Here is a 52770-nt window from a genome sequence, read left to right as displayed (position 1 = left end):
CCAGCCATCGCCACCGCGCCGCGCCCGGTGTTCCGCCGGCGCGGCGCGGCGCTTTTTGCGCGCCCTCATCGCGCTCCAACGCGAGGGGCTTGCGCCCTCTATTCACTCATCCCATACCAGCAAGGAGATACGACAAGGATGACCAGGACTTTGCATTCGAAGAACAAGCACGCCAGCACGGCCGGAGACAACCGCCGCCGCACCCTCCACAAGATACTCTGCGTGAGCGCCGTGGCTTTCGGGCTGGGCAACCTGCCCGCATGGGCCGCCGACGGCAGCCTGCCCGGCGCGGGCATCACCGTCACTCCGGTGAAAAGCAATCTGTCCGAAGAAACATTCCAGACGCTGCTGGTGATGAAGGCCTTGCAACGGTTGGGCTACACCGTCAAGCCGTATGAGGAACTGGAATATCCCCTCGCGCACATCGCCGTCGCCAATGGCGACGCCACCTTCATGGCCAACCACTGGAGCCCGCACCACTCCGAGTTCTACAAGGAAGCCGGCGGCGACGCCAAGCTCCTGCGCAAGGGCGTATACGCGGCAGGAGCGGCGCAAGGCTACATGATCGACAAGAAAACCGCCGACAAATACCGCATCACCAGCATCGCGCAGCTCGCCGATCCCGAGCTCGCCAAACTGTTCGATTCCGACGGCGACGGCAAGGCCAACCTGATCGGGCCGAACGCCGGCTGGGGCGGCGAGGCCGTGGTCTGGCACCAGATCGAGACATTCAAGCTCAAGGACACCGTGAGCTACACCCAGGGCAACTATTCCGCGCTCATCGCCGACACGCTCGCCCGCTACAAGGCGGGCAAGCCCGTGCTGTACTACGCCTGGACGCCATTCTGGCTCAGCAACGTGCTGCGCCCGGGCAAGGAAGTCGTGTGGCTGGAAGTGCCGTTCTCGTCCATGCCCGGCGTGCAAAAGGGCGCCGACACCCGGCTGCCCAGCGGCAAGAACTACGGTTTCCCGCTCAACAACGAATACATCGTCGCCAACAAGGACTGGGCCGCGAAGAATCCCGCCGCGGCGCATCTCTTCGAGATCATGAGCATCCCCATCAACGACATCAGCACCCAGAACCGGCTGATGCACGACGGCCAGAAAAAGGCGTCGGACGTCGAGCGCCATGCGGACGCCTGGATCAAGGCACACAGCAAGACCTTCGACAGATGGATTTCCGAGGCCATCGCCGCGGGGGCCGCCGCGCGGGTCGCCACAAAGTAATCCAAATTGCTACGCGGTGCTAACAAACCGGCGATTGAGGAGATAAATGGGCGGCCAGCGCCCCCGCCAGCCGCTTTCGCCGCTTCGCGCCCGCGCCGAGGCTTTAGCATGTGAGGGCTGCACAGGCTCTCCAACGCAAATCCGCTCTCGCCTCCCCCACATGCGCCGACTATCGCTTCAGACCAAGGCCTTCATCGCCCTCACCATCCTGCTGGTGGTGATGATGGCGATCTTCATCGGCTTCTCGCGCATCGGGCTGCAGCGCGGACTGGGGCCCTACGTGGCCGAAATCGAGCTGGCGCGCATGGACTGGCTGGTCTACCGGCTGCAAAACGTCTATCAGCAAAACAACAGCTGGAAGCCCATGAAGGACCATCCCGCGCTGTGGAGGGCCATCCGCCGCCCGTTGATGAACATGCAGTCGGAAACCGTGCCGGAGGCGCGCCCCGGCGGCAGCTCATTGTTTCCCGGCGCGAAAACGCCGTTCCTGCCGGACGATCCCGCCTCCATGCCCTCGCCGCTGCTGCCCCGCCCGTCCGACGGACTCGCGCGGCGGCTGGCGCTGCTGAACACCAAGAACGAGCTCATCGCCGGATCGCTGCCCACGCTGGGCCACGCCAGGACCCCGCTCAAGGACAACGATGGCCGCATCATCGGCTATCTGGTGATGAACCCGCCCGAAGGGCTGGAGCGTGATGCCGACCGCGCCTTCCTCGGCAAACAGCTCGGCTTCGTGCTGTGGTCCGGGGCGGCCGGACTGCTGCTGGCCCTGCTGCTCTCCGGCTGGATAGCGCACCGCTGGCTGCGCCCCATCGGCGCGCTGGTGGACGGCGCCAGAAAGCTGGCCGCGGGACAACTGCAGACCCGCATTTCCGAACAGGTGGACAGCGAAGAGTTCTCGCGCCTGATCCACACCTTCAACGACATGGCCCAGCAGCTCGACAGCATGGAGACCTCGCGCCGCCAATGGATCGGCGACATGGCCCATGAGCTGCGCACGCCGCTTGCCGCCATGCGCGCCGAAATCGAAGCCGTGCAGGACGGCGTGCGCCAATTCGACGACCAGACCGCCATGCGCCTGCATCGCCAGCTCATGCGCCTGATCCAGCTGGTGGGCGACCTGCGCGAGAGCGCCGACGACCCCGCCAGCGCCGCCCCCGCGCCCATGGCGCCCATGCTGCCGATATCGCAGCTCAACGAAGCCGTGACGGCGCTGCAGACCCGCTTCGATCAGGCAAACGTGCGCATCCAGCTCAGGCTGCCCAACGAATGGAACACACCCGGCCAGGCTCCGCGCATCCGTGGCAACGCCCAGCAACTGCAGCGCGTGTTCCTGAACCTTCTCGAGAACAGCCTGCGCTATACCGACGGCGGCGGCCATCTGCAGATCACCGCATCGGTCGCGCGCGAACGCACCGGCGCCCATGAACTGCAGATCGTGTTCGACGACACCAAGCCGGGCGTCTCGCCCCAGGAGCTGCCGCATATCTTCGAGCGCCTGTACCGCACCGAATCATCACGCCGGCGCGCGCTCGGCGATATGGGAGGATCGGGCCTGGGCCTTGCCATCTGCCGCTCCATCGTGCAGGCGCACGGCGGCAAGATCGAGGCCGACCACTCACCCCTGGGAGGGCTGCGCATCATCGTCGCGCTGCCATTGCTGGAGAAATGACACCATGAACAACAAGCAGAGAATCCTCATCGTCGAAGACGAAATCGACATCGGAAACGTCCTGCTCGACTACCTGCGCCATGCGGGCTACAGCGCCGAGCACGTCACCGACGGCCAGGCCGCGCTCGACCGGCTGCTCGGATCCACGCCGCCGGACCTCGCCGTGCTCGACGTGATGCTCCCCGGCATCGACGGCCTGGAAGTGCTGCGCCAGACCCGGCGCGTGGGCGACACACCGGTCATCCTGGTCACCGCGCGCGTCGAGGAAGTCGATCGCCTCATCGGCCTGGAACTCGGTGCGGACGACTATGTCTGCAAGCCCTTCTCGCCCCGCGAAGTGGTCGCCCGCGTCAAGACCGTGCTGCGCAGGCGCAAGCCCTCCGCGCCCCACGCACCTCTGGACACCGGCGAACTGCAGCTCGACGACAATCTCTCGCAAGTCACGCTCTACGGAAAACCCGTGCCGCTGACCCAGCGCGAATACCGCCTGCTGCAGACCCTCATCGAGCACCGCGACCGCATCCTCTCGCGCTCACAGATCCTGGAGATGGCCTACGACGAGGACACGCAGGACCTCAATGAACGCTCGGTGGACAGCCACATCAAGAACCTGCGCAAGAAGCTGCGCACCGCCGACCGCAGCGGACACGACTGGATCCGCTCCGTGTACGGAGTGGGCTTCGCGTTCGAGCCGCCCGGCTCCTATACCTTCATGTAAAGAACACATCCGCGACCCGGTTGCCATGGCCGGGCAACCGCAGTTCAGCGGACAAAACCGTCCGAAGCCATTCGCGCAGCAGGCGAACGATTCCCGCAGGGCCGCGCCCGGGCATCGGCCATTCGCCGCAGCGCCTCCTATAATCCGGCTTTCGACCCTTTTTTGACTGCATCACCTTGGCCGCCAACAACAATAGCACCGCCGCCACTCTCGCCCTGATCGCCGACGACATGCGTGAAGTGGACAAAGTCATCGTCGCACGCCTCAGCTCCTCGGTGCCGTTGGTGAGCCAGGTTGCCCAGTACATCATCTCCGCGGGCGGCAAGCGGCTTCGCCCGGCCCTGCTGCTGCTGATGAGCGGCGCGCTCGGCTACAAGAGCGATCAGCGCTTCAACCTCGCCGCCGTCGTCGAGTTCATCCACACCGCCACGCTGCTGCACGACGACGTCGTCGACGAATCCACCATGCGCCGCGGCCGCCCCACGGCCAACGAGAGCTTCGGCAATCCAGCCAGCGTCCTCGTGGGCGACTTCCTCTACTCGCGCGCATTCCAGATGATGGTGGACACCGGCAACATGCGCGTCATGCAGATCCTGGCGGAAGCCACCAACATCATCGCCGAGGGCGAAGTGCAGCAGCTCATGAATACGCATGATGCATCGCTCACCGAAGCCGCCTACCTCGACGTCATCCGCTCCAAGACGGCGAAGCTCTTCGAGGCCAGCGCCCGCCTGGCGGCCGTGCTCGCAGGCAGCCCGCCGGAACTGGAAAGCGCCTGCGCCGACTACGGCCAGGCCCTGGGCACGGCATTCCAGGTGATCGACGATGTGCTCGACTACGACGGCAACTCCACCGAAATGGGCAAGAACCTGGGCGATGATCTGCGCGAAGGCAAGGTGACGCTGCCATTGATCATCGCCATGCAGCGCGGCAACGCCGACCAATGCGCGCTCATCCGCAAGGCCATCGAGGAAGGCGAAACGGACAACCTGGCAGCCGTCATCGAAATCGTCAAGTCCACCGGCGCCCTCGACGCCACCCGCCAGGCCGCGGCAGCACAAGCCCAAGTCGCCATTGATGCTATTTCTTCACTTTCAGCCAATACATACACCGAAGGTTTGCTACAATTAGCGGCTTCACTGCTTGATCGCCGCATCTGAGCAGCGAGACAGACAAAAATCGGGGTGTAGCTTAGCCTGGTAGAGCGCTACGTTCGGGACGTAGAGGCCGGAGGTTCGAATCCTCTCACCCCGACCAGACAAAAAACGAAAAAGCCCAAGTGGATTAGCCACTTGGGCTTTTTTGTTTTGGATCGCCGTTCATGTCGATCCATGACAAATGCTCCCCTGCGTCGCCCCGACGGCTGGCGCAACGGCCCACCTCGCGAAGCGCCCCACAAGCACGTCGCGCAGTCCCAGCGCAGATGCGGAGCAAGCAAGGGCTCGCAGAAAGCAAGGTCGATGGCCGCGCATTGAAAACTCTGGCCGCAGCAAGCCTCCCCAGCACGGCGCCACACGCAAAACGCATATCGATTCTCGAAAACATCGCTTGTTGCAGATCAACGGTCAGGCCGAAGATTCGCTTCTCTTCTGACTCTTCGATCCGTTTTTCGAATCTCTTATGCGCCCTACGCTCTTTGCCCTTCGACGTTCCATTGCAGCCGGAGCCTTGCTGGCGTTTGCCTGCGGATACGCACATGCCGACGCGACGCTGGACAAAATCAAGCAGCGCGGCAAGGTCGCCATTGGCGTGCTGGTCAATGGCGGACCTTTCGGCTCCATAGATCCATCCACCCAAAAGCTCACCGGCTGGAATCCCGAGCTTGCTCGCGCGCTCGCCAAAGGTCTTGGCGTGGAGGCCGATCTCGTGCAGGTGCAGACGGCCACCCGCGTACAGTTCCTGCAGGCGGGCAAAGTCGATCTGTTGATCGCATCCATGGAACTCAACCCGGAGCGGGCGGAAATTCTGGGCTATGCACCCACCCCGTTCTACCGTGTGGGAGGAACGGCCGCCGTTCGCAAGGACAGTGGCATCTCCAAATGGGAAGACCTGCGCGGCAAGCCCGTATGCGTGTCCCAGGGCAGCAGTTTCGCCAAGCCGCTGGCCAACGACTACGGCGCCCAGGTGCAGGGCTACAAGAGTTCATCCGATTCGCTGCTGGCACTCAAGGGCGGCAACTGCGTCGCCGCGGTGCATGACAGCACGCTGATTCAACCGCTGCTGCGCGGCAACCCGGAATGGGCGCAGTACGCAGCCCCCTTCGCGACCGAGATACTGCCCGCGCCGTCGGTGGTCTGGACCCGCAAGGGCGAGACCGACACCATCGCCGCCGTCGACAAGGTGGTGCAGGAATGGCACCGCAGCGGCTGGCTCATAGGTACCGAGAAAAACGTCGGCATCGAGCCCCCCAATCCCCTGCTGCCTGAATTGCAAGCCAGGTTCAAGACCGCGGTGCGCTGATCCGGATTCAGCACACGCCCTGTTTCTCCATGCTTCGCCCCGCATCGGCCGCGCTCGCGCATGGCCGGGCCGGTCTTCATCCTCCCGAGGAAACACTCGCATGTCCCGCCTTCTCTCCACCCTCGCTGCCGCGCTTGCCCTGACCCTGGGCGCCACGCAAGCCCACGCCGACGCCACGCTCGACAAGGTACGCCAGCGCGGCAGGCTCTCCGTTGGTATCGATGGCGCGAGCCCGCCCTTCGGACTGCTCGACCCCGCAACAGGCAAGACCGGCGGATACCAGACCGAGCTGGCCGCCGACATCGCGCGGCGCCTGGGCGTGCAACTGGAAACCGTGCCGGTCACCGCATCCACACGCGTGCAGTTCCTGCAAAGCGGCAAGGTGGATCTTCTGATCGCCAACATCCAGTGGACGCAGGAGCGCAGCGAGATCCTCTCGTTCGCTCCCACACCGTACGACCTCATCGGCGGCGGCGCGCTCGTGGCCAAGGCCAGCGGCATCAAGCGCTGGGAAGACCTGCGCGGCAAAGTCGCCTGCGTATCGCAGGGCAGCAACTTCGCCAAACCTCTGGCCGAGACCTACGGGGCCGTGGTCAAGGGCCTGCGCGGCATCCCCGAGTCGCTGCTCGCGCTCAAGGGCGGCACCTGCGCCGCCTCCGTGCACATCCAGCCAGCACTGTACGAAAAGCTCACCGGCCCCAACGCCGCCGAGTGGAAAGACTTCGAGCTGGGCACGCGGGATCAGCTCATCCCCTCGCCGACCGTCGTGTGGACTCGCCGGGGTGAGTCCGATACCCAGGCCTTCGTGGACAAGGCCATCCAGGACTGGCACCGCTCGGGCTTTCTGCTGAAGGTGGCGCGCCAGCATGGTGTTCCCGACACATGGATCGCCCAGCAGCACCAGCGGGCACTGCAAGGCCAGTTCGACCGGGCGCCCTACGACTTCGCCGTATACACCGACGCCCAGTCGGCAGCGGAAGGCAAGAAACCGTGACGCCGCGCTTGCATCTCAATCTCAGGAAGGCACGGACATGAGCGGCGGCACACCGATCGTGCCCCGGGGCGGCAACGCCGCCAATGTGTTCGCCATCGAGGAGGCCAGGCACGGCCCGCCGGGCCTGCTCAACCCCGGCAAGATGCCGGCGCCCGCCAACGCCCTGCCGCACGAAGAAAGCACCACGCCATGACTTCCGCCATTACCCTTTCGCAGCGCGTGCATCGCGTGAAACTGTCCCCGAATGCCGCGGCCAGCGCCCACGCCGCCGAACTGGCCGCGCAGGGCCGCGACATCATCTCGCTGACCACGGGCGAGCCCGACTTCGACACGCCCGGGGCGATCAAGCAGGCCGCCATCACGGCGCTGGCTCGCGGCGAGACCAGGTACACGCCCACCCAGGGAACAGCGGCGTTGCGCCGGGCCATCGGCACCAAGTACACGCGAGAGAACGGCCTGGACTACGGCGCCAGCCAGATCATCGTGAGCAACGGTGGCAAGCAGGTGATCTACAACGCCATGGCCGCCACGCTGGACGAGGGCGACGAAGTCATCATCCCCGCGCCGTACTGGCCCTCGTTCCCCGACATCGTGCGGGTCAATGGCGGCAGTCCCGTCATCGTGCCCTGCGGCATCGGGACGGGCTACCGGCTCAGTGCCCAAGCACTGGAAGAAGCCATCACTGCACGCACGCGCTGGCTGGTGCTCAACACACCGGGCAATCCGTCAGGGGCCGTCTATGGCCGGGATGATCTCGCCGCGCTGGCGGCCGTATTGCGCCGCCATCGGCACGTGCTCGTGCTGCTGGACGAGCTGTACGAGCACATCTGGTTCACGCCCGAGGCGCCGCCGCACTGGCTGCACGTGGCACCCGACCTCAAGGACCGCACGCTGCTCGTCAACGGGGCCTCCAAGACCTACGCGATGACCGGCTGGCGCATCGGCTGGGGGGCAGGACCCGCCGCACTGGTGCAGGCCATAACCGTGATCCAGTCGCAGGCCTCGTCCGGCCCCAACTCGCTGGGGCAGGCCGCCGTGGCCGCCGCGCTGGAGTCCGCCGACCAGTCCTTCGTGGCCGATGCGCGGGCGGCCTATGCGCGGCGCGCCCGGCTGGTGACCGACGCGATCAACGCAGTTCCCGGCCTGGAACTGCTGCCGCCTGGCGGCTCGTTCTTCGCCTTCGTGCACTGCGGCGGGCTCATCGGCCGCGTGCGCCCCGATGGCCGGCCCGTGCGCTGCGACGCCGACGTGACGCAATGGCTCCTCGAAGCAGAGGGCGTCGCGGCCGTCGATGGCTCGGCCTACGGGCTATCCCCCTATTTCCGCATCTCCACCGCTGCGAGCGACACGGTGCTGACCCAGGCCACCGCCCGCATCGCGCGCGCGGTGGCGGCCCTGCGCGCCGCGCATCCGTCGGCAGCCGACGAGGTCGTGCAGGAGGCTGCGGGATGAGCGGCGACCTGCTCGTCCAGGGAGTGCAGGCGCTCAAGGACATCGGACTGAACTACGCCTTCCTGCTCGATGTGAACGAGCGGCAGGCTTTCGTGCGGGGGCTGGGCGTGACGGTGCAACTCGCGCTGTTGACCATTGCGGGCAGCCTGGCCGCAGGCGTTGTGCTCGCGGCGCTCCTCACCTCGGGCCGCCCGTGGCTGGCGGCCCCGGCGCGCGCTTTCGTGGAAGTCACGCGCAACACGCCCACGCTGGTGCAGCTCTATTGCGCCTTCCTGGTGCTCAACATGCTCATCACCCGGCAGTTGCGCGACTGGGGCGCGGGCAACAACCCGCTCACGCCCTTCGTGTGGGTAGTGATCGTGGTCTCGCTGCACAAGGGCGTGTTCCATGCCGAGGCGCTGCGCGCGGGCATCGAGGCCGTGCCCGCCACCACGCTGGAGGCCGCGCGCTCGCTGGGTTTCTCGCAGCGGCAACTGCTCTTGCGCGTGCAGCTTCCGCTGGCAGTACGCTTCGCGCTGCCATCGCTGGTGAACAACCTCGTGGATCTCGTGAAGATGACTGCCGTGGCCTCGGCCATCGCCGTGGGCGACGTGACCTACGAGTCCATCATGATCTGGTCGCAGCGCGACAACGTGCTCGAGCTGCTGCTGCTCATCCTGGCATGGTTCGGCCTGCTGACCTGGCTCGTGAGCCTGGCCGGCCGCTGGCTGGAGAGACAACTGAGGATGCCCGGCTATGGCCAATGAAGCGACTTTTTTTCCGGCGGCATCGTCTCCTTCCATGCTCGCCGCGGCGTCACGCGGCTGGCGCAACCCTTGGCTGATCGCGGGCGCCGTGGCGCTGGCCATCGCATGGTTCTGGAATGCCACCGGCACCGCTCCCGCCGCGTTCGCATATCTCTGGAAGTGGCTGCCCGCCCTGCTGCGCGGCCTGTGGGTCAACATCGAGATCAGCGTGCTCGCCGTGGCGCTGGGCACGGTGGCGGGGCTGGTGCTGGGCGCGCTGTCGCTCTCGCCCGCCCACGCGGTGCGCGCGGTGGTGCGCGGCCATGTACAGGTGTTCCGCAACGCGCCGGTACTGGTGCTGATCTATTTCACCACCTACGTCTTCCCGTTCGAGCTGAAACTGGTTTCGTGGACGTTCCCGTTCCCGGACTGGATCAAGGTCGTGCTGGGCCTGGCACTGCCCACGAGCGCCATCGTGGCCGAGATCTTCCGCGGCGCAATCCAGTCCATCCCCAGCGCGCAATGGGAGGCGGCGCAGTCGCTCGCATTGCGCCGGCGAGAGATCTACCGCCTCATCGTGCTGCCGCAGTGCGTTCGCCGCATGCTGCCCCCATGGATGAACCTGTACGCCAGCATCACCATGAGCACCTCGCTGGCCTCGCTGGTCGGCGTGCACGACGTGGTGGACACCGCGCAGATCGCGAGCAACACGGTCGCGCGCACGGACTTCACCATCCTCGTTTATTTCACGCTGTTGGCGCTTTTCTTCGCCTACTGCTACCCGATTGCCCGCGCCACGCGCGCACTGGAAAGACGCCATGAACGCCACTGACTCCTTTCTCCGCGCCATCACGGCGACCACCCCGGATTCAGACAAACCGCTGGTCGAACTGAAGGACGTGCACCTGTCCTTTGGCAGCAACGAGGTGCTCAAGGGCATCGACGTGGAAGTACACCGAGGCAAGGCGGTCTGCATCATCGGCCCCTCGGGCTCGGGCAAGTCCACCATCCTGCGCTGCATCACGGGCTTGCTGCATCCGCAGCGCGGCGGCATCCGGGTAGGCGAAACGCGCGTGGATACGCTGCGCACCGAGGCGGAACTGATCGCGCTGCGCAAGCGCGTGGGCTTCGTGTTCCAGCAGTACAACCTGTTCCCCCACCTCACGGTGCTGCAGAACCTCGTGATCGCACCCACCCGCGTGGTGGGCCGCGACCGGGCCACGGCCGAACGCGAGGCCCGCGAGCTGCTGGAAAAAGTGCGCCTGGCCCACAAGGAGAACGCCTATCCGGGCGAACTCTCGGGAGGCCAGCAGCAACGCGTGGCCATCGCACGGGCGCTGGCCATGCGGCCCGATCTGATCCTGTTCGACGAGGTGACTTCCGCGCTCGACCCCGAGACCGTGGGCGAGGTGCTCACCGTCATCCGCGACCTGGTCAAGGGCGGCATGACCTGCGTGCTCGTCACGCACGAGATGCGCTTCGCAGAGGAGGTCAGCGACCACGTGTACTTCACCGAGGCCGGGCGCATCGTCGAGCACGGCCCGGCGCGCCAGATCTTCGGCAACCCGCGCAGCGAGCGCACACGCGAGTTCCTGCAGCGCGCCCTGGGCAGCACCGCGCACATGCCGCCCGCCCCACCGGATCATCAGCCATTCGACTACCTGCGTTTCGCGCTCTGACCCATCACCACGAGGAACCACCATGACCTTATCAGCCCCCTCTCCCATCGCCCATGAACGCCGCCAGGCGGTCGATGCCGCACTGGCCGACGTGCGCCGCATCCTGCACGGCGCACCGCCCGACCGATCCACGCTGGACGCCATCACGGCCCGGCTGGAGCAGTTGGCCTCGCAGAAGGTACTGTTCAGCCGCGCCGACTTCCCCCCGCCCGCCGAGGCCGCCGGCGTGGGCGCATCCACGCGCTACCGGCTCAATCCCGCCGACGGCGAGGCAGGGCTGGCCCTGTACCTGAACTCCATCAACCCCGGCAAGACCACCGCGCCGCACAACCACACGACCTGGGCCGTGATCGTGGCCGTGGAAGGGCAGGAAGTGAACCGCGTCTACGAGCGCACCGACGACCACCGCGACCCCGCCCGCGCCCAGATCCACGTGGCGAGGGAATTCACGGTGCGGCCCGGCGCGTCCATCGCGTTCCTGCCCGATGACATCCACAGCATCCACGTCGTGGGCACCGGGCCCACGCTGCACTTTCACCTCTATGGCCAGCCGCTGGAGACGCTCACCGGCCGCATCGCCATCGACCCCGAGACCGGCGCGGTGAAGAACTACAACGCCGCCTACCTCCGACCCAGCGAGGCCGTGGCATGAGCACACTTCAGACTCCGGGAGCCCTCTCCCCCGCCACCCGCCTGCTGCATGCGGGATCACCCGCCCTCCAGGGCGGCAGCGGCCCGGTGAACGTGCCCGTGGTGCGCACCAGCACCGTGCGCTTCGAGGACAGCGCCTCCCATGCCGACCTGCACCACCGCCGCGCGGCGGGCGAGCGCGTGGCCACGTATGGCCGCCATGGGCTGGACACGCACCGCGCGCTCGAGGATGCCATCGTGGCGCTCGAAGGCGGCCACCGCGCCTTTCTCGCGCCCTCGGGGCTCGCGGCCATCACGCTGGTGCTCGTCGCCCTTCTGTCTCCAGGCGATCACGCGCTGGTGGCCGACAGCGTGTACTCGCCCGTGCGGCGCGTGGACGCCACGCTGCTGCAGCGCCTGGGCATCACGCTGGAGTATTTTTCACCCTCGCGAGACGACCTGGCGGCCAGGATCCGCCCCAACACCCGGCTCGTCTACCTGGAATCGCCCAGTTCACTGCTCTATGAAGTGCTTGACCTGCCGGCGCTTGCCGCCACGGCGCGGGCGCGCGGCGTTCCCGTGGCCACGGACAACACCTGGAGCGGCGGCTGGTTCCATCAGCCACTGCGGCACGGCGCCGACATCTCCATCCAGGCGGCCACCAAGTACATCGCGGGTCACTCGGACGTGATGCAGGGCGTCGTCGTGGCCGGCACGCCCTCGCTCTCGGAAAAAATCGCCCTCGCCCATGAGGCCCTGGGCCTCACCGTGGGCGCGGACGATGCCTACCTTGCGCTGCGCGGCCTGCGCACGCTGCCCGTGCGCCTGGCACAGCACCAGCGCAACGCCACGCAGGTGGCGCAGTGGCTGCTGCGGCAGCCTCAGGTGAGCCGCGTTTTCTATCCCGCGCTCCCCTCCGACCCCGGCCACCGGCTCTGGCAGCGGGACTTCAGCGGCGCCAGCGGGCTGGTCTCGTTCGCCTTCGCGCAGGGGGTTTCCCAGGACCAGGCCACACGCTTCGTCGATGCGCTGCAACTGTTCTCGCTCGGCGCATCCTGGGGCGGCTACGAAAGTCTGGCGCTGATCGCGGCCCCGGATCGGCTGCGCGAGCACAGCGCATGGCAGGGCACACAGCCGGTGGTGCGCCTGCATGTGGGGCTGGAGGAGCCGGCGGATCTGGTGGAAGACCTGGCGCGCGCCTTCGGCCAGGCCATCCCCGCCGAGCCCAAGACACCCGCTGCCGAAGTTGCCTGAATCGCGAAGATGCACTCGACATGGCCGCGCGGGACGCATCCCCGCATCCGACTGCTCCCGCTAATTGCGGCCCCGAGCACGCACCTGAGGCGCACCTGAGATGCGCCTGAGAGCTCACCTCGCCCCGGTCCTGTACTTCTGATGGAGCTCCACCAGCAAGGACGATCGGGGCAGGAGATCGAGCTTCTGCTCCAGTGCCAGCAGCCAGCCATTGCCATGCAGGCGCTGAATGGCGCGATCCACCGCAACCGCCGTGTCGCGGTCGCCCTTGCGCACCCAGGCCACCTGGGGCGCCGGATCGATCTCATCCGGCAGCACGGCATAGTCCTGCCATTCGGAATCACGGGCCACCAGATGGTTCAGCGTCAGGCTTTCATGCACGGCAGCGATGCAGGAGCCGCCGCCACGCAGCGCCAGCAACGACTCGGCCATGCTCTTGAACCCCTTGAGCCGGGCGTCGTATTCCGCCGTCAATGGCCTGGAATAGCTGCTGCCCTGCGAGAGGCATACGTTCTTGCCGCGCAGATCCTCCCAGCGGCGGATGCCGGAACGCTTGGGAAAGATCGCGGTGCCGCCGTTGCGGAAGTACGGCGTCGATGCGTGATCCAGCAATTGGTCACGCTCGGGCGTGAGCAGCATGCTGGCAACCAGCAGATCCACCTTGCCCTGCTGCAGGAACTGCACGCGGTTGGCGGGCTGCACCTGCACCAGTTCAGGAACCACGCCAAGTTCGCTGGCTATCTGGCGCGCCAGCTCGGGGTTGAACCCGACCAGCTTGCCCGTACCAGGATCGATGGAGCCGAAGGCGCTGTTGCCGTTGGCGATGACACCGATGTTGATGCGCCCACGCTCGCGGATGCGCTCGAGCGTGGTGTCGGCCATCGCGAGAGGAAATTGGGCGCACAGCGCCGCTGATGCAAGCGCCAGGTGGCCGATGCGGCGATACCAGGGCGTGCGACGAAAAAAGGAAAAAGGCTGCATTTTTGAAGGCCGGCATACAACCAGCGGCAAGTCAGAGATCGGCGGCGAGCTGGAACAGGCAGTCCCCGCATTCGGTAAGCGCCGGCACGCGGCGGCACACCACCACGCCATCGGCAGGAAAGTCCACCCGCGCGGGTTCACGCTCGGGATGAGAGGGGCTGTGCAGGCGCGCAGCCGGCTGGCCGGCTTTCACGCGGTCGCCCAATTGCGCCAGGGGCTCGAAGATCCCGTCGTCGCGCGCATGGACGTAGTGGCTGGCGCGGTTCACGTGCAGCAGCCGGGTGCGATGCGGCGGAGCAGCCGGCACCTGGGGCCCGTGCAGCACGCCCAGATGTCCCAGCACATGCAGGAGACCCTGCCAGGCCGTATCCAGCACGGACGATGTGACCTCGCCACCGCCGCCCAACTCGGCGAACAGCGCCATGGCCCCTCGGCGCCGGGCAGCGGCCAGCAGGCCAACCGGGTTGGGGCTGTCATTGATGAATGACAGCGGCAGGCCAAAGGCGTGCAGAGCCGCCAGCAGCCGCTCCTGCCCAACAGGGTCTGGATCGCGCTGTGCGAACAGAGTGGCCCCGTCATAGCGCAGCGAGCTGCCGCCTGAATGCAGGTCGATCACCACCCGCACCCGCGTCAGCAGACTGCGCTCGATGTAGTCCGCGATCACCTGCGTGGGCGTGCCGCGCGGATTGCCCGGAAAGCTGCGGTTGAGGTTGCCCTCATCCAGCGGCGACGTGCGCGAACCCGCGCGCGCCGCGGGATAGTTCGCCATGGGCAACAGGATCAGTTGGCCCCGTACCCATTGGGGGTCGATTTCCCGGATCAGGCGCGACACGAGAATCTGTCCCTCGTATTCGTCGCCGTGGTTGCCCGCCATCACCAGGATGGCCGGTCCCTGTCCGGACGCGATCGATGCGACCGGGATGGGAAGCCATCCATAGGCGGAGCGATGCACGGAGTGCGGCAGACGCAGGTAACCGACCTGCTTGCCCGAAGCATCCAGATCGACCTCGCTCGTGATCGGCGAAGGCGGAAGACCGGTATCGGCTTGCATCATCGCTCAGGCTCCGATCAACCGGATGCCCACGTTGCCTTCGCGCTCGAGTTGGGCAACCAGGCCCAGCTCCCAGTCGAGATATTCCCGGAATCCCGCGTCGCGCCGCTCCAGATCCCGAAACCCATAGGGGCTGTAGCCATGGTCATCGTCACCCGTCAGCACGCCCTGCGCTCCTTGCGCCACGGGCAGGCCCGCCGCGGCCCAGGCCAGCGTTCCTCCGGTAATGGCGCGCACGTCACGCCCCGTGCGAGCCGACAGTTCCGCAGCCACGCTGCGGGCAAGAACCCCATCGGGCGAAGTGATCAGGATGGCCTGGTGCTCAGGAACGGAAGCGGCAAATGACGGCAGGCGATCCGGTGCCGAGAACCGGGCGCCAGCGATCTGCCGCTTCTCGAACGCGCTTCGGCTGTCCACGTCGAACACCGCGGCGCGTCCTTCGTCCAGCAGCCCTCGCGCCTGTTGTACCGACACCTGGGGAGCGGGCGGATACGAGGCCAGCACGCGAACCGGCTCAGGTCCCGTGACCACCGCGATCGATGCGGGCGGGCTATAGGCCAGCACTTCCCAGCCTCCAAGCTGGGCCAGCCACGCGCCCGTAGTGAGCGCGCGCACGCCATCCCAGTCGGCCAGCACGATGCGCGCGCCCCGCGTGCCAGCGTATTCGTCGGTGGCCTGCACCAATTGCCCTCCCGCAGCCCAGCGCCAGCCTTCGAGATGGCCCGCCTCGTATTCCTCGCGCGTGCGCACGTCGAAGCGGTACAGCGTGCGTTCGCCGCCCTCCGCCTCCAGGCGAGCAAGCTCCTGTGCGTCGATGCGCCGCACTCCGGCGCGCCGCGCCACTGCCGCCGCGCGTTCGCGCGCAACGGCCAGCGTGGCAGGCGCTGGCTCGGGCGGCGGCGTGCGGCGGCCATGCGCCAGTGTGCGCCCCGTGAGCAGCCAATCCATGGTGCCGTTGCGCAGCGACGCGACCCTGTTGGGAATGCCCGCGTCGATCAGCGTCTGAGCCCCGACGATGCTGCGCGTGCGCCCTGCGCAGTTCACCACCACGAAGGTCTCCGGATCAGGAGCGATTTCACCGATGCGGTACACGAGTTCCGCGCCCGGCAGGCTATGGGCGAACGGCAGGCTGAAGGCCTCGAACTCCTCCGGCGTGCGGCTGTCGACGACAACCACATTGTCGCCCTGCTCAATGCGCTCATGCAGTTCCTGCGAAGTGATCCACGGCGTGTGCTTCTCCTCTTCAATGACCTCGCCGAATGCCTTGCTGGGCACATTCGTGCCGCTGAAGATTTCCAGACCCGCGCCCGCCCAGCCCTCGGTGCCGCCTGTCAGCACCGAGACGTTGGTCCAGCCCAGCCGAATCAGCTTGTGCGCGGCGGCGTGGGCCAGCGTCTCGTCGGCATCCGTCAGCACGATGCGCGTGCCGCGGCGCGGCACCAGCCGGTCGATCAGCAGCTCCAGACGCCACAGCGGCGCCGATGCGGCAAACAGGATGTGGCCGCGCGCGAACACGCCCGCTTCGCGCACATCGAGCACGGCGATCTCCTCGCCATCGGCCAGCGCCGCCTTCAGCGCCTGCGGCGCGATGCGCGCGTGGCGAATGCCGTCCGGCGGCGCGAAGGTGCGGTAGGTGCCGCCTTCGCGGCTCTCGAAGACCACGCGGCCGGGCAGCCGGTCCAGCCCACGGCCGTAGAAATGCAGATGCAGTCCCGGAACGTCGCCCACCAGCTCGATGGTGTGGACATCCGTGGGGCCCAGCACCGCCGAGTTGCCGGACACCACGTCCAACGTACGCTCTGGCGCGAGCGCATCGCGCGCCGCATCGGCAGTCCTCTCGCGGCGGTAGAACACATTGCGCTCCACACCCCGCACGCCCGCGATGACGGCCCAGGTCGTGTGGTCGTGGGGCTGCACCGCCTTGCCAGGCAACCCAGCCGATACGTACAGCGCGTAGCGCCCTTGGACGTCCTCGTGGAGCCGATAGACCCGCGCCGGGTCGTCGGTGCTCACGGGGAAGTTATCCGAAGGGAATAGATCAGCCTGAAGTCCAAGCGACTGCAACGCCTGGGCCACGGCCTGCAACTGCCCGGACGTGGCATTTTCGGGATCGGGCACCAGCCGCTGCGCGGTGGCGATGAAATGCGCCACGGCGGCTGCGCGGCGGCTGCCGGCGTCGCTGCCGCTGAAATCAATGGAGAGGTGGGTCTGGGTCATGGGAGCCTTCCGGGAATTTCTTCTGCAATGAAAGGCACGAAGGTAGGCGCCGCAATGCACGCGACCAACGAAGAAATCCGTGCATCCATATGCGCAAACCGTCGTTGGCCTTTTGGAGTCGGCTGCCTACAGTCGGCGGTCTGTTTGTTATGGTGGATGGTTGGCGTCCGCTTTGCTCCATGTTGAATCGAACGCTGCGCATCGTGACCCGCTCCGTGCTTCACGCACTCCCCACCGTGCTGGGTGTCGTCATCCTCAATTTCCTGCTGTTGCAGCTGGTTCCCGGCGACGCGGCCGACGTCATCGCCGCAGAATCCGGCTCGGCCACGGCCGAGAGCATGGCGCAACTGCGCAGCCACTTCGGGCTGGATACGCCGGTGCTGCAGCAGTTGGCGAACTATCTGAACCAACTGGCGCACTTCAGCCTGGGCCAATCGCCGCGCTACAACCTGCCGGTGGCTACGCTGATCGGCGAGCGGCTAGGGCAAACGGTGCTCCTGATGCTCTCGTCGCTGGGCATGGCGTTGGTCCTGGGCATAGCGCTTGGCACCGTCATGGCAAGCTGCATCGGGCGCTGGCCGGACAGGCTGTTGTCGGTGCTGGCCCTGTTGCTGTACTCCACTCCCAATTTCTGGCTGGGATTGATGGCCATCGTGCTGTTTTCGGTGCATCTGGGCTGGCTGCCGCCCGGTGGCGCAAGCACGATAGGAGCCTCCGCGGACTGGGCTGATACCGTGCGTCATCTGGTGCTTCCCGCCATGGCGCTCTCGGGCTTCTACATCGCCATCTTCGCGCGGCTGACCCGCGCCGCGATGCTGGAGGTCAGCCGTCAGGATTTCATACGCACCGCCACGGCAAAGGGGCTTGCGCCGCTCACCGTGACGCTGCGCCACGTACTGCGCAACGCGCTGATCCCCGTGAGCACCGTCGCGGGCATGCACCTGGGCACCCTGCTGGGTGGCGCCCTGGTGGTGGAGACCGTGTTCAACTGGCCGGGGCTCGGACGATTAGCGTTCGACTCCGTGATGGCGCGCGACTACAACGTGCTGCTGGGCATCCTGTTGCTGTCGTCACTGATGGTGATCGCGGCCAACCTGCTGGTCGATCTGCTGCATGCGTGGATCGACCCTCGCATCCGCATTCGTTGAAAACAACCTGGCGCATCCCATGACTCTTTCACTGCCTTTCTCCCCTCCCGCTGCGGCCCGGCCGGTTGCCCATCACCCCGTGTCTGCGCGCCGCGCAGCCTGGCGAGCACTGTCACGCAATCCATCAGCCATGACAGGACTGGCGCTGCTGCTGGCGATGACTGTGCTGGCGCTGCTGGCGCCGTGGCTGTATCCAGGCGATCCACTGGACATGGTTGCTGCGCCGCTGCTCTGGCCAGGGCAGGACGCCGCATTCCCGCTGGGCAGCGATTCGATGGGGCGCGACGTGGCAGCGGGACTGGCGCATGGCGCACGCGTATCGCTGCAGGTGGGCGCGGTAGCCGCCGCGGTCAGCCTGTCCATTGGCGTGGCCGTCGGCGCTGCGGCCGGATACTTCGGTGGCTGGGTCGACAGTGCGCTGATGCGGCTGACGGTACTGTTCCAGACCGTGCCATCGTTTTTGCTGGTGGTGGTGATCGTGGCCATCGGCCAGCCCTCGCTGCCAGTGATCGTGCTGGCCATCGGACTCGCCTCATGGCCGGTGATCGCCAGACTGGTACGGGCGGAGTTCCGCGGCTTGCGCGAGGCCGAATTCGTGCTTGCCGCACGCAGCCAGGGCTTTGGGCACCTGCGCATCATCGTCCAGGAAATGCTGCCCAACGCGCTGCCGCCGGTGATCGTCACCACTTCGGTGCTGGTGGCCAGCGCCATCCTGGTCGAATCCGCCCTGTCGTTCCTGGGCCTTGGCGACCCGAACGCCGTTTCCTGGGGCAGCATGATCGGCGAAGGGCGCGAGCTGCTGCGCACCGCCTGGTATCTGACGGCGCTGCCGGGCGGCGCCATCGTGCTGGCAGTACTGGCGCTCAACCTTCTGGGCGACGGCCTGAACGATGCCCTCAATCCCCGCCTGCGCTCGCGCTGACAGACCCATGACAAAAGCCTCCACTCCCTCCTCGGCCCCATTGCTGGACGTACGCCAGCTCGGCATCACCTTTCGCGGATCGCAAGGCTCCGTCGAAGCCGTACGCAACCTCGACCTGACGCTTGAACGCGGCGAGACCCTGGCGCTGGTCGGCGAATCGGGCTGCGGCAAATCCACCACGGCGCTGGCGCTGCTGCGCCTGCTGGCGCCGGATGCCCGGGTCAGCGGCCAGATCCTGTTCGAAGGGCGTGACATCCTGGCCCTGTCCCCGCAAGCATTGCGGGGGCTGCGGGGCCGCGACATCTCGATGATCTTCCAGGAGCCGATGACGTCCCTGAACCCGGTGCATACCATCGGAGCCCAGATCGCCGAAACGCTGCGGCTGCACGAGGGGCTGACCGCTCCAGCAGCACGCCGGCGCGCCATCGAGTTGCTGGATCTGGTGCGCATTCCCCAGCCGCACCAGCGCGTGGACGACTACCCCCACCAGCTCTCCGGCGGACAGCGCCAGCGCGTGATGATCGCGATCGCCGTGGCCTGCCGCCCACGCCTGCTTGTCGCGGACGAGCCCACCACCGCACTGGACGTGACCATCCAGGCGCAGATACTGGAACTGTTGGACGGGCTGCGGCGTGAGCTGGATATGGCGCTGCTGCTGATTACCCACGACCTGGGCCTGGTCGCGCAATGGGCCGATCGGGTCGCGGTGATGCATGGCGGCAGCAAAGTAGAGGAAGCCGCAACGAATTGGTTGTTCGCCGCACCGTCGCACCCCTACACGCGTGGACTGCTGGGCGCATCGCTGCATTCCGGCCACCCGCCGCACTATGCCCGCACGCGCCTGCCCGAAATCCGCATGCGGGTGGATCCCGCCACGAACCAGCGCGAGTTCACCCTGCATACCCCGCCCGTCGGGACGGCCTCGCAGATACGGGCAAATCCGCCGGTACCGCTGCTGGAGGTGGAAAATCTGCGCACCCATTACACAACCCGAACCGGGGGCGTGGTGCATGCGGTCGATGACGTGAGCTTCCATATCGGCGCCGGAGAGACGCTGGGCCTGGTGGGCGAATCGGGCTGCGGCAAATCCACCCTCTCGCGCACGCTGCTGCGGCTGCTGCCCCCCGCTGGCGGGCGGATCTTGCTGGACGGCATCGACATCGCGCCGCTTTCCGAACGCGCGCTCACACCCTGGCGCCGCCGCATCCAGATGGTTTTTCAGGACCCCTACGCCTCGCTCAACCCACGCCGCAGCGTGTTCGACATCCTGGATGCCGTGCTCGTTGTCCACGCAGTGGCATCCCGCACGGAACGCAGGCAGCGCATCTTCGCAATCCTGGAGCGGGTCGGCCTGACGCGGGACGCTGCTGGCCGCTACCCCAACGAGTTCTCGGGCGGGCAGCGCCAACGCATCGGCATCGCCCGAGCACTGGTGGTGCGGCCCTCGCTGGTGGTGCTGGACGAGCCAGTTTCCGCACTCGATGTGTCCGTGCAGGCGCAGATCCTGAATCTGCTCGCCGAGCTCAAGGAAGACTTCGGCCTGTCCTACCTGTTCATCTCGCACGATCTCTCGGTGGTGCGCTACTTCGCCGACCGCGTGACGGTGATGCACCAGGGCCGCATGGTGGAGATGGGTTCACACGAGGACATCTGGGCGCGGCCGCAGCATCCATACACCCGGCGCCTGATCCAAGCCGTGCCCGGCGCGGAGCATCGCAGGGCGGCATAGCCCGATCCATCCCGTGATGCCCCGCACCCCGCACGGGGCGGCGGAGAATATGCCGCAGGGCCGGGGCTCGTCATCGGACGATGACGAGATCGGCCGGGATGGGCTCATGGCTTCTTCGGTTCCACCCACACGTCCGCAAGGTTCGACTCCACGCCATCGGCGGTGAGCGAATGGTCATGCACGCGCTGGTTGGCGATGGTGATGAACTCGGGCTGATAGAGGTTCAGATCCGGCACATCGCGCGCCACGACATCCTGGAAGTCCTTGAACAATTGCTTGCGGCGCACCGGGTCGTTCTCGACCGCGGCATCCTCCAGCAGCTTGTCCACCACGGGATGGTTGTAGTGTGTGCCGTTGGAGAAAGGCACGCCCTTGATGAAGTTCTTCGACCAATACAGACGCTGCACGCCCACGGTGGGGTCGAACAGGTTGCTGGCGCCGTTGGTGGTGAACGCGAAATCACGGTCCGTATAGATGCGCTTGATGAAGGCGCTGGCATCCTGCGACCGCACGGTGACGGCGATACCCACCCGCGCCAGCGCGGTGCGGATGTAGTCGGCCAGGCGCTGGCCATCCGGACCACCGATGGGGTTCACATCCAGCGGCACCGAGAAACGCACGCTGCCCTTGCGTGGATAGCCTGCTTCGTCAAGCAAGGAATTGGCCTTCTTCACGTCGAAGGAGTATGGAGACGGCGCCGGATCATGGAAGGCCTTCAGGCCGGGCGCAATCGGCGAGTAGCTGACCTTGCCATAGCCGTAGTGGACCACCTTGACGATGACGTTGCGATCGATGGCGTGCGCCACGGCCTGGCGCACCTTGTCGTTCTTGAAGTATTCATTGTCCAGGTTGAACTCCAGCCGCGTCACGTTGTATGAGTAGCTGTTGCCCGCCGTGGTAAAGCGCAATGACGGCACCTTCCTGAGCCTCTCCAGGTCGGCCAGCGGTACCGGCGTCCGATAGCCAAGATCCACTGCGCCGGTCTCGAAGGCCACGGCCGCCGCCGCCGAATCGGTGATGGGACGCACGACGAGTTGATCGATGTAGGGCTTGGGCTTGTCCCAATAGTCGGGGTTGCGTTCGTAGAGGATGTGACTTCCCCGCACCCACTCCTTGAAGCGAAACGGCCCGGTGCCGATCGGCGCGTTGGTGTGGGGGTTGGAGCGTGCATCGGTACCGTCGTAGATGTGCTTGGGCACGATGGGCGTTTCGGTCGCGGCCAATGCACGGATCAGGTAGGGCGCGGGCTTGGACAGGCGCAGCACGGTGGTGTACCTGTCCGGCGTATCTACGGCAATGACGTTGGCGAAGGTATTGCGCCCGCGCGGGTGGATCTGCCTGAGCAGATTGATCGAGTAGGCGACGTCGGCCGAGGTGAAGTCCTTGCCATCGTGCCACTTGACGCCCTGGCGCAGCGTGAAAGTGTAGGTCAGCCCGTCGGGGCTGATGGCCCACTTCGTGGCCAGTTGCGGCTGCGGATTCACGTCATAGTCGTACTTGAGGAGGCCCTCGGTGACCTTGGCGCTGACGCTCAGGATGGAGGTTGCGACATTGCCGAGGCTGACAAGCGCCGTGGGCTCGGAGGGCAGCAGCAGCGTCAGCGTGCCTTCATGGCTGGCAGGCGCGGCGTGGCTGACGCCGATGGTCGCCAGTGCGGTGGCGGAAAGAATACGGGCATGGAGATTCATATAAATCATGTAAAAAATGAACTGCTGACGCTCTTCTTGCAATGGCTTCAGTTTTTTTCGATGGTGGATTCATTGGATGGCAGTCGCCATCAGCTATCAAAATAAAAGCGCTGCGCAGCCTCGGGCGTAATGAAGCCCGCCCGCAGATCATGGTCAACCAACGCCGCGTCACGCTTCGCGGGGTCGCCCAGGCCAGCGCCTCCGGGCGTCTGCACCACCAGCACCTCGCCCGCAGGCACGAGCTGGCGGCCTTTGCCGCGCAGCACCGCGCCACTGTGCGCCAGGTGCGCCGCGCCCGCTGCGCCATCGTGCCCGCCCAGGGCTCCGCGCGGTGGGTAGTGGACACGGTCCCAGGTGGCCTCCAGCACCATCGGCGCCCCCTGCGCGTGCTCGATGGCGATGGTCTGTCCCAGGCCGCCGCGCGAGGCGCCCGCGCCACCGGAGTCAGGGCGATACTCCTTACGGCGAAAGACAATGGGCGCCTGCGTCTCCAGAATCTCCAATGACACGTTGCGCACACCGCTGGGATAGGCCGTGGCCGACAGGCCATCCTTGCCCGGCCGCGCGCCGGTTCCGCCAGTCGTGAAGCTGGTGACACCGAAGCGCGGCGAGCGCGCAATGACGTCGTTGGGGCCGCCCTCGATGGGCTGGCCGCCTGTCAGGCGGATGTTCCATAGCGATGAGGCGCCCTCGGCAGGCACGCGGTCTGGCCGCGCCTGGCGCAGCGCGCCAAACACCAGATCAGGCAGCATCTGCCCTATGGCCGCGCGCGCCGCGACGGCGGCAGGCGGCAATGCGTTGACGATGCAGCCCTCTGGCGCCGTCACGCGGATTGGCGCCAGCGAGCCCGTGTTGTTGGGTACGTCCGCCCCCACGAGGCAGCGGATGCCAAAGGATGTGTAGGCGTCGGTGTAGGCCTTTGGCACGTTGATGCCGCGGTCCACCGTACCCGAGGTGCCGCTGAAATCCACCAGGATCTGATCATCGGTGATGGTCACGGACGCCTGCAGTTGCACGGGCTGGCCGTAGCCATCCACCGTCATCCGGTTGTGCCATATGCCCTTGGGCCAATCGCGCAGCGCCTCGCGCATGGCCAGTGCACTGCGCGCAATGATGTAGTCGCCGGCGGCCTGCAGGTCGGGCAGGCCGAACTCATTGAGCAGTTGCCGCAGGCGGCGCGAACCCACGGCGTTGCAGGCCACCAGCGCGTGCAGGTCGCCCTCGACCTGCGCTGGCTCACGCACGTTGGCGCGCACGATGGCGAGGATCGATTCGTCAATCACCCCGCGCCGGGCAAAGCGAAGCAGTGGCAGGAACAGGCCTTCATGGTAGATCTCCAGCGCATCAGGGCCCGCGCCCAGGCCACCGATGTCCACTACGTGCACGGTGGACGCGAACAAAGCCACGATCCTGCCGCCATGGAACACTGGTGTGACCATGACCACATCGTACAGGTGGCCCGTGCCCTTCCACGGATCGTTGGTGATGTAAACATCGCCGTCCTCCATGGACTCGGCTGGATAGGCGCGCAGGAAATGCAGCACCGAATCAGCCATGGAATTCACGTGCCCGGGCGTGCCGGTGACGGCCTGCGCCACCATGCGCCCGTCAGGCAGGAATACGCCGGCCGACAGATCACCCGCCTCGCGCGTGGGGGTGCCGAAGGCGGTACGGATCAACGCCTGCGCCTGTTCCTCGACCACGGCCAGCAAGCGGTTCCACACCAGTTGCTGGCGGATGGTATGGCGTGCGGCGATATGGGCAGTGTGTTTGGACGCGTTCATGCGGTCACCTCGTTGTCATGCTGTTGTGCGATCTGCGGTGTGGCGGTAGTGGTATCTGTCAGCACCAAGGCGCCCAGACGGCTGATACGCAGCTCGAATCCCGTGATCACCTGGGTCGTGGTCTCGTCCTCGACCACCAGCGCGGGCCCCGCCAGCCACTGGCCCGGCCTCAGGGCGGTACGTTCATAAACGGGTAAGTCGCGCCACGAGGCAGCCTCGGCGTCATAGACGCGGCGGCGGCCCGTGAGTTCGGCCTTGCCGATGTCGGCTGGAACTTCATCCGGCTCGGGCGCGGTGCGTCCTTCTGCCTCGACTGCCACCGACCAGCTCACGGCTTCCACCGCGATGTGCGGAAGGCTGCGACCATAAAGCTGCGCATAGCGCTCCTCGAAACGCTCATGCAGCGCCCGTGCGGCGGCGGCATCAAACAGGCCCTCGGGCAGCTCGACGGCGATCTCATGCCCCTGACCGGCATACCGCATGTAAGCCACGCGCTGGCGCACCAGTGCCGCACCGGGTGCGGCACGCCGCACCACGTCGTCCGCATGAGCGGTTTGCTCGTCGAGCAGCGCCTGCACGGCCGCATGGTCCGCCCGGTCGATGCGTTGGTGCAGGCTGCGTACCACCTGGTAGGCCACGGGCGCCCAGAGGAATCCCAGCGCCGAGCCCACTCCAGCCGAGTTGGGAATCACCAGCCGCGCGATGCCCAGTTTGCGCGCCAGCAGCGCGGCATGCAGCGGTGCCGCGCCACCGAAGGCGATCAGCGTGCTCTCGTCAACGGCCTTGCCCAGCTCGCTGGCATGCACACGGGCTGCGTTGGCCATGTTCTCGGTCACGATCTCGACCACTGCCTGCGCGGCTGCTTCCACCTCCAGTCCGGTTTCCCCGGTCAGCGCCTCTTGCAATGCGGCGCGAGCCCGCTGCGGATCGAGCTGTACCTTACCCACGGCAAAGCGTCCGGGATCCACCGTGCCCAGCGCGGCGTGCGCATCGGTTACCGTGGGCAGCGTGCCCCCCAGGCCGTAGGCAGCCGGGCCGGGCGAGGAACCCGCGCTGTCCGGCCCCACCTGCACCACGCCCAGGTGGTTGACGCGAGCAATCGATCCACCACCCGCTCCGATCTCCACCATCTCGATCACCGGAATGCGGATGGGCAGGCCCGACCCCTTGAGATGCCGGTGCACGCGGCCGAATTCGAAGCTGCGGCTGATCTGGGGCTTGTAGTCGTCGATGAAGCAGATCTTGGCCGTGGTGCCGCCCATGTCGAACGACAGCGCGCGCGCCGCGCCGATCTGCTCGGCCACCTGGCGAGCCAGCACCGCGCCCCCTGCCGGGCCCGACTCGACCAGCCGCACCGGCTCGGAGATGCCGGTCTCCAGCGTAGTGATGGCGCCGCCCGAGGTCATCAGGAACAGCTCGGCGCGCAGACCCCGCGCCTGCACGCCGAGCTGCAGCCGCTCCAGGTAGCCAACCACCTGCGGCTGCACATAGGCGTTGGCGCAAACGGTGGACAGCCGCTCATACTCGCGGATTTCCGGGCAGACGTCCGAAGCCAGCGACACCCAAAGGCCTGGGGCGTATTCGTGCAGCAGTTCGCGCACGCGCCGCTCGTGCACCGGGTTGGCGTAGCCGTGCAGGAAGCACACCGCCACGCTCTCAATATCGTCGGCCACCAGTTGCCGGGCCAACACGGCTACCTGCGCCTCGTCCAGCGGCGCGAGCACCTGTCCAGCGGCATTCACGCGCTCGGGCACACCGTGGCGCCAATGGCGCGGCACCAGCGGCGCCGGTTTGTCCAGGAACACGTCGTACTGCGCGAAGCGATCTTCGAGCCCGATCTCGACCAAGTCGCGGAAGCCCTCTGTGGTGATCAACGCGGTGCGTGCGCCCTTGCGCTCAATCAGCGCATTGGTCGCCAGCGTGGTGCCCAGTATCACCAGGTCGACCTCGCCCCAACCCAGAGCGGCCTGGCTCAGGATGTCGCCGATGCCGGCGAGTACCGCCTGCTCGGGAGCATCGGGCGTGGTCAATACCTTGGCTGTGTATTTGTCCGCTCCGCGCAGCAGCACGATGTCGGTGAAGGTGCCCCCCACGTCGACGGCCAGGCGCGTTCGTGGATCGGGGCTGGAATATTGAAGTGAAGTCATTCGGTCATCAGCGGAAACAAAGCAGCCCGCAAGACTAGAGAGAGAACGCCGATCCGTGAACGACGTTTTGCGCATGTACATGTGCGCAAAGCTTCCTTCCCCATGTATTTCCATGTGTCTAGATTCGCAGGCATCACTTCTGAATTGACTGACATGCGACCGATCCTGCGAAGAACCTTGCTGGGCACACTCGTGCTCTCCCTGCCCGCCCTGCCATTGGCCTTGGCCCACGCTTCATCCGCCGAGCGCAATACGTCCTGGCCGCACAAGCCCGTGCACATCGTCGTGCCCGTGTCGGCTGGCGGCAGCGCCGACAAGCTCACCCGCACATTGGCCGATAGGCTGAGCGCCCTATGGGGCCAGCCCGTGGTGGTGGAAAACGTGGCCGGAGCCAGCGGCACCATCGGCGCCGCGCGCGTGGCCAAGGCCGCTGCGGATGGCTACACCCTGCTGCAGCAAGGCGAAGGACTGACGCTCAACAGCCTGCTGTTCCCGCAACTGCCCTATGACGCGAAGAGCTTCACCCCGATCATCAAGGCCGTGGTGAACCCGCAGATCCTGGTGGTGAATCCGGGAACAGGTATCAATACCCTGGCCGACTACATAGCGCGCTCGAAATCCAAACCGCAGAGCATCAGCCTCGGGCTTCCCGGCAATGGCGGCATCGCCCATGTGGCGCATGAAATCCTCAGCCAGGAAACCGGCGCGAAGGTGAACTACATCCCCTACCCTGGCGGCGGGCCTGCCGCGCTCGATGTGCTGGGAGGGCACACCGATGCAACCCTCATTACGCTTGCCGCTGTCACCGAGTACGTGCGCGCGGGAAAACTGCGCGCCCTGGCCGTGACGACCAGCTACCGCTCCGATGCCCTGCCCCAGGTGCCGACAATGGCCGAGGCCGGCGTTCCAGGCTTCTCGGTGGAAAGCTGGCAAGGCTTCTTCGCCCCCGCGGGAACGCCCGACGCGGTCGTGCAGAAGCTGAATCGCGATTTCCAGACTGTCTTGCAGGCGCCCGATGTGCGACAACAACTCGAAAGCGCGGGATTCAAGATTGCCGGGGGCACGTCATCCGAACTGGACCAGAGCCTGCAATCGGAGCGTCCCCGTTATGCAAAGGCCATCAAGTCTGCCGGACTTTCATTGCGTTGAGGTGCTGTCGGGCCACTGGCATGAGGCGCGGGCGCCTGTCACTGCAGCTGGCAGGCGTCAGCGGCGGCGCCCCATGCCATGTAGCCGCCATCGACGGGCAATGTGACACCCGTAATGAATTCGGCGCTATCGGACGCCAGGAACAGCATGGCATCTGCGATATTTCTGGCCGTGCCGAATCTGCCCGCGGGCGTGCGGCGGAAAATGCGCTCCTGGTCGAGCTTGCCCTCGTCCACCAGTTTCTGCAGGAACGGCGTCATCATGTAGCCGGGGGCGACGGCGTTCACGCGCACGCCCTGCGAAATCCACTCACACCCCATGGTCCGCGTAAGCATGCTGATCCCCGCCTTCGCAGCGCTGTAGGCATTGCGTGGCGTCAAACCCAATACCCCGGCGATGGAGCTGACGTTGAGCACGACGCCCCGCCGCTGCCGGAGCATATGGGCCGCGGCAGCGCGCGAGACCATGTAGGTGCCGGTCAGGTGGACGTCCACCAGCTTGCGGAACTGCGCCACATCCTGCTCCACGGTCGGGCGGAACGCATCGGGAATGCCCGCGCTGTTGACCACCACGTCCACACCGCCCAGCGATTCGACCACTTGCCGCACCATGTCGTCCACGGCCTGCTCATCCGAGACGTCGCACGCGATGCCGATATGCTGCGCACCCAGTTGATCCGCCGCCCGCTGCGCCGGCCCGCCTTCGAGATCCGCGATCGCCACGAGCGCACCCTCGCCCGCGAACGCCTGCGCCGTTGCCCATCCCAGCCCGCTTGCGCCGCCCGTTACCAGGACAACGCGCTTGTTCAATTCGGAATACATCTTCTGCCTGAGTCCTTCATTCGGTTCGTTGTCAACTCTCCAGCTTCACACCCGCTTCGCGGATGACCTTTCCCCACAGCTGCGCCTGGCTGGCAACCAGGTCCGCGAACTCCCGTGGCGTGGTCGGCATCGCCTCCACGCCCATGTCCTTCAAGCGTGCCGTGACTTCAGGCGAGGCCAGCGCCTTGTTCAGCTCCGCATTGAGCCGCACGATGACCTCGGGAGGCGTTCCGGCCGGCGCCGCAAGACCTTGCCAGGCATAGGATTCAAAGTCGGCGACGCCCGCCTCCGCGAAGGTCGGCACATCGGGCAGCGCCTGGATGCGCCGCTTCATCGCCACGCCCAGCGCGCGCAATTTCCCCGATTGCAGGTATGGCAGGCTCGCGGCCGTATTCACCAGGTACATGTCGATCTGTCCGCCCAGCAGATCCTGAAGAGCGGGCGCATCCCCCCGGTAGGGCACATGGATCATGCTCACGCCGAGCTTGCGCTGCAGCAACTCCATGCCAAGGTGGTTGGGACCTCCCGCGCCCGGGCTGGCATATTTCAATGCGCCAGGATTGCCTCTCGCCATGGCGATCAGACCATGCAGATCCTTCGCCGGGAAATCAGGCTTGACCACGAGCACGAACGGGAATCGCGTCGTTCCGCCAATGAATGCGAAATCCGACTCGCTGCGGTAAGGCACCCGCGCATACAGTTGGGGGGCCAGCGCCACGGTCGATACGTCCACCGTTCCAAAGGTATGGCCATCCGGGCGCGCCCTGGCAATGGCCTCGCCTCCTATCATCGTGCCCGCGCCTGGCCGGTTGTCCACCACCAGCGGCTGGGCCAGCGCGCCGGACATGGCCTGCCCCAGCAGTCGCGCGACCGCATCGGTTCCACCGCCCGCGGGGAAGGGCACGATCCACTTCAGCGGCTGCCGTGGATAGGCGGCCTGCGCCAGCGCCGCCCAACCGGCGCTCATCGCCGAGCCCGCCACTCCCCACCGAACCAACCGGCCGAGCGCCGACCTTCTGCTGCATATCTTCATTTCCATCCTCTCTCTCGTTGACCGGCACCGCATCAGCCCTCGAGCTTGATGCCCGCCTTGCGAATCACGCCGCCCCATAGCGCGGCCTCTGCGGCAACGAAGCGGGCCGCCTCCTCCCCGTTCATGGCAGCGGGCTCGATGCCGAGATCGAGCAAGCGCTTCTTCACCCCGGCCTGGCCCAATGCCTTGTTCAAGGCATCGCCAAGAACGGCGGCAGCCGCGGCGGGCGTACCCGCCGGCGCCACCAGGAACTGCCAGGAAAACGCCTTGAAACCGGCAATGCCGGCTTCGGCAAACGTAGGGACATCCGGCAAGGGATCGAGGCGGCGCTCATGCGCCACGGCCAACGCGCGCAGCTTGCCGGCCTGGATGTGCGACATGCTCGAGCCGGTATCGACCAGCATGCAATCGATCTGCCCCGCCAGCAAATCCTGGATCCCCGGCGCCGCGCCGCGATACGGCACATGGTTGAGCCGGATGCCCGTGCGCTGCTGCAAAAGCTCCATGGCCACGTGGTTGGGGCCGCCCAGCCCCGGTGAGCCATAGCTGACCGCACCCGGCGCCTTCCTTGCTCCCTGCATCAGGTCCTGCAAATCACGGTATGCGGAAGTGTCCCGGACCACGAGCACGTAGGGGAAGCGCGCGATGCCTCCCACGATGGAGAAATCCCTGCCCGGGTCATAGGGCAGCCTGGAATAGAGCCCCGGATTGAGCGCCAGCGTGGCGTTGTCCGCGGAGCCGATGGTGTAGCCGTCGGGCCGCGACTTGGCGATGGCATCCGCGCCCACGATCGTGTTGGCGCCCGGGCGGTTGTCCGCCACGAAGGGTTGGCCAAGCAGTTGCTGCATTTCGGCCGCGATGGTGCGCGCGACGACGTCGGTGCCGCCGCCCGCTGGATAGGGAACGATCCAGCGCACGGGCTGCGACGGATAGGGCTGCGCGCGCGCCAGCGGTGTCAGCACAAGCGATGCACCGAGCGCGCCAATCTGGCGACGGGTAAACGGCATGGTTGTCTCCGGGAAAGGATGGATGGAAATTCCCGGCGCGCCGCCCTCTGCGGGGCAACTGGGCCGGGCTGTTCGTTGGCCTCTATCTACCTCTGTTTGCCTCTACATCCAGTGCGCGGCCGCGTGGCTTGCCCGCACCCCGCCAAAGGTGCTCCATGAACCCGCGGCCAGCCAGCCCGCATCCACGGGCAGATTGACGCCCGTGATCATCGAGGCGTCGTCGGACAGCAAAAACGCAATCGCGCGGGCAATGTCGCCGGGCATGATGAGCTTTCCCAGCGCCGAATTCGCCTTGAGCTTTTCCGGATCGCGCAGTCCCGCATCGATCTGGCCCTGCAATGCCGCGGTGACGGTATAGCCGGGCGAAACCGCATTCACGCGCACCCCCGAACGCCCCCATTCGGCTGACAGGCCTTCGGTCAGGCTGATGACCCCCGCCTTCGCTGGCGAATACGCATATAGCGGCATGGAGCGCATGCCGGCGACCGAGGCAATGTTCACGATGGATCCATCACCCCGCCTCGCCATGGCCGAGCCAAATACCGCGCACATGTTGAATGTGCCTTCCAGGCTCACTGCCAGCGTGCGCTGGAAGGCGGCGCTGTCGAGCCGGTCGGGCTGCAGCGGCGGCTGGACAATGCCCGCGCAATTGACCATCCGGTCCACGAACTGGCCGCGCGCCGCCAGTTCATCGCACAGGCGCTGGACAGCCTCCCTGTCGACGACGTCGAGCTGATGGCACTGCACGCCCAGCGTGCGCGACAGCGAAGCGAGCGGCTGCGCCTGCACATCGGCGATCAATACCGTCGCGCCGCGCGACTTCAACAACTGCGCGGTCGCCAGTCCGATTCCGCTGGCGCCGCCCGTGACAAGCGCGACGCGGTCCTGCAAGCCGCCGTGGTTCAGTGCTTCGGTCATGCAGCGGCCCTCAGCGCATCGGAGAAAAAGCGGTGGGGCGCAGGAGCCGCGTCTGCATGCGCAGGATGAGCGGGAGCACCTTGTCGGCATAAGCGAGCCACATCGGATCGCTCCACAACTGCGCGCGGCGCTGCTCCCTGTCCGCCAGGTCGGCGAACCCCCAGAGGTGCACCACCTGATTGAGCTCTCCCGTTTCGGTGGTGAAGAAGCCCTTCAGATCACCGAGATGCTTGAGCAGCATGGGCAGTCCCTCATTTTCATAGAACGACAGGAAGGGGCGCACATTCTGCGGACTCAGCGTATAGCAGCGCTCTTCAAGGATCATCGTGTCTCTCCGTGGGTTGTGTCGATTCGAGCGCGCGCCGGATCCGTCAGATGGGCTCTCGCGCGCAGCTCCGGCCAATGCCGCGCGATGACCTGCCCCGCTTCGTAGATGTGCTCGCGCATCAGCATTTCCGCGCGGGCGCCCTGCCGATTGCGAATCGCATCGAGCACCCGCACATGGTCATCATGGGAGCGGCGGACGATCTCCACGGACTTCCACATCACCACCCGGTCGGACGCCAGCGGCAATTCATGCGACTTGCGGATGAACTCCGGCAAAAGCCGGTTGCCGCAGGCTTCGATGATCGCGTTGTGAAAACGCACGTTCATCTGCTGGTAGGCCGCGTGCTCCTGGGGCACCAGCTCGGGCCCGCGCGTGATCTGCCGCCCGATCCTGATGCATTCATCCAAAGCCTCGAGCGTCTGCCGCGCAACCCCTTTCTCGGCAGCCTGCCTGCATGCAAGACCTTCGAGCGACGCGCGGATGTCGTATGCCTGCAGCACCTCGCCAAGGTCGAACTCGCGTACCCAATAGCCGCGATGGGTTTCGTAACGCACCAGTCCCTGCTCGGTCAACGCCTTGAGCGCATTGACGACGGGCGTGCGGGAAGCCTGCACCTCTTCCGCAAGCGCAATTTCAGTCAAGCGCTGGCCCGGGCGGTAGTAGCCGCTGAGGATGCTCTGGCGCAGCTTCGCATACACCGCCTGCCCCAGACTTGAAGAAACCGGCTGCGCGCCGGTGAAGGTTTCGTCAGTCATGCAATCATTCTCATTGCATGCAGTTTGAAATAGAAACAGGGTAAACCAGTATGTTTTCAAACATCAACAATCAAAATTGCATGCAATACCGATTGAAATCGGAAAATACCCCGGCAAGCGAACAACCCTCTGCAACCGGGTATTCACAATGTGATCACGGGGCCGCTTTCCGGTTGCGGGCGCACAGACGCATTCCTAAACTGGCGTGCGGATTTCAAACCATAAAGAGAGACAAGCATGAGCACCACCCTCACGATGCCAGTGACCAAGCCCCCCGTTGCGGCGCCAGTCGTCCAACGCTCCGCCTATGCGCGCGACGAGATCGTCAAAGCCGACGTGCTGAATGCGGATGACCGTCTATGGGTTCCCCACGACGCAAACGTCTCGTTCCTGCCTCTGTGTTTCGGCGTGACGCAGGGCTACTACGTGACGCTGCTGCGCGTTCGCCGCAGCGGCGTGCTGTCGCGGCACATGCACACCGGCAGCGTGCATGGACAGGTGCTCAAGGGCGCGTGGTACTACCTGGAGCACGACTGGATCGCGCGCGAAGGCAGCTTCGTGATGGAGCCTCCCGGCGAAACGCACACGCTCATCGTGCCGCCCGAGGTCCCTGAAATGATCACCCTCTTTCATGTCACTGGCGCCTACATCTACTACGGCGAAAACGGCCAGGTCACCGGCCATGAGGATGTGTTCACCCGGCTGGCGAAGGCGCAGCGCCATTACGAGGCCGCCGGGCTCCCGCAAAGCGTGTTGGAGCAGCTCATCCGCTAGCAGTTCCTTGGCCGGGGCGTCAGGGCAGGCAACGGGAATCAGCCGCCGCGCGCCACCGGATGCCATAGTCCCAGCGCATCAAGCTCCGCTTTCAGAAGCTCGCCGAGCTGGAACTGCCGCTCCGGCCCGAAGCGTGCCGTGTGGGTACCGATGGACAGCGCGCCCATGGCATGGCTGCCAATACGGAAAGCCACGCCGATTCCAGCAACCCCGGGCTCGATCGCATCAAAAGTGATCGCGATGCGCCGCTGCCGGACCGCATGCGCCATGGCCTGCAGGCGCTCCAGTGAAAAACCGAGCGCGCCGTACTCCGCGGCATGGCGCTCCCAGAGCTTGGCGATCTCCACCTCATCCATCAGCCCCAGGATCGCCACGCTGCCTGTTCCCGTACCCAGAAGGCGGCGCTGGCCGCTCACGGTCGTCAGCACTTCCGCAAGCGCTCCGCCCAGCTCCCGGTGATCGCATTGCACCATGTCGCCATACCGGATCATGAGAAACACCGTATCGCCCGCGATACGGGCAATGCGCTTCATCGGAGGTCCGAACATGGCGATGAGCGGAGTCATCTGCGGCATCAACGACCCCAGCACGACGGCCTGCGGTCCCAGCCGGTAGAGGCCTTGCTCATCACGATGGACAAAACCCTCCTCGACGAGGCAACTGAGCAGCCGGTACGCCGTGCCGCGGTCCATGCCGGACTCCCGCACCAATTGGACCAGCTTGACGCCCCGCTCCGACTGCGTGGCCACTCCGCGCAACAGCGACAGCGCGCGGCGCACGCTCTGCGCGCCCCGCACGCCTTCGCTCCTGGGTTCTTCAAGCTGCTCCAAGTTGCGTCTCTCCGTTGTGCGGGCCGCCCGCTTCAGCGCCCGGTGAAAACCGGCTTGCGCTTGGCTGCGAAAGCCTCCACTGCCTCATGATGGTCCTGCGTCAGGTTGGTCAAGCATTCGTACGCGGTGCCGGCATCCATGTGGCCATGGGCCAGCTGGCGCAGGGGAATGGTATATCCAGCCTTGGTCCAGCGGATGGCCTTGGTGGCTCCGCCCTTCAATTTGGATGCGATCGTCTGCACGCGCGCATCCAGTTCTTCCGATGCCACGACATGGCCTATCGCGCCCAATGCATGCGCCTGCGCCGCCGAAAGCAGGTCGCCCGTCAGCAGCAGCTCCCTGGCCCTGCCGAAGCCGATCAGCGCGGGCCACAGGAAGCCTCCTCCGTCGGCCGCGTTCAATCCGACGCGCACGTGCGGATCGCCGATGCGCGCCTTTTCGTCCATGACCGTGATGTCGCACAGCAGCGCCAGCGTCGCCCCCAGGCCCACGGCATCGCCATTGATGCGCCCGATGATGGGGATCTCGCAATCGAGCATCGAATAGACGATGCGCTTGGCCTCCCAGGTCACGATCTCGAAGCCCTCCGGCTCACGAATGGCTTCGCGCATCCACTCGATGTCGCCGCCCGCGCAGAAGGCACGCCCGGAGCCGGTCAGCACGATGGCCGAGAGATCGCGGCGTTCGCCCAGGTCGATGAAGATGCGCGAGAGCGTCTTGTGCATCGCGCCGTTGACGGCATTGAAACTGTCAGGGCGATTCAGCGTGACATAGGCTACGCGATCACGGATTTCGAGTTCGACGGATTTTTCGGTCATGGTGGTTGTCTCCCGGATGATGTGATGAGATGAGATGAAATGGACCGGCCGGTGGACCGGTCCATGGAAAAGGAATCGATGAAGCAAGCGTGGAGTCAGGCCGCGGACAGCAGCGCCCGGGCGTCTATGCGCTCCAGCTGCGTCTCGGGAGTTCCATACAGCTGCGCGGCCACATGCAGGCGGCGGTAGAGATGCGTGAGCCGGTATTCCTCGGTGACCGCAATCCCGCCCGACACCTGGATCAACGCGCCAACCGCGCGCAGCACCCGCCGCCCCACGTAACTCTTGGCCACGGCCAGCGTCGGCCACGGGCCCGATGGAGCGGCATCCAGTTCATGCGCCAGACGCGACGCCAGGGCGAATTGCAGTTGCATATCGCAGAACACCTCCGCCATGCGGTGCTGGATGGCTTGCTGCGACGACAGCGGCTTGCCGAACTGCGCGCGTTGCCTGAGGTAATCCAGCGTCATCACGAACGCCTCCTGCATCACACCGCTGGCATCCGCGACCTGTGCCGCGGCCGCGAGATCGATGGCCGTATCCGCAGGCATCGCCTCGACGGCCGGCACATCCCGCAATGTCAGCACCGCGCTCACCCGCCCGTCCACCCACCTGGCACGCGACTGCACAATGCCCGCATGCTTCAGATCCAGCAGCATGGCGGGGTTGCCCGGCTGCCCTGCGGCGCCCACGGGCACGAGCACATGGGTCGCGTCCGCGATACCCTCGACCGCGCGAAGCTCTCCGGACAGGCGGCCGCCCTCGAGCAGCGCCCGATTGCCGGCCCTGGCTCCATCCGCCATGGCCAGGCGCACCGAGCCGTCCGCCAACGATGGGCCCATATCGGGAATGGCCGAGGCGACACGCGGCGCCAGCATCAAATGCAGCCCCAGCGGTTCAGGGCGCGCATCCCTGCCCGCGCTTCGCAGCAGATCGAACGCCTCGGCCGCGCCGGCTCCCGACCCGCCCTGGCTTTCAGGGAGCGTCAACCCCAGCCATCCCATGCCGGCCATCTCGTTCCATGCGCCTGGGGCGGCGACATTGCCCCGGGAGAAGCTGGCGACCCGCTCGCCATGCGGCGTGTTCCTGGCAAACCAGCGCTGCGCGGACTGCACCAGCATTTCAAGTTCTGACTGTTCCATGTCGCTGCTCCTACATGTCGAGAATGGCTTTGGAGATGATGGATTTCTGGATCTCGTTGGCACCGGCGTAGATCGTCACCACCCGCCTGAAGAAATGGCGTTCGGACCAGCCGCGCCCCGCCTTCTCCAGAAGGCCGCTGCCGTACTCCTCGCCCAGCAGCACACCCGAGCCGCCCAGCATCGCCATCGCCGTCTCACTCACGCGCTGCTGGAGTTCCGATCCACGGATCTTCAGATACGATGCCGCGGGCCCAGGCTCCCGGCCCTTCATCTGCTCCGCGATCACGCTCAGCGCTGCGGATTCCAGCGCGACAAAATCCACCGTCAGCGCGGCAAGCCTGCGGCGGACCCAGGGCTCCTCGATCAGGGGCCTGCCGTCGGCGCCCTCCAGGCTGCGAGCCATGCGCTCGAGCTCCAGGATGTCGCGCTTGGTGCGAGGCGCCTGAGCGTTGTTGACGCGCTCTCGCGCCAGCAATTCCTTCGCGTAGGTCCACCCCTTGTTCAGCTCGCCGATGACGTTTGCAGCCGGTACGCGCACGTTGTCGAAGAACACCGCGTTGACGCTGTGGCCCTCGTCCATTGTCAGGATGGGCTGCAGGCTGATTCCGGGATCCTTCATGTCGAGAATGAAAACCGAAAGACCCGCCTGCGGCTTGGCATCCACGTCGGTGCGCGCCAGGCAGAACATCAGATCCGCATGGTGTCCGCTGGACAGCCAGGTCTTCTGTCCGTTGATGATCCAGTCGTCGCCATCCCGCGTGGCGCGGGTCTTGAGCGACGCCAGATCGGATCCGGCGTTGGGTTCGGAAAATCCCTGGCACCAGAACTCCTCGCCCGCAAGAATCCTGGGCAGATAGCGCTGCTTCTGCGCCTGGCTGCCCTCGGCGATGATCATCGGTCCGGCCAGGAACAGGCCGTGCACGTCACCCAAGGGCGCATCGGCAAACGCGCTCTCCTCCTCGAAGATGTAGCGCTGCAATTCATTCCAGCCCGTTCCCCCGGCGCTCACGGGCCAATGGGGCGCACCCCATCCGCGGGCATGGAGGATCGCTTGCCAGCGCGCCATGTCCTCGCGCTCCATGTGCAGTCCGCCACGGGTTTCGTGGACCAGGCGCGCATCCAGCTTCTCCTTGAGAAAGGAGCGCACCTCCTGGCGAAAACCGATCAACTCCGGCGTATCGAAAGTGCTCATGCCGCGCTCCCTTCGGGAAGCAGCACCAGCGATCCCGTCGTGGCGCGGGACTCCAACGCGTGATGGGCCTGAGCGGCCTGGCTCAATGCAAAACGCGCGCCCACATGCACCTTCAAGGAGCCATCGGCGATCAAGCCGAACAACTCATCCGCCGCGGCCTGCAGATCCGGATGGGTGCGCACATAGGCAAAAACGCCAGGCACGCAAACGCTCAGCGAACGCGCCGGACCCAGGTCCGCGAGGCTCACGTTCGGCAAGCCTTCCGCGACCTGCCCGAGATTCACGATCTGGCCAAATGGCTTGACGAGCGAGAGCGACTCGTGAAACACCGAGCCGCCCAGCCCTTCAAAAACCACGTCCACGCCCTGCGAGCCCGTGATGCGGCGAACGCCTTCGGCAAAGGGCTCCTGCGAACCGACGATCACCTCATCGCAACCGTTCGCCCGGGCCACCGCGAGTTTTTCCTGCGAGCCCACCACGCCAATCACGTGCAGGCCCATGCGCTTGGCCCATTGCGTCAGCAGCGAGCCCAGGCCGCCCGCGGCGGAGTGCAGCAACACGCTCTGCCCGGCACGAAGATGAGTCACCTTGCGCAGCAGCATATGCACCGTCAGCCCCTGCAGCGTTGCCGCGGCCGCCTGCTCGAACCCCACCGCGTCGGGCAGCTTCACCAGATGTCTGCCGGGCAGGTTTCGCAGGCTCGCATAGCTGCCCACCGGCGGGCAGGCATACGACACACGGTCTCCTTGCCTGAACCCGGTGACGCCCTGTCCCACCGCCACCACGGTGCCCGCCGCTTCCACGCCCAGCGCGCCAGGCAGCAGGGGAATCGGGAAAATGCCGCGCCGGTGATACGTATCCAGATAATTGATGCCGATGGCGCTCTGGCGAATCTGCACTTCGCCGGGCGCCGGGGCTGGCACGTCCACGGCTTCATAGACCATGGCCTGCGGCCCGCCATACGCGTGTATGCGCACGGCATATTCAGTTGTCTTGTTCGAATCGTTCATTGAGTCACCAGCTGCTCTCGCAGCTCCCGCTTCAGAATCTTGCCCATGGGGTTTTTAGGCAGCGCCGTCAGGAAATGCCATTTGCGCGGCGTTTCGTAATCTGCCAATCGCCTGGCGCAGAACTCGCGCAGCGCCTCGGCCTGCAGCGCCGCGCCCTCCACCGCGACCACGCACGCCGCGATGTCCTCCCCCAGTCCCGCGTGCGGCACGGCGACGACAGCGACCTCCGAGACGCCGGGAAACTGGTAGATGACTTCCTCGACCGCCGCGGACGAAATCTTCAGCCCGCCGCGATTGATGATGTCCTTCTTGCGATCGACAAAATGCAGATGCCCTTCTTCGTCGAACCGGCCGATATCGCCGGTGCGCACCCAGCCGCCGACGAACGTCACGCGGGTGGCCTCCGGGTTGCGCCAATAACCTTGCGCGGCGGAAGGGCCGGAGAAGACGATCTCTCCATCGCTGCCCGCGGGCAGGGGGTTCATATCCTCGTCCACGATGCTGACCGCGCAGCCGGTCATCGGCTGCCCGATGCACCCCGCCTTGCGCGGCAGGAACCAGGGCGCGAGATAGGTGCCCGACGGGCCGGTCTCTGTCATGCCCCAGATATGGATCTGGTCAGCCCAGGGCATGCGCTCGCGGAACTTGGTGATCACCTCCACGGGCATGGCCGCACCGCCATATACCACCCGCCGTACCCGCGACAGGTCATAGTCGCCGTGCGCGAATTCATCGATCATGAAATGCAGCGGCGACGTGACGCCGTGATAGACCGTGGTGGCTTCGCTTTCGATCAGGCGCAGCCTCCCGGCGTTGTCCAGCGTGGTCTCCTCCAGCGTGACCGAGGCGCCTGCCACCCATGCGGCCATGCACGCCATGTTGAGCACCGAACTGGTGTAGAGCGGCCATGCGCCCTGATAGCCATCCTGCGCCGTCAACCCGATGCCGCTGGCAATGGAAAAACCGCAGAAGATCTGGCTGCGATGGCAGTGCATGACGGCCTTGGAGCGCGCCGTGGTTCCCGATGTGAACAGCAGCACGCTGGTCGTATCCGCGTCCGGAAACGCAGGCAGCGGCTCGTAGGAAAACACCTGTTCCGGCTCGGGCCAGACATCGCGGTTGCGCGCGGGCGCCCCCACGACCAGGCGCGCCACGTCAGGGCAAAGCCGCGCCACGCGCGCCACGTCATTTCGCGTGCAGACGATGAACCTGGGCTCCACCAGGTCCAACGCATACACCAGCTCATCATCCGAGCCACGGACATTGATCGGCGAAACGATCGCGCCCAGCCGCCAGCAGCCCAGCGCGGTCAGCACTCCCTCGCGTACGGCGTCGTTGTTCAGGAACAGCGCGACACGCTCGCCCGCCTCCAGCCCTTTTTGCGCAAGGCCGCGCGCCACCGCATCCATGCGGCTGGCGAGCTGCGCATAGCTGAGGCGGTCACGAAAGCCCCGATGGCTCCTCGCGGACAGCGCCAGCCGGAACGGATGCTCCGCCGCGCGGCGGGCCAGCAGCTGCGGTATGGATATCCCGTGCAGTGCGTTGAATTGATTGAGTTCGCTCATAGTGCAACCACGGCTCAGGCGATGCTGTATCCGCCATCGACGGGAAGAACCACGCCGGTGATGTAGCCCGCATCCGCGGAGCCGAGAAAGGCCACGGCCTTGGCGACCTCGGCGGGCCTGCCCCAGCGCGCGGCCGGGATGCGGTTGAGGATCGGCGTGGCGCGCTGCGGGTCCGAGAACGCCCGGGTCGACATCCGCGTCTCGATCCACCCCGGAGCGACGGCATTGACCCGCACGCCGTCCACGGCAAAGGCCACGGCCAAGGAGCGCGTGAGCGAGACCACTGCCCCCTTGCTCGCGGAATAGGCGGGATTGCGGCCCGATCCGAAATAGCTCCACATGGACGCGTAGTTCACGATGCTGCCCCCTGCCCGCGCCAGGGAAGCCCGCAGCGACAGGCAGGCGAGCTGCGTGCCGTGAAGATTGACGTCGATGACCTTTCTGAATCCGTCCATGCCGAACTCGCGCTCATCGTGCAGGATGATTCCCGCCGCATTGACGAGCATGTCCACGCGCGGATGGCGCTCGGCCAGCGCCTCGAACAGGGCCGCGTCGGTGACGTCCGCCTTCTGGAACTCGATGCCCGAGCCTTCCAGCTCGGGCTCCGTGTCCAGGCCCAGGGCCAGCACGCGCCAGCCCCGCTGGCGCAGCTCCAGGCCCGCGGCCAGGCCAAGGCCCGTACCGCCACCCGTGATGATGGCCAAAGGAGAAGTTTGGTTTTCCATGTTGTGATTCATCCCTTATGTGCTCGAGAAAAGGCTTCCACGGCGGCCATCGCTTCTTCGAAGTCCGCCACGCCAAGCGGCCTGTCGAAATGCTGGAGATGAGGCGCGGTCATCGCGCCCTGCGCGATGCGCCGGATGACTGCGCCATCGGGCTCGGCGCCTCCCAGCTCGCGCAGCGAGGTCGCCAGGCCGACGCTGCGATGAAAGCGCAACTGCTCCGCCATGAAATCCGCATCGCGCCGCTCCAGCGCGAACTGGACCAGCAGGCCATAGCCCACCTGCTGTCCATGCAGTTGCGAGGCGATCCGCGGCACGAGGGTGAGCCCGCGCGTCATGGAATGGGCAATCGACAGGCCGCTGTTCTCGAACGCCAGCCCCGCCAGCAGCACCAGCCCTTCCGTGAGATTCTCGAATGCGGCGTCTGGAACGCCCGCATCCAGGGCCCGCAATCCGGCTGCCGCATGCTCCCGGATCACGCGCTCGCAGGCCAGGGACAACTGTTGGGCAGCCACCGTGCCGCGCCCGCCAAACAGATTCAGCCCCTTGGCCGCGCGCGCCTGCTGGCCTTCGTACAGCTTGCACAAGGCATCGCCGATTCCCGAGACCAGCAGCGCCCTCGGTGCCTTGATCAACACCTGCGTGTCGACGATGACCGCATCGGGGTTGCGGGGCAAATGCTCAACGGACTCCATCTCGTGACGTTCGTTGTAATAGACGAACGACTCGCTGCAAGGCCCATCGTTGGAGGCGGAAGTGGGCAGCACCACCAGGCGCGCGCTCAACTCCCTGGAGACAGCCTTTCCGGTATCCACGCCCTTGCCGCCGCCAGCCGCGATCACCACATCGGGTTTTCCGCCCGAGGCGGTAGCCGTCTCGACCAGGCTGCGCACCAGGGCGCGCGTCACATCGCCGCTGGATTCCACCCATTCGAGCTGCAGCCCATGGCCGGCGCATCCGCTTCGCAGCGGCTCCCATACCAGTTGCGCGACCGTCGCGTCGGCGACGAGCACAGGCTGCGCGCCAAGGGACGCACACATCCCGCCCACCAGGCCCAGCGCTCCCGGCCCCTGGAAATAGCGGTGCGCCGACCCATAGGCGCGCACCCGCGCCATGTTCACGTCCGTGTTCATCGCAGCCAATGCTCCACTCGTTCGATGATCCGGTCCGTGCTCAAGCCGTACTTGTTCAGCAGATAGGCATGAGAGCCGCACTCCGTGAACTGGTCGGGAATGGCGATCTTGAGCAACGGACGATGCATCGCGGCATCGAACATGGCTTCGATCACCAGGGTCGACAGCCCGCCGCTGGCCACATGGTTTTCACAAACCACAAGCCGCTTGACGGACGCCGCGAAGTCCAGCAGCCCCGCCGAATCGAACGGCTTGATGCTCGCCGTGTGAAACACGCTGCTGCGAATCCCCCTCTTCGCCAGGGCTTCGCGGGCATCCAGCACCCGTTCGGTCATGGAGCCGGTCGATACGAAACCGATGTCCGCTCCGTCGCCGATGACGTGTCCCTTGCCCACCCGCACCTTGTGCGTTCCGGCATCGAACACCACGGGAACGTTGGCCCGTAGCAGGCGGCAATACACCGTCCCCGGGATGTCCACGGCCATCGCGGCGATCTGCTCCATCTCGGTCGCATCGCAAGGATCGAGCACCGTCATGTTCGGGATGGAGCGCATCAGCGCCAGATCCTCGTTGGCCTGGTGCGTCCCGCCGTATCCGCTCATCAGCCCGGGATTGCCGGCGAACATCTTGACGTTCTCCTCGCTGTGCGCGCACGCAATGGCAAGAAAGTCGTAGGCGCGCCGCGTGGCGAACGTGCCATAGGTCGTGCAGTACGCCACCTTGCCGACCTTGGACAGGCCGGCCGCCGCCATGACCAGCGCCTGCTCGGCCATGCCTACGTTGAAGAAGCGGTCCGGATACCTGTGCCTGAAGTCCGAGATGTCCGTGTACTTGCCAAGATCCGCCGTGAGCACGACCAGCTCGTCGTGCGAGCCGGCGGCCTTCATGGTGCCTATCGAGAATGGCGCGAAAACCGCTTCGCGTCCGACCACCGCCTCGGACTCGCCCATCGCCAGCGTGCGGGATTTCACTTCAGACATTTTCAGCCTCCAGTTCACGAGCGACAAGATCCCATTCATCCGCATCGATGCGAACGAAATGCGCCCGGTCGCGCTGTTCGATTCTTTTCACGCCCCGCCCGGGCGTCGTGCGCATGACGACGGCCTTGGGCCGCCCCTCTTGCTTTCGCGCCCAGGCAAAGGTGTCCAGCAACTGCTGTGGATCATTGCCATCGATTTCACGCACAAGCCAGCCAAACGCCGCAAAGCGCGCAGCCACGGGTTCGATGTTGACCACCATCGGTCCATCCGCCTGAATGCCGTTGCAGTCGATCCAGCAGACCAGGTTGTCGAGCCTGAAGCTGGCGGCGGTATTCGCGGCCTCCCAGGTGGAGCCTTCCTGCAGCTCGCCATCGGAGACCTCCACATGAATCATCGATCGGCGCCCATCCTGGCGATAGCCAAGCGCCGCGCCGGTGGCGATCCCCAATCCGTGGCCAAGCGATCCACCCGTCATCTCCACGCCCGGAACATGGCCCTCCATGGTGCTCATCTCCAGCGGGCTGCCGTCCGCGCCATAACTGTCGAGCTGGTCCGCATCGACTATGCCCAGCTCTGCCAGCACCGCCCACATGGCGATGGAGTAGTGGCCCGTCGAGAGATAGAACCGCCTCCTGTCATGGCGTGAGAAATCCAGGTCGTTACCGTCGAATTCATGGAAATACATCGCCGCCAGGAAATCGGCGATACCCAGGCCCTGCCCCAGATAGCCCTGCCCCTTGCCTCTGGCCTGCCTGATCATCTTGCGCCGCAGATCGAGGGCCACGGCCTTCAACTGCGCGGGCGTCCGTACCCGCGCACGCTCCGCATTCACTTGAACATTCATGATGGTTGGTCTCCTTACATACCCAGGTAGGTGCTGCGCAAATGCTCATTGGCCAGCAGCTCGGCGCCGCCTCCCTTGAGCGATATGGAACCGTTCTCCAGCACGTATCCGTAGTCCGCCATCTGCAGCACCTTGAATACGTTCTGCTCGATCACCAGGACCGTCACGCCAAGGTCCCGGATCTTCTTGATGGACTCGAACAGGCGATCGACCATGATCGGCGCAAGTCCCAGGGAAGGCTCATCGAGCGCGAGCACGGCGGGCTTGGCCATCAGCGCACGCCCCACGGCCACCATCTGCTGCTGTCCGCCCGAGAGCGTGGACGCCGCAAGCCTCTGGCGTTCCTCCAGAATCGGAAACAGGGCAAACACTTCCCTGAGCGTCTGTTCCCGAAGCGCGCGCGCCCTGGGGTTGTGCGCGCCCACCAGCAGGTTCTCGCGGATCGACATGCCGCCGAACAACTGCTTGCCTTCGGGCGATTGCGAAAATCCCGCGTGCACCACTTCATGCGGCTTCAGCCCCTGCAGCGGCACCCCTTTCAGGGTGATGCTCCCGCCGCTCGGCCTGAGCATGCCGGAGATGGTGCGCAGCAACGTGGTCTTGCCCGCGCCATTGGCGCCGATCAGCGCCACCATCTGCCCGGCCTCGACGGTGAGATCCAGTCCGCGCAGAACGGAGACGTCCCCGTAGCCCACGGTCAGGTTGCGTACTTCAAGCGCCAGCATCGACATAGTCCTCCCCAAAATAGGCCTTGAGCACATCAGGCTGCCTGACGACGGCGGAAGGTTCGCCATCGGCGATCAGCTCACCGTGATGCATGACGATGACGCGATGCGACAGCCCCATGATCACTTTCATCACATGCTCGATGATCAGCACGGTCACGCCCCGCTGGTGCACTTTCTTCACCAGCTCCACCATGTCCATGGCCTCCTGCGGCGTCGCGCCCGCCACGACCTCGTCCATCAGCAGCAACTGGGGATCGGTGGACAGCGCGCGCCCCAGCTCCACCTTGCGGCGCTCGAACGCCGTGAGGTTGTCGGCATCGGCGTCGGCCACATGCCCCAGGCCCAGGAAATCGATGAGCTCGTCCGCCTTCGCGAGACTGCTCTCACGATCGTTGCTCTTCACGAGACCGCCCACCAGCAGGTTCTCGCGCGTCGTCATGCCGCCAAACGGCTTGGACAGCTGGAACGTTCTTCCAATACCTGCCCTGCAGACGTTCCAGGGACGCATGCGGGTGATGTCCCTGCCGTCCAGCAGAATCTGCCCCTGGTCGGCATTGACGAAGCCGGCAATCATGTTGAACGCGGTGGTCTTGCCCGCTCCGTTGGGTCCGAGCAGGCCCAGGATCTCGCCCTTCCTCAAGGAGAAGGACAAGTCCTTGACGGCCTGTACGCCGCCGTACCGCTTGGCGATCCGCTCCACTTTCAGCAGGGTCTCGCTCATGCCTTGCTCCTTGCGAGAATTCCGCGGCCCAGGCGCTGAATCGGATCCAGCAAACCCTTTGGCAGATACAGCACGGCCAGGATCAGAACCATCCCGTACAGCACGAGGTGCAGGCCCGGCAACTGCCCCCCGAACCAGGTGCGCGCCAGTTCCGCCACCGGAGCCAGGAATGCCGCGCCCACCAGCGGGCCGAACACCGTTCCTTGTCCGCCGATGATGGCCATCAGCGCCATGTCGATGGACAGCTCGACGCCCATGTTGCGTTCGGGATTGATGAAGCGGATGAACTGCGCGTAGAAGCTGCCTCCCAGCGCCGTCATGAACGCGCTGATCGCATAGGCCATCAGCGTGTACCGGGTCGGATTGATGCCCAGCGACTCCGCCGCATCCCGGTCGCCCCGGATCGCCTTGAGGCAGACGCCCAGGCGGCTGCGCTCCATGAGGGCGGTGATGAGCATCACCAGAGCCAGCATCCCGAGGATGATGTAGTAGTAAGGCACTTTGCTGTCGAACTGAAACAGCGCCCAGCTCGTGCCCACCAGCGGCACGGAAAGTCCTTCCGCCCCCTTGATGGATATGCCGAATACCGTATCGGTGTTCTCGACCCAGATGCGCACGATTTCCGCCACGGCGATGGTGGTGAGCGCAAAGTACGGTCCGCGCAAGCGCATGGTTGGAAAGCCGATGGCGACCGCCAGGATGGCCGCGGCCACGCCGCCCACCAGCATCCCAAGCCATGGAGACATGCCCATGCCGGTCAAGAGCAGCACCGAACAATAACCGCCCACGCCGCTGAACACCGAATGTCCAAACGAGATCTGGCCGACGTAGCCGCACATCAGATTCCAGGCGCTCGCCAGATATGCGAAGTAGAGCACCATGATCAGGCTGTGCAGGTAGAACTCGTCATGCACCACCAGCGGGAGCAGCAATCCAGCAAGCAGGAGCACGGCGCTTGCGCCCAGCATTCCCGCACGCCCTGTCGATCCGGCGCGCGCGGACGCTGCCGCCCGCCCTCGCCCGGTTGCGTCAAGAGTTGAACTATTCATGTGGAAAACCTCACTTGCGGCCCATGAGGCCCTGGGGCCGGACCAGCAGAATCAGAATGAACAGGCCCAGCGAGAAGATGGCAGCCGTTGGCGTCGCGACAAACTGCGAGGCGACGGACTCGAACAGGCCGATGACGATCCCGCCGACCAGCGAACCGGCAATGCTTCCGATACCGCCCAGCACCACGACGATGAAGCTCTTGATGCCGAACGAAAGACCGACGCTGGGCGTGATGGGAATGAACGACGCCACCAGGCAGCCCATGACGCCCACCAGGGCGCAGCCAAGCCCGAACGTCACGTTGTAGATGAAGCCCACGTCGATCCCGGACATGGCCGCCGCATCGCGGTTCTGGGCGGTTGCCCTGATCGAGCGTCCCATCTCGCTACAGGCCAGCCATGCCGACAGCGCGCCCGCGAGGCCGAGCGCCACGATGGCGGCGATCAGGCGGAAGACGTTGATCGGGAAATCGCCCAGCATGACAGTGGTGCTGCCCACCAAGGGCGTGATGGACCGGACGTTCGGGCCGAACGCCATCAGCGCCAGGTTGTCGATCACGATGTACACCCCGGCTGTCAGCAGCAGTGCGCTGATGGGCTCCACCACCAGCGCCTTCTCGCGGCGGATCAGCGGCGCGATGATGACCGCCTGCACCAGATATCCAAGAAAGAACATCAGGGGCGCCGCGATCACGATGCTCCAATAGGGCCCCCAGCCAGCCTTCTGCTGCATCCAGTAGGCCGTGTACATGGCCAGCATCAGGAACGATCCGTGCGCGAAATTCACGATGCGCAGCACACCGAAGATGATGCTCAGTCCCAGCGCAATGCCTCCCAGCATGGCGCCGACAAGAATGCCGTTGATGGCGGAGAAAGTCAAAACATACCAATCCATGGATCGTGCTCCCGCTTTCATTTGGGCAAGGCTGCGCCAGCCCGATGGCATGGCCATCGGATAGCGCGCCTTGCGGCCTGACTCAGATGGATGGGTGGATCACTTGCGCTGCGACCATGCAGGCACGGGCCATACCGGCGTGGTGCCCGACGCCCGGTTTTCCAGGGGCCAGACCGTCTGGCGCTTGCCGCCGAGGTTTTCCGAGATGACGCCGTGAGCAAAGGTGTTCTGGCCGTTCTCGTCAAACTTGATGCGCTGGTATCCAGTGAACAGCGCGGGCCCCGAAGTGATGTCTGTCGCCGCCAGCGCATCACGCAGCTTCTGGCGGTCCGCGCTCTTCGCGCGCTCGAGCGCATCGGCGATCACGTACACGGCCGACACCCCTTGCGCCACGTATGCGCTCATGCCATAGCCCAGCATGTCACGAGTGCGCTTGTCGATGTCGTGCAGTACCGGATCCTTGTTGACGTCCAGCATGTCCACTTGCCAGTCTTCCTGGACGAAGTAGTACGCCACCGACTTGGGATCTATCACCTTGTAGAAACTCGGATCCTCGGTGCCGCCGCCAGCGGAGTGCACGCCAAAAGGCAGGTCCAGGCGCTGCTCGGCCAACTGGCGCGTGAACAGCAACTGGTCTGGCGTATAGAGCGCGAGGATCAGCGCATCCGGCCTGGACGAGCGGATCTTGAGCAATTGCGAGGTGAAGTCCACCTGGTTCGGCGGAGCCGGCTCATCCAGCACGATCTCGAAGCCGCGCTCCGCAACGAGTTTGCGGATGTTGGCCGCGTGTGAGCGGCCCCAGTCGCCACCCTCGTAGAACAGGGCCAGCCGCTTGACGTTCTTGCCGCTTTCCTTGGCAAGCAGAGCAATCGCATCCAGTTGCTCGCGAGCATCGTAGATCGCCTTGTTGTTGATGCGGAAGGTGTACTTGAAATTGCGCTCGGTGATCTCGTCCTTGACCGCCCCCACGGCCACCCAGGGCGTCTTGTTGCGCTCGGCCACTTCGGTGGACGGGAACGTCACCGCGCTGTTGAACGCGCCGCAAAGCACCGCCACGTTCTCGCGCTGGATCAGGCGCTCCGTCTCGGTGACGCCCACGTCCGCCTTGGACTGGGAATCCCCGAAAACCGCTTCGAGCCTGGCGCCGCCCAGGCCCTTGATTCCCCCATTCTTGTTGACGATATCCACCGCCGCCAGCACACCGGCACGCGTCTGATTGCCGACAGCGGCCGATCCGCCGGTCAACGGCAGAACGCACCCCATCTTGACCACGGACTGCGCCATGGCCGGCACGCCGAAAAACGCCATACCCGAAACCAATGCCGGAACAAAAGCCGCGCAGAGCTTCCTTCTCATTGAACGCATCGTTGTCTCCATTTAATGTTGTTGCGAGCGGAGGCAAGTATGGGTTTCGTGAGAAATCCGGGGAACGGCTATTTCGCGGTTTGATCACAATATGAACTGCGCGTTTTCACCATCCCGGCAGGCCGCCCGGAACAGGTGCGGCGCGACCGCGCAGCCGGCATCACGGATGCCGCATCATCGCTCCAGGCCGGATGCCGCGCTTCTCCTCATGGCCAGCGCCAGCGCCACGGCCGCCAGCGCCAGCGGGATGAAGGACACGCCCAGCACCGTGCTCCAGCCATAGGCGGACAGCAGGCCGCCCGAGGCAAACGAGCCAATGGCCATCAGGCCGAACACGATGAAGTCGTTGAGCGACTGCACCCTCGCCTTCTCCTCGGGCCTGTGGCATTCCAGCACCAGCGCCGATGCGCCCAGGAAGCCGAAATTCCATCCCAGCCCGAGCAGGACCAGCGTGGCCCAGAAATGCGCCACGTCGATGCCGCCCAGCCCGATGGCGGCGGACAGGCCGATCAGCGCCAGGCCCACGGCCGCCATGCGCCCGGCGCCGAACCGCGCGATCAGGCTGCCCGTGAAGAAGCTCGGCGCGTACATGGAAATCACGTGCCATTGCAGGCCCAGATTGGATGAGGCCTGCGAATGCCCGCACAGATGCATGGCCAGCGGCGCGGCGGTCATCAGGAAATTCATCAGCATGTAGGACACAGCCCCGCTGATGGCCGCGGCGACAAAGCGCGGCTGGCGCGCGATCTGCGGCAGCGGCCGCCCACCGGCGATCTCCTGCGCCGTCGGCATGGGCAGATTCACACCCCACAGGATGAAGGCCGACGCCAGGGCCACCATGGCCTGGACCAGGAAGGTCGCGGCAAACATGTGCGGCGGCCACAGATCCATCGTCCACGTCACCAATTGCGGGCCGACCACGCCGGCGGCAACGCCTCCGGCCATGACCAGCGACAGCGCCCGCGCCCGCCGCGCAGGCTCCACGCCATCGGCCGCCGCGAATCGGAAAGACAGCACCACGGCCGCATAGCTGCCGCCAAAGAAAGTCGCCAGGCAGAACAGCCAGAACCAGCCGAGCACGACCGCAAGCGTGGCCAGCAGCCCCGCGAGCACGCCCGCGCCCGTGCCGCTCAGAAAGGCAGCGCGGCGTCCATGCCGCCGCGTGATGGCGCCCACCGGCAGAATGCACGCGGCCATGCCCACAACGAAGATGGAGATCGGCAAGGTCGCGAGCACCGGCGCCGGAGCCAGCATGTCGCCGACGATGGCTCCGGTCGCATAGACGACGACCGAGTTCGCGCCCGCCAGCGCCTGGGCAATGGACAGCCTCCAGATATTGCCGCTCTGCGCCTTGGCCGGCAGCAGGGAAGACGATGGGGTCCCGGCAGCGGGGCCATTGATATGTTGGTTCGTCATTTGGTCGATGTATTTCAGTACCGCCATCCCATGGCCGGCACCATACGTTACCCTACGCGAACCAATCCTTGCTTGCGGCAACCGTCATGAACCCGCCGCCAAGGCCTGCCACCCCCTCCCGCCGCAGCGATAACCGCAGGCGATCCCTGCTATCGGAAATCAGTAGTCCCCGGCCCGGCAACACGTATCTACACTTCAATCACAATGATCGAAGAAACATACGATGTCGTCGTGGTCGGCTCCGGAGCCGCCGGCCTGACTGCCGCGGTGACGGCGAGCCTTGAAGGCAAAAGGGTATTGCTCCTGGAGGCCACGGACCGCGTGGGCGGAACGACAGCCATTTCAGGGGGCATGGTCTGGCTTCCCGCAAACCACAAAATGCAGGAAGCGGCCATCGCGGATAGCGAGGCCGACGCGCGCCGCTATCTCGAACAAACCGTCCCCGGGGCGATGAATGACCGCAAGATGGACATCTTCCTGAAGAGTTGCGATGCAGTGCTTCGCTACCTGGAAGCCAGAACCAGCGTCAAGCTCCAGCCCGTCAAGCGCTATCCTGACTACTACCCGGATCTGCAAGGCGCAAAGGAAGGAGCCCGGGTTCTGGAGCCGGTTGTATTCGACGGACTCGAACTGGGCAAGGATTTCAGGCTGTTGCGGGATCCATTGCCCGAGTTCCTGCTGTTTGGCGGCATGATGATCAGCCGCGAGGACATACCCAGGCTTCGCCGATTCGCCCGCTCTCCCGGCGCCGCGTGGCATGTGATGAAGCTGGTGGGCCGTTTCCTTCTCCAGCGTCTTCGCGCGCACAGAGGCACCACGCTGGTACTCGGCAACGCCCTCGCGGCGAGGCTCTTCAAGTCCGCGCGCGATCTGGGCGTCGACATCGTGACATCGGCCCAGGTCCTGAGGCTCACGCGCGATGCCGATCGCGTCGATGGAGTCGAGTTCTCGCTGAACGGCCAGCGCCGCAAGGCAGGCGCGCGCAATGCAGTGATCCTGGCCACCGGTGGCCTGTCGCACGACGAACAGTTGCGCTCCCGTTATGTTCCACAGGCCGCGGGCTCTCTTTCCGCGACGGTCAATGCGCAATCGCCGCTTCGCGGCGCACGTCTCGCAAGCCGGGCGAGCGCCGCCCTCAGCCCCCCATCGGGCGGAGTGGACGACGCGATGGCCTTCTGGGTCCCCGCATCGACGTGGAAACGCAGCGACGGCACCCTCGCCCTGTTCCCCCACACCGTCACGGACCGGGCGAAGCCGGGTCTCATCGCCGTGGGAAGCAACGGCAGGCGATTCGTGAACGAAGCCGTCTCCTATCACGAGTTCGTGAGAGCCCAACTACGCCATGCGGAAGCCGCCATACCGGCATGGCTCATATGCGACAGCCGATTTCTGTGGAAATACGGACTGGGGCGCGTGAGGCCGTTTTCCTTGACGACGCAACGGGACGTGGCCGAGGGCTATCTGAAAAAGGCATCCAGTCTGCAGGAACTGGCATCGCAGATCGGCGTTGATGCCGGCAACCTGCTCGGTACCATCGAACAATTCAATAACGCGGCCCGAAATGGAGAAGACCCGGAATTCAGCCGTGGCGCCAACGTGTACCAGCGCCACCTCGGAGACGGTGACCACGCGCCCAACCCCTGCGTCGCTCCCATCGAGTCGGCGCCGTTCTATGCCGTCTGCGTCACTCCCGCGGACCTGGGAATGTCCGCGGGCATCATGACCAACGAGTATGCTCAGGCGTTGCGGCAGGACGGCTCCGTCATACCGGGGTTGTATGCGTGCGGAAACGACATGCACTCCATCATGAATGGAGCCTACCCCGGGCCGGGCATCACGCTGGGACCCGCCCTGGTGTTCGGCCATATCGCCGGACTGCACGCCGCGAACCCGAGCGCTGCCGATGAGCTGCACAGGACTGTTTCAGAGGCCACGGCTTCCACCTGCCCTCAATAAGTACACGGAGACGATCACCATGGACATGCGCCAACTCAGATACTTTGTTCAGATCGTGGAAAGCGGAAGCCTTGCGAAGGCTTCTCGCCAGCTCTATATCGCGCAGCCCGCGCTCAGTCAGCAGATGGCGCGCCTTGAAGACGAAGTGGGTCGCCAATTGCTGGTGCGCAGCTCACGCGGCGTCACTCCCACGGAAAACGGCGAAGCGTTGTATCACCACGCGAAGTTCATGCTGCGCCAACTGGACCAGGCCATCGCGGTGGCTCGGCATGAAAGCTCGTTCGTCAGCGGCCGCGTGGCCATCGGGCTCGCCCCGACGACCATCTGCCAGCTCGGCATGCCACTGATGCAGCACTTTCGCGCAAAATACCCCGGGGTGATACTCAATATCGTCGAAGGATTGAGCGGCCATCTGGAACACATGACGCGCATAGGCCAACTGGACCTCGCCATCCTGTTCCGGGGCAATGCGGCGGCCGAGCTGAACGTGGAAGAGATACTGGACGAAGAGCTTTTCGTCATACTGCCTCGGGACAGCGCGCTGGTGAGTTCAGGCCAGGACTCGCTCACCCTGTCCGAGGTGGCGCAGTTGCCCCTGATTCTTCCCAGCCCCGGGCACGGGCTGCGGCGCCGCATCACGCTCGAGTTCGAACGAATGAACCTGACGATGGACCCCGTCGCCGAAATCGATTCGCTGCCGCTGCTGATGCAATGCGTGGGCACGGGCATGGGCGCGACCATCAAGCCGCGCGCGGCCGTCCATGCGTTGGGCGGATCGGCCTCGCAATGGCGCTGCCTGCGGATTTCCGATGCGAAGATGAGCCGAGGCAACTATCTTTATTCGTTACCGGCCGAAAAGCTCTCATCGTGCGCCGCGCTCGTCTGCAACGAGCTCAAGATGGTCGTGCGGCAACTGGTCAACGACGGCGCCTGGGAAGGCGTCACGCTGGCGAAGACCGCGCCTGAAACATCCGGGCAAGATATCAGCATGGACGCCTTCGCTTTGGCTGACTGAGCGGCACACGAAGCTCGGGTGATCTCACAGATCTCACAACGCCGGTCACCGGCGCTGCGGACACCTGAAACCATTTCCGCTCAGAACGTGTTCACGATCTCCTCGCGCCGCGACAGCGGCTTTGCG

The 52770-nt window shown here is 65.6% G+C and carries 48 protein-coding genes and 1 tRNA gene; 21 read left to right on the top strand and 28 right to left on the bottom strand.

Annotated features, from left to right (window positions below; translation table 11 throughout):
- Window positions 1-138 precede the first annotated feature (138 nt).
- From proX to metC, 14 genes are all read left to right on the top strand, one after another.
- Window positions 139-1227: a glycine betaine/L-proline ABC transporter substrate-binding protein ProX gene (proX, locus tag ABWP92_RS02345; RefSeq protein ID WP_353233732.1), complete on the top strand. Its 1089-nt coding sequence runs from the start codon at window positions 139-141 to the stop codon at window positions 1225-1227.
- Window positions 1228-1387: 160 nt separating this feature from the next.
- Window positions 1388-2899, top strand: coding sequence for an ATP-binding protein (locus tag ABWP92_RS02340; protein ID WP_353233731.1), 1512 nt, complete (start codon window positions 1388-1390; stop codon window positions 2897-2899).
- Between the two features lie 4 nt (window positions 2900-2903).
- The gene (locus ABWP92_RS02335; protein ID WP_353233730.1) at window positions 2904-3617 is read left to right on the top strand and encodes a response regulator; all 714 of its coding nucleotides are present in this window, start codon (window positions 2904-2906) and stop codon (window positions 3615-3617) included.
- A 230-nt stretch (window positions 3618-3847) separates the two neighbouring features.
- The gene (locus ABWP92_RS02330; RefSeq protein ID WP_353233734.1) at window positions 3848-4777 is read left to right on the top strand and encodes a polyprenyl synthetase family protein; all 930 of its coding nucleotides are present in this window, start codon (window positions 3848-3850) and stop codon (window positions 4775-4777) included.
- 20 nt (window positions 4778-4797) lie between these two features.
- A tRNA-Pro gene (locus ABWP92_RS02325) sits at window positions 4798-4874 on the top strand.
- A 363-nt stretch (window positions 4875-5237) separates the two neighbouring features.
- A complete protein-coding gene (locus tag ABWP92_RS02320; RefSeq protein ID WP_353233729.1) occupies window positions 5238-6077 on the top strand; it encodes a transporter substrate-binding domain-containing protein in 840 nt (279 codons plus the stop codon).
- 100 nt (window positions 6078-6177) lie between these two features.
- Window positions 6178-7071 (top strand): transporter substrate-binding domain-containing protein, encoded by an 894-nt coding sequence (locus ABWP92_RS02315; protein WP_353233728.1) that lies wholly within the window; start codon window positions 6178-6180, stop codon window positions 7069-7071.
- A 37-nt stretch (window positions 7072-7108) separates the two neighbouring features.
- Window positions 7109-7264: a hypothetical protein gene (locus tag ABWP92_RS02310; RefSeq protein ID WP_353233727.1), complete on the top strand. Its 156-nt coding sequence runs from the start codon at window positions 7109-7111 to the stop codon at window positions 7262-7264.
- Window positions 7261-8523, top strand: coding sequence for an aminotransferase class I/II-fold pyridoxal phosphate-dependent enzyme (locus ABWP92_RS02305; RefSeq protein ID WP_353233726.1), 1263 nt, complete (start codon window positions 7261-7263; stop codon window positions 8521-8523). Before ABWP92_RS02310 ends, ABWP92_RS02305 begins: the two co-directional genes overlap by 4 nt.
- Window positions 8520-9269 (top strand): amino acid ABC transporter permease, encoded by a 750-nt coding sequence (locus ABWP92_RS02300; protein WP_353233725.1) that lies wholly within the window; start codon window positions 8520-8522, stop codon window positions 9267-9269. The genes ABWP92_RS02305 and ABWP92_RS02300 overlap by 4 nt, the downstream gene beginning before the upstream one ends.
- Window positions 9259-10080, top strand: coding sequence for an amino acid ABC transporter permease (locus ABWP92_RS02295; protein ID WP_353233724.1), 822 nt, complete (start codon window positions 9259-9261; stop codon window positions 10078-10080). Before ABWP92_RS02300 ends, ABWP92_RS02295 begins: the two co-directional genes overlap by 11 nt.
- Entirely contained in the window at window positions 10067-10927 is an 861-nt protein-coding gene (locus tag ABWP92_RS02290) for an amino acid ABC transporter ATP-binding protein (protein WP_353233723.1), read from the top strand. The genes ABWP92_RS02295 and ABWP92_RS02290 overlap by 14 nt, the downstream gene beginning before the upstream one ends.
- Before the next feature lie 22 nt (window positions 10928-10949).
- Entirely contained in the window at window positions 10950-11579 is a 630-nt protein-coding gene (locus ABWP92_RS02285) for a cysteine dioxygenase family protein (protein ID WP_353233722.1), read from the top strand.
- Window positions 11576-12811: a cystathionine beta-lyase gene (metC, locus tag ABWP92_RS02280; protein ID WP_353233721.1), complete on the top strand. Its 1236-nt coding sequence runs from the start codon at window positions 11576-11578 to the stop codon at window positions 12809-12811. Before ABWP92_RS02285 ends, metC begins: the two co-directional genes overlap by 4 nt.
- 114 nt (window positions 12812-12925) lie before the next feature.
- Here the strand turns inward: metC and ABWP92_RS02275 are convergent, their stop codons facing one another.
- From ABWP92_RS02275 to ABWP92_RS02265, 3 genes are read right to left on the bottom strand one after another with little or no spacing between them, the layout of a single operon-like run.
- A complete protein-coding gene (locus ABWP92_RS02275; RefSeq protein ID WP_353233720.1) occupies window positions 12926-13792 on the bottom strand; it encodes a transporter substrate-binding domain-containing protein in 867 nt (288 codons plus the stop codon).
- Between the two features lie 31 nt (window positions 13793-13823).
- Window positions 13824-14843 carry a succinylglutamate desuccinylase/aspartoacylase family protein gene (locus ABWP92_RS02270; protein WP_353233719.1) on the bottom strand — a complete coding sequence of 340 codons (1020 nt, stop codon included), beginning with the start codon at window positions 14841-14843 and terminating at the stop codon, window positions 13824-13826.
- Window positions 14844-14849: 6 nt separating this feature from the next.
- Window positions 14850-17060 (bottom strand): rhodanese-like domain-containing protein, encoded by a 2211-nt coding sequence (locus tag ABWP92_RS02265; protein WP_353233718.1) that lies wholly within the window; start codon window positions 17058-17060, stop codon window positions 14850-14852.
- Window positions 17061-17239: 179 nt separating this feature from the next.
- On the opposite strand from ABWP92_RS02265, the gene ABWP92_RS02260 reads away from it, so the two are divergent.
- From ABWP92_RS02260 to ABWP92_RS02250, 3 genes are read left to right on the top strand one after another with little or no spacing between them, the layout of a single operon-like run.
- Entirely contained in the window at window positions 17240-18208 is a 969-nt protein-coding gene (locus tag ABWP92_RS02260) for an ABC transporter permease (RefSeq protein ID WP_353233717.1), read from the top strand.
- A gap of 19 nt (window positions 18209-18227) precedes the next feature.
- Window positions 18228-19130 carry an ABC transporter permease gene (locus tag ABWP92_RS02255; RefSeq protein ID WP_353233716.1) on the top strand — a complete coding sequence of 301 codons (903 nt, stop codon included), beginning with the start codon at window positions 18228-18230 and terminating at the stop codon, window positions 19128-19130.
- Between the two features lie 7 nt (window positions 19131-19137).
- On the top strand, window positions 19138-20859 hold the full coding sequence (locus ABWP92_RS02250) for an ABC transporter ATP-binding protein (RefSeq protein ID WP_353233715.1): 1722 nt from the start codon (window positions 19138-19140) through the stop codon (window positions 20857-20859).
- 104 nt (window positions 20860-20963) lie between these two features.
- Here ABWP92_RS02250 and ABWP92_RS02245 read toward each other — a convergent pair whose 3' ends face one another.
- From ABWP92_RS02245 to ABWP92_RS02235, 3 genes are all read right to left on the bottom strand, one after another.
- Window positions 20964-22547 carry an ABC transporter substrate-binding protein gene (locus ABWP92_RS02245; protein ID WP_353233714.1) on the bottom strand — a complete coding sequence of 528 codons (1584 nt, stop codon included), beginning with the start codon at window positions 22545-22547 and terminating at the stop codon, window positions 20964-20966.
- A gap of 89 nt (window positions 22548-22636) precedes the next feature.
- Window positions 22637-24331: a hydantoinase B/oxoprolinase family protein gene (locus ABWP92_RS02240; RefSeq protein ID WP_353233713.1), complete on the bottom strand. Its 1695-nt coding sequence runs from the start codon at window positions 24329-24331 to the stop codon at window positions 22637-22639.
- Window positions 24328-26478: a hydantoinase/oxoprolinase family protein gene (locus tag ABWP92_RS02235; RefSeq protein ID WP_353233712.1), complete on the bottom strand. Its 2151-nt coding sequence runs from the start codon at window positions 26476-26478 to the stop codon at window positions 24328-24330. Before ABWP92_RS02235 ends, ABWP92_RS02240 begins: the two co-directional genes overlap by 4 nt.
- 153 nt (window positions 26479-26631) lie before the next feature.
- Between ABWP92_RS02235 and ABWP92_RS02230 the strand changes: the two genes are divergently transcribed.
- Window positions 26632-27627, top strand: coding sequence for a tripartite tricarboxylate transporter substrate binding protein (locus tag ABWP92_RS02230; RefSeq protein WP_353233711.1), 996 nt, complete (start codon window positions 26632-26634; stop codon window positions 27625-27627).
- 38 nt (window positions 27628-27665) lie between these two features.
- Here the strand turns inward: ABWP92_RS02230 and ABWP92_RS02225 are convergent, their stop codons facing one another.
- The 6 genes from ABWP92_RS02225 to ABWP92_RS02200 form a co-directional block, all read right to left on the bottom strand.
- Window positions 27666-28448, bottom strand: a complete 783-nt coding sequence (locus tag ABWP92_RS02225) for an SDR family NAD(P)-dependent oxidoreductase (RefSeq protein WP_353233710.1) — start codon at window positions 28446-28448, stop codon at window positions 27666-27668.
- Window positions 28449-28479: 31 nt separating this feature from the next.
- A complete protein-coding gene (locus ABWP92_RS02220) occupies window positions 28480-29481 on the bottom strand; it encodes a Bug family tripartite tricarboxylate transporter substrate binding protein (protein WP_353233709.1) in 1002 nt (333 codons plus the stop codon).
- Window positions 29482-29513: 32 nt separating this feature from the next.
- On the bottom strand, window positions 29514-30488 hold the full coding sequence (locus ABWP92_RS02215; RefSeq protein WP_353233708.1) for a Bug family tripartite tricarboxylate transporter substrate binding protein: 975 nt from the start codon (window positions 30486-30488) through the stop codon (window positions 29514-29516).
- A 102-nt stretch (window positions 30489-30590) separates the two neighbouring features.
- On the bottom strand, window positions 30591-31406 hold the full coding sequence (locus tag ABWP92_RS02210; RefSeq protein WP_353233707.1) for an SDR family NAD(P)-dependent oxidoreductase: 816 nt from the start codon (window positions 31404-31406) through the stop codon (window positions 30591-30593).
- Window positions 31407-31416: 10 nt separating this feature from the next.
- Complete coding sequence (locus ABWP92_RS02205) at window positions 31417-31731, bottom strand: NIPSNAP family protein (RefSeq protein WP_353233706.1); 315 nt, start codon at window positions 31729-31731, stop codon at window positions 31417-31419.
- Window positions 31728-32489, bottom strand: coding sequence for a GntR family transcriptional regulator (locus ABWP92_RS02200; protein ID WP_353233705.1), 762 nt, complete (start codon window positions 32487-32489; stop codon window positions 31728-31730). The genes ABWP92_RS02205 and ABWP92_RS02200 overlap by 4 nt, the downstream gene beginning before the upstream one ends.
- 237 nt (window positions 32490-32726) lie before the next feature.
- Between ABWP92_RS02200 and ABWP92_RS02195 the strand changes: the two genes are divergently transcribed.
- On the top strand, window positions 32727-33263 hold the full coding sequence (locus ABWP92_RS02195; protein ID WP_353233704.1) for a 2,4'-dihydroxyacetophenone dioxygenase family protein: 537 nt from the start codon (window positions 32727-32729) through the stop codon (window positions 33261-33263).
- Between the two features lie 38 nt (window positions 33264-33301).
- Here the strand turns inward: ABWP92_RS02195 and ABWP92_RS02190 are convergent, their stop codons facing one another.
- The 16 genes from ABWP92_RS02190 to ABWP92_RS02115 all read right to left on the bottom strand — a co-directional run bounded on the left by ABWP92_RS02190 (window position 33302) and on the right by ABWP92_RS02115 (window position 49673).
- A complete protein-coding gene (locus ABWP92_RS02190; RefSeq protein ID WP_353233703.1) occupies window positions 33302-34093 on the bottom strand; it encodes an IclR family transcriptional regulator in 792 nt (263 codons plus the stop codon).
- 32 nt (window positions 34094-34125) lie between these two features.
- Window positions 34126-34911 carry an enoyl-CoA hydratase/isomerase family protein gene (locus ABWP92_RS02185; protein WP_353233702.1) on the bottom strand — a complete coding sequence of 262 codons (786 nt, stop codon included), beginning with the start codon at window positions 34909-34911 and terminating at the stop codon, window positions 34126-34128.
- 95 nt (window positions 34912-35006) lie between these two features.
- Window positions 35007-36053, bottom strand: a complete 1047-nt coding sequence (locus ABWP92_RS02180) for an acyl-CoA dehydrogenase family protein (protein WP_353233701.1) — start codon at window positions 36051-36053, stop codon at window positions 35007-35009.
- Window positions 36054-36063: 10 nt separating this feature from the next.
- Window positions 36064-37245: an acyl-CoA dehydrogenase family protein gene (locus ABWP92_RS02175; RefSeq protein WP_353233700.1), complete on the bottom strand. Its 1182-nt coding sequence runs from the start codon at window positions 37243-37245 to the stop codon at window positions 36064-36066.
- Entirely contained in the window at window positions 37242-38255 is a 1014-nt protein-coding gene (locus ABWP92_RS02170; protein ID WP_353233699.1) for a quinone oxidoreductase family protein, read from the bottom strand. Before ABWP92_RS02170 ends, ABWP92_RS02175 begins: the two co-directional genes overlap by 4 nt.
- Window positions 38252-39820 carry a class I adenylate-forming enzyme family protein gene (locus tag ABWP92_RS02165; RefSeq protein WP_353233698.1) on the bottom strand — a complete coding sequence of 523 codons (1569 nt, stop codon included), beginning with the start codon at window positions 39818-39820 and terminating at the stop codon, window positions 38252-38254. Before ABWP92_RS02165 ends, ABWP92_RS02170 begins: the two co-directional genes overlap by 4 nt.
- A 14-nt stretch (window positions 39821-39834) precedes the next feature.
- On the bottom strand, window positions 39835-40545 hold the full coding sequence (locus ABWP92_RS02160; RefSeq protein ID WP_353233697.1) for an SDR family NAD(P)-dependent oxidoreductase: 711 nt from the start codon (window positions 40543-40545) through the stop codon (window positions 39835-39837).
- An 8-nt stretch (window positions 40546-40553) separates the two neighbouring features.
- A complete protein-coding gene (locus tag ABWP92_RS02155) occupies window positions 40554-41675 on the bottom strand; it encodes a glycerol dehydrogenase (RefSeq protein ID WP_353233733.1) in 1122 nt (373 codons plus the stop codon).
- Window positions 41672-42655 (bottom strand): transketolase family protein, encoded by a 984-nt coding sequence (locus ABWP92_RS02150; protein ID WP_353233696.1) that lies wholly within the window; start codon window positions 42653-42655, stop codon window positions 41672-41674. The genes ABWP92_RS02155 and ABWP92_RS02150 overlap by 4 nt, the downstream gene beginning before the upstream one ends.
- Window positions 42648-43499: a transketolase gene (locus ABWP92_RS02145; protein ID WP_353233695.1), complete on the bottom strand. Its 852-nt coding sequence runs from the start codon at window positions 43497-43499 to the stop codon at window positions 42648-42650. The genes ABWP92_RS02150 and ABWP92_RS02145 overlap by 8 nt, the downstream gene beginning before the upstream one ends.
- Window positions 43500-43513: 14 nt before the next feature.
- Window positions 43514-44224 carry an ABC transporter ATP-binding protein gene (locus tag ABWP92_RS02140; RefSeq protein ID WP_502907433.1) on the bottom strand — a complete coding sequence of 237 codons (711 nt, stop codon included), beginning with the start codon at window positions 44222-44224 and terminating at the stop codon, window positions 43514-43516.
- Window positions 44211-44948: an ABC transporter ATP-binding protein gene (locus tag ABWP92_RS02135; RefSeq protein WP_353233693.1), complete on the bottom strand. Its 738-nt coding sequence runs from the start codon at window positions 44946-44948 to the stop codon at window positions 44211-44213. The genes ABWP92_RS02140 and ABWP92_RS02135 overlap by 14 nt, the downstream gene beginning before the upstream one ends.
- Complete coding sequence (locus ABWP92_RS02130; protein ID WP_353233692.1) at window positions 44945-45997, bottom strand: branched-chain amino acid ABC transporter permease; 1053 nt, start codon at window positions 45995-45997, stop codon at window positions 44945-44947. The genes ABWP92_RS02135 and ABWP92_RS02130 overlap by 4 nt, the downstream gene beginning before the upstream one ends.
- A gap of 10 nt (window positions 45998-46007) precedes the next feature.
- Entirely contained in the window at window positions 46008-46877 is an 870-nt protein-coding gene (locus ABWP92_RS02125) for a branched-chain amino acid ABC transporter permease (protein WP_353233691.1), read from the bottom strand.
- 114 nt (window positions 46878-46991) lie between these two features.
- Entirely contained in the window at window positions 46992-48257 is a 1266-nt protein-coding gene (locus ABWP92_RS02120; protein ID WP_353233690.1) for an ABC transporter substrate-binding protein, read from the bottom strand.
- A 174-nt stretch (window positions 48258-48431) separates the two neighbouring features.
- On the bottom strand, window positions 48432-49673 hold the full coding sequence (locus ABWP92_RS02115; protein ID WP_353233689.1) for an MFS transporter: 1242 nt from the start codon (window positions 49671-49673) through the stop codon (window positions 48432-48434).
- 204 nt (window positions 49674-49877) lie between these two features.
- On the opposite strand from ABWP92_RS02115, the gene ABWP92_RS02110 reads away from it, so the two are divergent.
- Together ABWP92_RS02110 and ABWP92_RS02105 are read left to right on the top strand one after the other, a co-directional pair.
- Window positions 49878-51629 carry an FAD-dependent oxidoreductase gene (locus tag ABWP92_RS02110; RefSeq protein ID WP_353233688.1) on the top strand — a complete coding sequence of 584 codons (1752 nt, stop codon included), beginning with the start codon at window positions 49878-49880 and terminating at the stop codon, window positions 51627-51629.
- A gap of 19 nt (window positions 51630-51648) precedes the next feature.
- Entirely contained in the window at window positions 51649-52644 is a 996-nt protein-coding gene (locus tag ABWP92_RS02105) for a LysR substrate-binding domain-containing protein (protein WP_353233687.1), read from the top strand.
- Window positions 52645-52770: the final 126 nt, after the last annotated feature.

Source organism: Diaphorobacter ruginosibacter (assembly GCF_040396215.1).
Classification (GTDB): domain Bacteria; phylum Pseudomonadota; class Gammaproteobacteria; order Burkholderiales; family Burkholderiaceae_C; genus Diaphorobacter_A; species Diaphorobacter_A ruginosibacter_A.
The sequence above is the reverse complement of the archived record's forward strand: the minus strand, read 5'-3'. Positions and strand labels throughout refer to the sequence as shown.

What these genes read in the sequence shown, in the direction of transcription:
- ABWP92_RS02295 (WP_353233724.1), top strand. Translation starts at nt 9,259, where the DNA reads ATGGCCAATGAAGCGACTTTTTTTCCGGCGGCATCGTCTCCTTCCATG.
- ABWP92_RS02205 (WP_353233706.1), bottom strand. Translation starts at nt 31,731, where the DNA reads ATGATCCTTGAAGAGCGCTGCTATACGCTGAGTCCGCAGAATGTGCGC.
- ABWP92_RS02305 (WP_353233726.1), top strand. Translation starts at nt 7,261, where the DNA reads ATGACTTCCGCCATTACCCTTTCGCAGCGCGTGCATCGCGTGAAACTG.
- ABWP92_RS02245 (WP_353233714.1), bottom strand. Translation starts at nt 22,547, where the DNA reads ATGAATCTCCATGCCCGTATTCTTTCCGCCACCGCACTGGCGACCATC.
- ABWP92_RS02155 (WP_353233733.1), bottom strand. Translation starts at nt 41,675, where the DNA reads ATGAACACGGACGTGAACATGGCGCGGGTGCGCGCCTATGGGTCGGCG.
- ABWP92_RS02335 (WP_353233730.1), top strand. Translation starts at nt 2,904, where the DNA reads ATGAACAACAAGCAGAGAATCCTCATCGTCGAAGACGAAATCGACATC.
- ABWP92_RS02260 (WP_353233717.1), top strand. Translation starts at nt 17,240, where the DNA reads ATGTTGAATCGAACGCTGCGCATCGTGACCCGCTCCGTGCTTCACGCA.
- ABWP92_RS02175 (WP_353233700.1), bottom strand. Translation starts at nt 37,245, where the DNA reads ATGAGCACTTTCGATACGCCGGAGTTGATCGGTTTTCGCCAGGAGGTG.
- ABWP92_RS02140 (WP_502907433.1), bottom strand. Translation starts at nt 44,224, where the DNA reads ATGCTGGCGCTTGAAGTACGCAACCTGACCGTGGGCTACGGGGACGTC.
- ABWP92_RS02275 (WP_353233720.1), bottom strand. Translation starts at nt 13,792, where the DNA reads ATGCAGCCTTTTTCCTTTTTTCGTCGCACGCCCTGGTATCGCCGCATC.
- ABWP92_RS02255 (WP_353233716.1), top strand. Translation starts at nt 18,228, where the DNA reads ATGACTCTTTCACTGCCTTTCTCCCCTCCCGCTGCGGCCCGGCCGGTT.
- ABWP92_RS02250 (WP_353233715.1), top strand. Translation starts at nt 19,138, where the DNA reads ATGACAAAAGCCTCCACTCCCTCCTCGGCCCCATTGCTGGACGTACGC.
- ABWP92_RS02195 (WP_353233704.1), top strand. Translation starts at nt 32,727, where the DNA reads ATGAGCACCACCCTCACGATGCCAGTGACCAAGCCCCCCGTTGCGGCG.
- ABWP92_RS02300 (WP_353233725.1), top strand. Translation starts at nt 8,520, where the DNA reads ATGAGCGGCGACCTGCTCGTCCAGGGAGTGCAGGCGCTCAAGGACATC.
- ABWP92_RS02340 (WP_353233731.1), top strand. Translation starts at nt 1,388, where the DNA reads ATGCGCCGACTATCGCTTCAGACCAAGGCCTTCATCGCCCTCACCATC.
- proX (WP_353233732.1), top strand. Translation starts at nt 139, where the DNA reads ATGACCAGGACTTTGCATTCGAAGAACAAGCACGCCAGCACGGCCGGA.
- ABWP92_RS02240 (WP_353233713.1), bottom strand. Translation starts at nt 24,331, where the DNA reads ATGAACGCGTCCAAACACACTGCCCATATCGCCGCACGCCATACCATC.
- ABWP92_RS02290 (WP_353233723.1), top strand. Translation starts at nt 10,067, where the DNA reads ATGAACGCCACTGACTCCTTTCTCCGCGCCATCACGGCGACCACCCCG.
- ABWP92_RS02200 (WP_353233705.1), bottom strand. Translation starts at nt 32,489, where the DNA reads ATGACTGACGAAACCTTCACCGGCGCGCAGCCGGTTTCTTCAAGTCTG.
- ABWP92_RS02265 (WP_353233718.1), bottom strand. Translation starts at nt 17,060, where the DNA reads ATGACCCAGACCCACCTCTCCATTGATTTCAGCGGCAGCGACGCCGGC.
- ABWP92_RS02150 (WP_353233696.1), bottom strand. Translation starts at nt 42,655, where the DNA reads ATGTCTGAAGTGAAATCCCGCACGCTGGCGATGGGCGAGTCCGAGGCG.
- ABWP92_RS02215 (WP_353233708.1), bottom strand. Translation starts at nt 30,488, where the DNA reads ATGCCGTTTACCCGTCGCCAGATTGGCGCGCTCGGTGCATCGCTTGTG.
- ABWP92_RS02180 (WP_353233701.1), bottom strand. Translation starts at nt 36,053, where the DNA reads ATGGAACAGTCAGAACTTGAAATGCTGGTGCAGTCCGCGCAGCGCTGG.
- ABWP92_RS02170 (WP_353233699.1), bottom strand. Translation starts at nt 38,255, where the DNA reads ATGAACGATTCGAACAAGACAACTGAATATGCCGTGCGCATACACGCG.
- ABWP92_RS02270 (WP_353233719.1), bottom strand. Translation starts at nt 14,843, where the DNA reads ATGCAAGCCGATACCGGTCTTCCGCCTTCGCCGATCACGAGCGAGGTC.
- ABWP92_RS02145 (WP_353233695.1), bottom strand. Translation starts at nt 43,499, where the DNA reads ATGAATGTTCAAGTGAATGCGGAGCGTGCGCGGGTACGGACGCCCGCG.
- ABWP92_RS02105 (WP_353233687.1), top strand. Translation starts at nt 51,649, where the DNA reads ATGGACATGCGCCAACTCAGATACTTTGTTCAGATCGTGGAAAGCGGA.
- metC (WP_353233721.1), top strand. Translation starts at nt 11,576, where the DNA reads ATGAGCACACTTCAGACTCCGGGAGCCCTCTCCCCCGCCACCCGCCTG.
- ABWP92_RS02160 (WP_353233697.1), bottom strand. Translation starts at nt 40,545, where the DNA reads ATGGAAAACCAAACTTCTCCTTTGGCCATCATCACGGGTGGCGGTACG.
- ABWP92_RS02115 (WP_353233689.1), bottom strand. Translation starts at nt 49,673, where the DNA reads ATGACGAACCAACATATCAATGGCCCCGCTGCCGGGACCCCATCGTCT.
- ABWP92_RS02330 (WP_353233734.1), top strand. Translation starts at nt 3,848, where the DNA reads ATGCGTGAAGTGGACAAAGTCATCGTCGCACGCCTCAGCTCCTCGGTG.
- ABWP92_RS02130 (WP_353233692.1), bottom strand. Translation starts at nt 45,997, where the DNA reads ATGAATAGTTCAACTCTTGACGCAACCGGGCGAGGGCGGGCGGCAGCG.
- ABWP92_RS02210 (WP_353233707.1), bottom strand. Translation starts at nt 31,406, where the DNA reads ATGACCGAAGCACTGAACCACGGCGGCTTGCAGGACCGCGTCGCGCTT.
- ABWP92_RS02225 (WP_353233710.1), bottom strand. Translation starts at nt 28,448, where the DNA reads ATGTATTCCGAATTGAACAAGCGCGTTGTCCTGGTAACGGGCGGCGCA.
- ABWP92_RS02285 (WP_353233722.1), top strand. Translation starts at nt 10,950, where the DNA reads ATGACCTTATCAGCCCCCTCTCCCATCGCCCATGAACGCCGCCAGGCG.
- ABWP92_RS02220 (WP_353233709.1), bottom strand. Translation starts at nt 29,481, where the DNA reads ATGAAGATATGCAGCAGAAGGTCGGCGCTCGGCCGGTTGGTTCGGTGG.
- ABWP92_RS02185 (WP_353233702.1), bottom strand. Translation starts at nt 34,911, where the DNA reads ATGACCGAAAAATCCGTCGAACTCGAAATCCGTGATCGCGTAGCCTAT.
- ABWP92_RS02235 (WP_353233712.1), bottom strand. Translation starts at nt 26,478, where the DNA reads ATGACTTCACTTCAATATTCCAGCCCCGATCCACGAACGCGCCTGGCC.
- ABWP92_RS02135 (WP_353233693.1), bottom strand. Translation starts at nt 44,948, where the DNA reads ATGAGCGAGACCCTGCTGAAAGTGGAGCGGATCGCCAAGCGGTACGGC.
- ABWP92_RS02110 (WP_353233688.1), top strand. Translation starts at nt 49,878, where the DNA reads ATGATCGAAGAAACATACGATGTCGTCGTGGTCGGCTCCGGAGCCGCC.
- ABWP92_RS02165 (WP_353233698.1), bottom strand. Translation starts at nt 39,820, where the DNA reads ATGAGCGAACTCAATCAATTCAACGCACTGCACGGGATATCCATACCG.
- ABWP92_RS02320 (WP_353233729.1), top strand. Translation starts at nt 5,238, where the DNA reads ATGCGCCCTACGCTCTTTGCCCTTCGACGTTCCATTGCAGCCGGAGCC.
- ABWP92_RS02120 (WP_353233690.1), bottom strand. Translation starts at nt 48,257, where the DNA reads ATGCGTTCAATGAGAAGGAAGCTCTGCGCGGCTTTTGTTCCGGCATTG.
- ABWP92_RS02230 (WP_353233711.1), top strand. Translation starts at nt 26,632, where the DNA reads ATGCGACCGATCCTGCGAAGAACCTTGCTGGGCACACTCGTGCTCTCC.
- ABWP92_RS02310 (WP_353233727.1), top strand. Translation starts at nt 7,109, where the DNA reads ATGAGCGGCGGCACACCGATCGTGCCCCGGGGCGGCAACGCCGCCAAT.
- ABWP92_RS02315 (WP_353233728.1), top strand. Translation starts at nt 6,178, where the DNA reads ATGTCCCGCCTTCTCTCCACCCTCGCTGCCGCGCTTGCCCTGACCCTG.